Raw genomic sequence first — 48,129 nt, 5'->3', positions numbered from 1 at the left:
CTCGATCCAGACCCGGCTCGACAAGGTGCGCAAGCAGCGCGCCCAGGGCCGGCGTGCCCGCGACCGCTCGGAGACGCCGTTGATCTCGCTGGTGGGGTCTACCAACGCCGGCAAGTCGACGCTGTTCAATGCGCTCACCACCGGCGACGTCTACGTGGCCGACAAGTTGTTCGCGACCCTCGATCCGACCCTGCGCAAGGTGCGGGTCCCGGGTGTGGGGCCGGCGATTCTGGCCGACACCGTGGGCTTTATCCGGCACCTGCCGCACCGGCTGGTGCAGGCGTTTCGCGCCACCCTCGAGGAGACCGTTAACGCGTCCTTGCTGCTGCATGTGACAGACAGTAGTGTCGAAGAGAGCGACGCCAACGTGGCCGCGGTGAACGAAGTCCTGGAAGAAATCGGCGCGGATACCGTGCCCGTGCTGCATGTTTACAATAAGGTGGACGCCCTGGAAGACGCGTCGCCGCACCTGGAACGCGATGAACAGGGGCTGCCCTGGCGTGTCTGGTTGTCGGCGCGCACCGGCGAGGGCTTCGACCTGTTGCATCAGGCGATCGCCGAGCGGCTGGCGGACCGCTGGGTGGACCGCTGGTTGCGGTTGCCTCCGGAGGCCGGCCGGTTGCGGTCGCGCCTCCATGAGGCCGGCGAGGTGCGCGAGGAACAGGCGGCCACCGACGGCGGCATGCTGCTGCGGGTACATGTCAATCGGGTGCACTTCGAACGTCTGCTGCGCGAAGCCGGCCTGCGTGAAGAACAGGTCCGTGTTCATGACCCTTCGGTTGCAGAGACGGATACCCCTTCCTACAATCCTGAACGCTCGCACAGAGCGGGATAACGGAGAATTCAATGGCCTGGAATGAACCCGGCGGAAACAAACCCAGGGACCCCTGGGGCGGGGGCGGCGGCGGTGGCGATCAGCGACCGCCCGATCTTGATGAAGCGCTGAAAAACCTTAAGGACCGCATCAACAACCTGTTCGGCGGCAAAGGCGGCGGCGGTGGCGGCGGCAACAAGTCGTCCGGCGGCTTCCCCGGCGGCCTGCTGGCGGTGGCGCTGGTGGTGCTGGTGGTCGGTTATGTGCTGATGGGCTTTTACCTGGTGGACCAGCGTGAGCGCGGCGTGGTGCTGCGCTTCGGTGAGTTCAACCGCATGGTGGACCCGGGCCTGAACTGGCGCGCGCCGATCATCGAGCAAAGCATGTCGGTGGACGTGGGCCAGAACCGCAGCTACGAAATCAGCGAGGAAATGCTCACCGAGGACACCAACATTGTCGCGGTGACCCTGGAAGTCCAGTACAAGGTACTCGATCCCCAGGCGTTCCTGCTGCGCGTGGGCGCGCCGGAAACCATCCTTCAGCACGCCACCAGCTCGGCGCTGCGCCACGTGGTGGGCAGCTCGACCATGGACGACGTGCTGCGCGACCGCCGCGAGGACATCCGTCTGCTGGTGCGCGAGCGGTTGCAGGAGTATCTGGACCGCTACAACACCGGCCTGGTGATCAACCAGGTGGTGCTGGACAAAACCGCCGCGCCGGAAGCGGTGCGTGACGCCTTCGACGACGTGGCCAAGGCCAAGGAAGACGAAGACCGCTTCAAGAAAGAAGCCGAGGCCTACTACAACTCGGTGATTCCGGAAGCCCGCGGCCAGGCCGCGCGCATCACCGAGGAAGCGGAAGCCTACAAGGTCCGCGTGGTGGCCGAAGCCGAGGGTGACGCGGCCCGCTTCACCGACCTGGTGGCGGAATACCGCAAGGCACCGGAAGTGACCCGTCAGCGTCTCTACCTGGACAGCCTCACCGAGGTGTTCAGCAACTCCAGCAAGGTATTGCTGGACGCGCAGGGCAGTGACAGCCTGATGTATCTGCCTCTGGACCAGATGTTCAAAGGCAAGCAGCCGGTGTCCGGCGACAGCGGCGCCTCGAACCGCGGCAGCGGTTCCGGCGGCTCCTCGTCGTCGACCACCTCGAGCGCCGGCGCAGATGACGGCGGCAGTGGCCGTTCCGGCTCGCGCTGTCTGTACCAAAGCAACCGCACGGAGATTCGCTGATGGGCACACGTAGCTGGCTGATGCTGGTGGCAGTGGGCGTGCTGTTGCTGCTGGCTCTGGACTCTTTTTACATCGTCAACGAAACCGAAAAGGCCGTGCTGAAGCGATTCGCGCGGGTGGAAAAAGCGGACATCGAACCGGGTATTTACCCGAAGGTGCCGTTGATCGACGACGTGGTGCGTGTGGACGGCCGTCTGCTCACCCACGACGTGCCCACCCAGTCGTTTCTGACCGCCGAGAAGAAACTGCTCAACGTGGACGCCTTCGTGACCTGGCGCATCGCCGACGTGCAGCGCTACATCGTCAGTGTCGGCGCCGGCGTCAACGACGGCCTGGCCATGGAGCGCCGCGCCCGGGAGCTGCTCGATCCGCGTGTCAACGAGGCGCTGCGTAACCAGTTCGCCAATCGTACCGTGCAGGAAGTGGTGGCCGGCCAGGGCGGGGCTTTGCCCGACGACGCCCTGGATCCCACCGCGGACCTGCTCAGCGGTGGCGACGGCGAGCCGAAAACCACCTCCGAAGTGGAGGCGGACGCTGAGGCCGAGGCTGAGGCGGAGGCCGCCGACGACGGTGGAGAGTCCACCGACACGGCGGCGTCGTCACTGGGCGACGAGACCGATCAGCGCGAGAAGCTGATGAACTCCGTGGCCCAGGAAGTGAACGCCGCCACCCTGGAGGATCTGGGCATCGAAGTGGTCGACGTGCGCGTCAAGCAGGTGGACTGGCCGGATCAGGTGCGTGGCCGGGTGTTCGACCGGATGCGCGCCGAGCGTGCCCGTGACGCCGCCGAGCACCGGGCCCGGGGCCGTGAGGACGCCGAGCGCATCCGCGCCGCCGCCGACCGCCAGCGTACGCAGATCGTGGCTCAGGCCTACGAGGAAGCCCAGCGCCTGCGTGGTGCCGGTGACGCCCGCGCCACCTCGATCTACGCCGACGCCTATGGCAAGGACGAGGAGTTCTTCCGCTTCTACCGCAGCCTGCAGGCGTATCGGGACAGCTTCGATTCCAAGGAAGACGTGCTGATCCTCTCTCCGGACAGCGAGTTCTTCCAGTACATGAAGCAGAACCGCGGCCGCTGAACGCCGGGTGCCCGCCGCCGGGCGGCGGGTATCTGCCCCTCGGGGGACGTGTTAGAATCCATCAACCGGGTCACGAGGCCCGGTTTTTTTGTGGCCGCCACCTCTGCCGGCCCTCCGTTGGACCCCTGTGTCGATTGAATACCCTCGGGATCGTAAGATGAATCAGGAAGAACAGTGGTTGTTGCCCGACGGCGTCGAGGAAGTGCTTCCCGAACGCGCCCGGGCCATCGAACAACTGCGCCGCCGGGCTCTGGACCTGTACCAGTCCTGGGGCTACGAGCTGGTGTACCCGCCGCTGATCGAATTCCTGGAGTCCCTGCTCAACGGCGCCGGCCGTGACCTGGAGCGGGACACCTTCAAGATCACCGACCAGCTCAGCGGCCGCCTGATGGGCGTGCGCGCGGACATGACCCCGCAGGTGGCGCGCATCGACGCCCACAGCCTGCGCCGCAACGCCCCCACCCGTTTGTGTTACTGCTCCACGGCGCTGCGCGCCCGGCCCACCCAGGTGGGCGGCACCCGGCTGCCCTACCAGCTCGGCGTCGAGCTGTTCGGCCACGCCGGCGGCGACAGCGACCTGGAAGTGATCCTGCTGATGGGCGAGACCCTGGCCCTGGCCGGCGCCAACGACAAAGTGGTGCTGGACCTGGGGCACGTGGGCATTTTCCGCGCCCTGGTGGACGCCTGCGATCTGGACGCCGCCGCCCAGGCGACGCTGGAAGACATCTATCTGCGCAAGGCGCGCACCGAACTGACCCGCTTCCTGGACCGCCAGGCCCTGCCGGAGGCCGCCGCGCGGGCGCTGGCGGCGTTGCCGTTCCTGGACGGCGACACCGGCGTGTTCGCCCAGGCCCGCGGCCTGCTGGCCGACTTTCCGGACGCCACCCGGGCGCTCGCCGATCTGGAACGGCTGGTGGCGGTGCTCGCCGAGCGCGGCCTGGACGTGCACCTGGACCTGGGCGAGCTGCGCGGCTACCACTACCATACCGGCTGTGTGTTCGCCGCCTACCTGCCCGGCGACAGCGAGCCGCTGGCCAAGGGCGGCCGCTACGACCATATCGGTGAAGTGTTCGGCCGGGCGCGCCCGGCCACCGGCTTCAGCGCCGACCTGAAGAAGCTGGCTTCCCTGGCGCCGGTGCCGCGCGCCGGTGCCGTGCTCGCCCGCGGCGAACTGGCGGACGCCGGTTTCGCCGCCCGGGTGGCGGAACTGCGCGCCCAGGGCGAGCGCGTGGTGCTGGCTCTGGCCGGCGCCGATAATGATCCCGCTGAATTGGGGTGCGACCGCGAGCTGGTGTCCGCCGGCGACGGCTGGACCCTGCAATCCATTTCCTCCTGACAGGCCAAAGCGAACAGCCATGGGCAAGAACGTCGTAATTCTCGGTACCCAATGGGGTGATGAAGGCAAGGGCAAGATCGTCGATCTGCTCACCGATCAGGCCGCCTACGTGGCCCGTTTCCAGGGCGGCCATAACGCCGGCCATACCCTGGTGATCGACGGCGAGAAGACCGTCCTCCACCTGATCCCCTCCGGCATCCTGCGCGATAACGTGCAATGCCTGATCGGCAACGGCGTGGTGCTGTCGCTGGAAGCCCTGCTCAAGGAGATCCGCGGCCTGGAAGACAAGGGCGTGCCGGTGCGCGAGCGCCTGCGCCTGTCCTCCGCCTGCCCGCTGATCCTGCCGGTGCACGCGGCGCTGGACCAGGCCCGGGAAGTGGCCCGTGGCGCCCAGAAAATCGGCACCACCGGGCGCGGCATCGGACCGGCCTACGAAGACAAGGTGGCGCGCCGGGGCGTGCGCCTGGGTGATGTGTTCCACCGCGAGCGCTTCGCCGCCAAGCTGGGTGAAGTGATGGACTACCACAACTTCATCCTGCGCAGCTTCTACAACGCCGAGCCGGTGGACTTCCAGAAAACCCTGGACGACACCCTGGCCCAGGCCGAGGACATCCGCGCCATGGTGTGCGACGTCACCGCCACCCTGCACGGCGCCCGCGAGCGCGATGAGAACATCATGTTCGAAGGCGCCCAGGGCACGCTGCTGGACATCGACCACGGCACCTACCCCTACGTAACCAGCTCCAACACCACCGCCGGCGGCACCGCCACCGGCACCGGTTTCGGGCCGCTCTATCTGGATTACGTGCTGGGCATCACCAAGGCCTACACCACCCGGGTGGGCAGCGGGCCCTTCCCCACCGAGCTGTTCGATGAGACCGGCCGCTACCTGGCGGAGAAGGGCCACGAGTTCGGCTCCACCACCGGGCGCGCCCGCCGTTGCGGCTGGTTCGACGCGGTGGCGCTCAAGCGCGCCATCCAGATCAACTCGATCAGCGGCCTGTGCCTGACCAAGCTGGACGTGCTCGACGGCCTCGAGGAAGTGAACATCTGCGTGGGCTACCAGGGCCCGGACGGCAAGGCCCTGGAGTGCGCCTGGGACGCGGACAGCTATTCCGAGGTGACCCCGGTGTACGAGTCGGTGCCCGGCTGGTCCGAGTCCACCATCGGCGTTAAGAAACTCGAGGACCTGCCGGCCAACGCCCGTGCCTACCTCAAGCGCATCGAGGAAGTCACCGGCGCGCCCATCGACATCATCTCCACCGGCCCGGACCGGGCCGAGACCATCGTCCAGCGCCACCCGTTCGGGTAGTGCCGTCGCGGCCGGCCGTCACTCCGTGGCGCCGGCCGCCGACCAGTCCAGGCGGATGTCATAGCCGTCGATACGCTTCTCCGGTTTCAGCGGCGTCACTTCGTCCGGATTGATGTGCCGGTAGACGTTCTCCGCCGGCTTCAGCGTGGCGTCGCGGCCGTACAAATAGCTCTGCTCTTCGACGATCAGCTTGTAGGCCTTGTTCAGCGCCAGGGCCCGTTCGCGGCTGGGCGTGATCAGCTCGTAGACGTCGGCGCCGGCCACCTTGTCGCGCTTGAGGCTGCCGTCCTCGTTGAACCAGCGCGCCTGCATCTCGTCGTTTTCGCGGAACTCGTTGCCGCCGCCCACCAGCCGCAGGTACTGGGCGATCTCGCCCTCGTCCTGGTTGATCGCAGGGGCGTCGCGCATGCCTTTGATGTCGATGTAGCCCCAGCCCTCGGCGCCGGTGACCTTGCGCGGGAAGGCGAAGGTCTGGTCGATGGTGGTGCCCACGGTGGTGTGGCAGCCCATGCAGAAGCGCTGCTCCTGATTGCTCTGCGGGCGCAGGCTGCCGTCTTCTTTCTCGATGAAGCCCAGCACCATCCAGCCGAAGCCGTTGTCCATGCCCCGGTCGCCGTGGTCGGTGTAGTAGGGCAGGTTGCCTTCGGCTTTTTCCTGGTGCTCGTTGCCGTACAGGGATTTCAGGTGGGCGCTGTTATAGAAGCGGATCTTGTTCATATAGCGCACTTCCTTCATGCGCGGCGGCAGGCCGATGCCGCCGTGCGCGTCCACGCCCACGTAGCGCACCGTGTGCAGGAACTCAATGCCTTCCGGGTAGAGCATGTCGGTGACCGGCACGTCGGCGGCGCCGCCCAGGTAGTGGTCGCGCTTCAGCAGGGTGCGGGCGGTGCCGAGGGTGCCGTCGCCGTCCAGGTCGGCGCACACCGCCTGCTCGTCGATGGGCGGCGTGCTGATGCGGTCCAGCTCCTTGATCGCCATCTCCATCAGCGACAGGTTGGCCAGGTAGACGTCCCGGGACGCCGCGTCGTGATCGGCGCAGGTGCTGGTGCGGAACGGCTCCGGCAGCCGCACCATGACGTCGTCGGTGCTGCCGTTGGTGGGCCAGAAGGTGCTCGGCAGCGGCTTGTAGTTGAACGCCACCCAGTGGCTGCCGTCCTTGGCGAAGCCTTGCTCGTCGAACGCCCGGGCGCCCTGCTGCAGGCCTTCGATGTAGGGCACCGGGCCCTGCCAGTCGCTGTCTTCGGCCAGGTCGGTCATCGCCGGGGTGTAATTGTCCTGGTTGATGTAGTCGATGATGGCCTGGTCGGACATCTTCGCCACCTGCTCGCGGCGGTCCACGAACAGGTTGAGCCAGTGGTTGGTTTCACCTAGCTCGGAAAAGTCATAAGCGCCCTGCAGATAGCCGTCCCACATGGTGTTCGGGCGGGCCCGGTCCTCGTAGGTCTGATGGCAGGTGTAGCAGGGGTTGAAGTCGCCTTCGGTGCGGGTATAGCACTGCGGCGGAATCGGTGCTTCCTGGTTATAGATGCTGTCGAGGTCCGGCGGCAGCTGGCGCCGCAGCGCCGTGTTGTCGGCGGCGGCCGGGCCGGATTTGCCCGCGCCGGTGTCCGCCGGTTGGCTCTCCGCCGGGTCGCAGCCCGCCAGAACCAGTGTGGCAAGCAGCATTGTGATGATCATTTTCATGAGCGCGAACCCTGAACATAAAAACAGAAAAAGGGGAGGGCGCGATGCGCTCCTCCCCGGGTCCGGAAAGCCGGATCAATCAGGCTTTCGGGTCCAGCAGCCACACCATGTTGTTCTCGTGGTTGCCGGTGTCTTCGCCGATCAGCAGGCGACCGTCGTCCATCACTTCCACGTTGTCCGGGCCGGACAGGCCGTCCACGCTGCAGGTGTTGGCGGCGTCGGTGGGGTCGTAGGGACCGCCGAGCTCCACCATCTCCAGGCGTGACACGTTGTAGTCCGCTTCCAGGGGCATGCGGAAGGCGCCGCCGCAGCGGGCGTCCTGGTTGGTCAGCTGGATCGCGCCTTCGCTGTCCAGCATGTTGCCGGCGATGTCGGACATCACCACATAGACGTGCGCCTGTTCACCGTTGCCTTCGACGCTGGCCTGGGCGCGCTTCTGGTTCACGTTGATGCCTTCCATCTTGTTGAACTCGCCGGTGGCGCCCAGCTTCACCGCCGCCTTGCGCGATTCCAGGAACGCCGGACGGTCGTCGGCGAACGGGCTGGCGGCGACGCTGCCGCTCTCGTCCAGGTCCTGGTTGAGCTTGGCTTCCGCCCAGTCGTTGATCTGCTGGTCGGAGATGTAGCTGTTGGCGCCGTCCACGTAGTCGGCGGTGGTGACGTCGTCGTACTCGTCCACCCAGCTCTCGATGTCCGCGTTACTGGCGCTGGCCAGTTCCACCCAGTCGATGTCGAAGCCGGCTTCGGCGGCGTCCATGGGCAGGGTGTCCTGGGTCACCGCGGCGGCGTACAGGGTGCCGCTGCTCAGATCACCGGCGGTGTCGGCCACGAACTTGAACAGGATCACGCCGCCGCCGTCGTCGCTCATATAGACGGTTTTCTGGTCCGGCATCACCACCGCGTTTTCATGGGAGTAGCGGCCCAGGGTGAAGTGCTTCACCGGGGTCGGCGTGCCGGTGGGGTCGGTAATCTCGACGATGTAGCCGTAGTCGTAGGGGTTGGGGTAGGTCACCGTGTAATCGGTGTTGATCTCGCCGGCCAGGTAGTCGGCCAGATCCTGAACGCTGCCCTGGCCGGGTGCGTTCCAGTTCACGGTATTGTCAAAGTACAGCTCTTCGGAGGTGAGCGGCGTGTTCCACGGGGAGACGGTGCCGAAGCAGTTCACCCAGGTGCCCTTCACGGCGGAGAAATCGACCATGGAAGCGTCGTTGTCCTGGACCACCCAGCGGCCTTCGTCGGTGCGGATCAGGTGCAGGCGGCTCATGCCGCCGGGACGGTCTTCCCAGTTGGTGAACAGGTAGCCTTCGTCTTCGCTGACTTCCACCCAGCCGTTGAAGTCCGGGTCGTTGGAGACCTTGATCAGGGCGGTGCCGTCCTGCACGGCGATGCCGCCCAGGCCCGGCTGCGGGGCGCCGGCCCAGGCGTCGCCCTGCTGGCCGAGCACGTTATAGCGGCCGGTGGCCACCCGCATGATCTGCTTTTCTTCGTCGGTTTCCGGTACCGAGACGCCCTCGAACGGCTTGTTGATGTCGGTGTTTTCGATCAGGCCCACGGTGGCGTGGCGGTAGACGTGCCCTTCGGCGTCGGGCGTCACGTTGGCGTCGGAGGGGTGCTGGATGTTGGTGAACACCTCGCCGTCCTGCTTCAGGAACAGGCCGGTGGCTTCCGAACCCAGGGGCAGGGTGGCGACGCGGGTCAGGCGTTCCATCTGGATGCCGCCGGTGTCACCGCCACCGTTATTGCTGTCGCTATCACCGCCGCAGGCGGCCAGGGCGAGCGAGGTGGCGATGGCCAGCGCGCTCAATTTAAAACGGGCGTCGTTCCGCAGATACATGGGTTTCTCCGTCTTATTCAGAATGGGATTGGGGAGGCGGCCAATCCTGACGGAGGAAAATGTCAATTCAGTGTTCGTAAAATGGCGGCTATGTGAATGCGGTCTTCACGGAGACGCCGGTCACACTATTTCTTGCGGCGGCGGGTGATTACGATCAGAACGATGGTGAGGCCCAGGGCGCCGGCGGGGAACAGCAGCAGCAGGCGTTCACGGCGTTTGGCCTTCTCCAGCTGGGCGTTGGCTTTCCGGACTTCCGGGTTCACGGCCTGGTCGGCCTGTTCCTGGGCGACCACCGGAGTGGCGGCACTCAAACCCAGAGCCAGAATCAGGGAAGCAAGGAAAAGGCGCATGCTGAAGGGGCCTTTAGAGCGGATACAAAAAGGGCTCCCATGGGGAGCCCTTTTCTGAATTGGTGCCGAGGAGAGGACTTGAACCTCCACGGGGTTGCCCCCACTAGCACCTGAAGCTAGCGTGTCTACCAATTTCACCACCTCGGCTTGTTTCGTTGAACGACCGATTCCGGCCCTTCATCGCGAAAGCGCGTGCATTCTAGTATATGATGCCGGGATGTCAACGGTTAGTTCCGAAAACATTGGGCATTTCGCCCGTTCGAGGCTACCCGCCCGGCCTTCCGCTTCCGGCTTGATTTCGCCGGCCCCCGTGGTGCGTGAGTCCCCTGCTGGGTTAAGGTAGCGCCCGCCGGCGCCATCCGGCGGGCTTATACACATGTATTTTATTAGAGGTTATTGAATGGCACCCAGGAAACGCTATAAGGATCCCCACGCGGACCGGGAGGCGTCGAAGTACGAGAATCCGGTTCCCAGCCGCGAGTTGATCCTGCAGGTCCTCGACGACCAGGGAAAGCCGCTCGGTAAGCACGACCTGGCCGGGCTCCTGGACGTGGACGAAGACGGCGAGGTGGGCCTGGAGCGCCGCCTCAAGGCGATGCTGCGCGACGGCCAGCTGGTGGAAAACCGCAACGGCAAGGTGGGCATCGCCTCGCGCATGGATCTGATCGCCGGCCGGGTGCAGGGCCACCGCGACGGCTTCGGCTTCCTGATCGCCGACGAGCCCGGCCGCAAGGACCTGTTCCTGGCGCCCCGGCAGATGGAAAAAGTGATGGACGGCGACCGGGTGCTGGTGAGCACCGCCGGCGTCAACCGCTTCGGCAAGGAAGAGGCGCGCATCGTGGAGATCACCGAGCGCGCCGTCACCGAGATCGTCGGCCGTTATCACCGCGAGGCCGGGGTCAGCTTCATCGAGCCGGAAAACCGCCGCATCACCAAGGAAGTGCTGGTCGAGGACCTCAACGGCATCAAGCCCGAGCACGGTGACCATGTGCGCGCCGAGATCACCCAGTACCCGTCCCGCGACCAGCACGTGCTGGTGCGCCTGCTCGAGGTGATCGCCACCCCGGACCAGGCCGGCATGGAAGTGGAGGTGGCGCTGCGCCGCTTCGAGATCCCCCACCAGTGGCCCAAGGGCGTGCCCGAGGAAGCCGAGCGCTTCGGCGCCGAGGTGCCGCACCCCGCCAAGGCCCACCGCGTGGACCTGCGCGACCTGCCGCTGGTCACCATCGACGACGAGAGCGCCAAGGATTTCGACGACGCCGTCTATGTGGAAAGCCGCCAGCGCGGCGGCTGGCGCCTGATCGTGGCGATCGCCGACGTCAGCCACTACGTGCATCCGGGCACGGCGCTGGACAACGAGGCGCACAAGCGCGGCAACTCGGTGTACTTCCCCAACCGGGTGGTGCCGATGCTGCCCGAGGCGCTGTCCAACGGCCTCTGCTCGCTGAACCCGCACGTGGACCGACTGTGCCTGTACTGCGACATGCTGGTGTCCGCCAACGGCCGCATTTCCCGCTTCGTGTTCCGCGAAGGCGTGATGCGCTCCCGTCACCGCCTCACCTACAACAAGGTGGGCGCGATTATCGAGGAGCCGGAATCCGAGCTCGCCACCGAAACCGTGAAGAGCCTGGACGACGAAACCCTGGATTCGGTGTGGGCCTTCCACGAGATGTACCTGGCCTTGCGCCGCCGCCGGGAACTGCGTGGCGCCATCGACTTCGAGAGCAACGAAAGCCGCATCCTGTTCGATGAGCAGTCCAAGATCCGCGACATCGTGCCGGTGCAGCGCAACGTGGCCCACGTGATGATCGAGGAGGCGATGCTGGCGGCCAATATCTGCGCCGCGCGCCTGCTCGAGAAGGCGGAGCTGCCGGCGCTCTACCGGAACCACGAGCCGCCCAAGGAAGAGCGCCTGACCAACCTGCAGCAGTTCCTGGGCGGGCTGGGCCTGAGCATTCCCTGGTCGGAGGGGCCGATCGGCCCGCAGGTGTTCCAGGAGCTCGGCGAGACCATCGCCGAACGGCCGGACCGCCAGGTGATCCAGACCATGATGCTGCGCACCATGAGCCAGGCCAAGTACGAGGCCCATGTGAAGGGCCACTTCGGGCTGGCCTACAACGCCTACACCCACTTCACCTCGCCGATCCGCCGTTACCCGGACCTGCTGGTGCACCGTGCCATCCGCTATCTGATCCGCAGCGGCGCGGACACCCCCCACGCGGACAACCCGGGCGGTCTGCCGGCGATCCAGCGCGATCATATCCTGCCGTTCAGCCTCAACGACATGATCGCCATGGGCGAGCACTGCTCAATGACCGAGCGGCGCGCCGACGACGCCACCCGCGACGTGGAGCAGTGGCTCAAGTGCCAGTACATGGAAGACCACCTGGGCGCTGAGTTCGACGGCGTGGTCAGCGGCGTGGCCGCCTTCGGCCTGTTCGTGCAGATCAACAACCTGCACATCGACGGCCTGGTGCACGTGGCCAACCTGGACAGCGACTACTACCACTTCGACGACGTCAACATGGCGCTGGTGGGCGAGTCGTCCGGGCGCCGCTTCAGCCTCGGTGACGCGGTGACGGTGAAGGTGGCCGGTGTGCACACCGACGACCGCAAGATCGACCTGGAGCTGATCAGTTCCACGCCGGCGCCGGGCAAGCGTGGCGGCCCCAAGCCCAAGGCGGCGGCCAAGAAGGGCGCCCGTAAAGGGGCCAAGAAAGGCGCCGGCCGCAAAAAGCCGGCCGCCGGCAAGGGCGGCGGTGACGCCGGTGGCGGGTCCGAGCGGGAAAAGATCGCCCGCGGTGACATCCCCGGCGACGCCAAGAGCGGCGACGGGGCCAAGAAGAGCGGCCAGCGTAAGCCGCGCCGCCGCCGATGAACAAACCGCTCATGTATTCCGGCATCCACGCGGTGGAGTCGCTGTTGCGGCACCGCCCGGAAGGGGTGCTGGAATTGTTCGTGCTGGACACCCGCGCCAAGCGCGGCGACGCCCGGCTGGAAACCCTGATCATCGCCGCCCGGGACCAGGGCATCGCGGTGCAGTACAGCCGCCGCGAGTCGCTGGACAAGCTGGCCGGCCCGCAGAACCAGGGCGTGGTGGCCCGTGCCCGGCCGCGCAGCGCCGGCGACGAGCAGGCCCTGGCCGCGCATCTGGACGGCCTGGATCATCCGCCCCTGCTGCTGATCCTGGAAGGGGTCACCGACCCGCATAATCTGGGCGCCTGCCTGCGCAGCGCCGACGCCGCCGGCGTCGACGCGGTGGTGGTGCCGCGCCGCCATGCCGCCGGGCTGACGCCGGTGGCCTGCCGCAGTGCCGCCGGCGCCGCCGAGGCGCTGGCCTACTTCGAGGTGGGCAACCTGGCGCGGGTGCTGGAAATGCTCAAGGACCGTCGTATCCAGGTGGCCGGCACCGCGCTCAACGAGCGCAGCCAGTCGCTGTTCGACTTCCAGCCGGACGCCGCCCTGGCGGTGGTGATGGGCGCCGAGGGCGAGGGGCTGCGGCGCCTGACCCTGGAGCGCTGCGACGATCTGATCGCCATCCCCATGGCCGGCGACGTCCAGAGTCTCAATGTCTCGGTGGCCACCGGGGTGGTGTTGTTCCACATCCGCGCCCGGCGCCCGGCGTAAACCGGCGCCGCGCTTGCGGCGGCGCCCCGTTCTGAGCTAGACTCCCCGCCCTTCCGTGCCCTCCGGGGCGCGGACTCCTTGCCTCACCGCCTGTCGCGGGAGGCTGCGCAATCCGTAAGGAGCCAACAATGCGTCATTATGAAGTCGTGTTCCTGGTCCACCCGGACCAGAGTGAACAGGTTCCCGCCATGGTCGAGCGCTACAGCGCCATCGTGACCGACGGCAAGGGCACCATCCACCGCCAGGAAGATTGGGGCCGCCGTCAGCTGGCCTACCCGATCAACAAGATTCATAAAGCACACTACGTGCTGATGAATATTGAATGTGACGGCGACACTCTCGAAGAGCTGGAAAACACCTTCCGCTTTAACGATGCCGTTATCCGTCACCTCGTGGTGCGTCGCGAGCGGGCTATCACCGAGCCTTCGCCGCTGTCCAAAGCCAACGAGAAGGAGGAGGCCACCAGCTGATTTCCGGACACAATCACTGCCAACTCACCGGCGTCATCGCCAGCCTGGAAAAGGTTGCGGTTACACCGGCCGGCGTTCCCCGCCAGCGTTTCTGGCTGGAGCACCGGTCCCGGCAAGTGGAAGACGGTCAACCCCGTGAAGTCCGAGCCCGTATCGCCATTGTTCTGGTCGGCGGCAACGCCAGCTTGATCCAGGGCCTGCGGGAAGGGCAAAGCGTCACGGTCACCGGTTTTCTCTGCCAGGCCGGCTACAAGGGCGAAGCCCGGGACCGTTTGCAGTTGATCGCGGAAACACTGGAGCCCCACTAAGGAATCGAGAGGAGTTTACCCATGGCCCGTTTTTATCGCCGTCGCAAGTTCTGCCGCTTTACCGCGGAAGGTGTCGAGTTCATTGATTTCAAGGATCTGGACACCCTGAAAGCCTACATCACCGAAACCGGCAAGATCGTGCCCAGCCGTATCACCGGCACCAAGGCACGCTATCAGCGTCAGCTGGCCTCCGCTGTCAAGCAGGCCCGCTTCCTGGCGCTGCTGCCGTACGCCGACAGCCACGACAATTAAGCCGAGGGGACCGTCATGCAAGTGATCCTGCTGGAAACCATCAAGAACCTGGGTGACCTGGGCTCCGTGGTGGACGTTCGCCCCGGTTACGGCCGTAACTTCCTGATCCCGCAAGGCAAAGCCCTGCCGGCCACGAAGAACAACTTGGCCGAAGTGGAAGAGCGTCGCGCGGAACTGGAAAAACAGGCCGCCGAGCTGCTGAGCGCCGCCGAAGCGCGCGCCGAGAAGCTGGCTGAAGCCACCATCACCGTGGGCGCCAAGTCCGGTGACGAAGGCAAGCTGTTCGGCTCCGTTGGCACCGCCAACATCGCCGACGCGATCAGCGAGCAGACCGACGTGGCCGTCGAGAAAGCGGAAGTGAAGCTGCCGCTGGGCGCGATCCGCCAGACCGGCGAGTACGAGATCGACCTGAGCCTGCACGCCGACGTGACCGTGACCATCAAACTGACCGTGGTGCCCCAGGAGTAATCCCGGCCTGCGTAAGCGGTTTGCCCCCACGGGGGCACGGTGACAGAATCAGGGCACTGTCCGGCAACGGGCGGTGCCCTTTTCGTTTAACGGACCTGCCATGAACGAACCCCTGAGTCTGGACGATCATCTCCCGGATAATCTGCGTATCCCGCCCCATTCCCAGGAGGCGGAGCAAGCCGTGCTGGGGGGGTTGCTGCTCAACAACGAAGCCTGGGACGAAGTGGCCGAGCGGGTCGGGCCCAAGGACTTCTACCGCAAGGAACACCGGCTGATCTTCCAGGTGGTCGATCAACTGGTGGAAGAAGAGAAGCCCTGCGACCTGGTGACCGTGTCCCAGGCGCTCACCCACCGTGGCGAGCTGGACGACGTGGGCGGCATGACCTACCTGTCGGACCTGGCCCGTAACACGCCCAGCGCCGCCAACATCAACGCCTACGCGGACATCGTCCGTGAGCGCAGCATCCTGCGCCAGCTGATCCAGGTGTCCCACGGCATCGCCGAGCAGTCCTTCAACCCCAAGGGCACGCCGTCGCTGGAAATCCTCGACGCGGCGGAGTCGGCGATCTTCGAAATCGCCGAGCAGCAAAAGAAGGGCAGCGGCCCGCAGGACATCAAAACGGTCCTGAAAAAAGCCGTCGACCGCATCGACGAGCTCTACAAGAACAAGAACTCGCTGACCGGTCTCACCACCGGCTTCGAGGAGCTGGACAAGATGACCTCCGGCTTGCAGCCCTCGGACATGGTGGTGGTGGCCGGGCGGCCGTCCATGGGTAAAACCACCTTCGCCATGAACCTGTGCGAAAACGTGGCGCTCAAGGCGCACAAGCCGGTGCTGGTGTTCTCCATGGAGATGCCCGCCGACGCCATCGTGATGCGGATGCTGTCCTCGCTGGGGCGCATCAACCAGACCTCGATCCGTTCCGGGCGCCTGGATCAGGACGACTGGCCGCGCATCACCTCGGCGATTCAGATGCTCAGCGAGCAGAAGTTCTTCATCGACGACACGCCGGCGCTGAGCCCCCTGGAACTGCGCACCCGGGCGCGACGAGTGGCGCGCGAGTGCGGCGGCCAGCTGGGCATGATCATGATCGATTACCTGCAGCTGATGCAGGTGCCCGGCGCCGACAGCCGTGTTAACGAGATCTCGGAGATCTCCCGCTCGCTGAAGGGCCTGGCCAAGGAATTGAACTGCCCGGTGGTGGCGCTCTCGCAGCTCAACCGCTCCCTGGAGCAACGCCCCAACAAACGCCCGGTGATGTCCGACCTGCGGGAATCCGGGGCCATCGAGCAGGACGCCGACGTGATCATGTTCCTGTACCGGGACGAGGTCTATAACCAGGACACCACCGAAAAGGGCATCGGCGAAGTGATCATCGGCAAGCAGCGGAACGGCCCCATCGGCACCGTGCGCGTGGCGTTCCGGGGCGAGTACCTGCGCTTCGACGACCTGGCGCCGGAATACTATCAGCAGTATGCCGGCGACGAGTAACGGCGCATGCGCGGTACCTTTCTGGAAATCCGCCCCCGGGCCCTGACCGACAACGCGCGCCGCGCCCGGGCGCTGGCCAACGGCGCCCGGGTGTTCGCCATGGTCAAGGCCAACGGCTACGGCCACGGCCTGGGCCTGGCGGCCCGCGCCTTCGCCAACGCCGTGGATGGCCTGGGCGTGGCGGTGATCGAAGAGGCCCAGGCGCTGCGCCATCTGGGGCTGGCCCACCCGGTGCTGGTGGCGGAGGGCTTCTTCGACGCCGACGAGCTGGCCCTCGCCTCGCGGCTGCATGCGGAAGTGGTGGTGCACTCGCCCTGGCAGGTGGACCTGCTGGCGGCGCGGCCGGCCCCGCTGGGGGTGTGGCTCAAGGTCAACACCGGCATGAACCGGCTCGGCATGGCGCCGGGCCTGGCCCGGGCCCAGGCGGCGCGCCTGCGCGCCATCCCCGGGGTGCGGCTGCTCGGCGTGATGAGCCATTTCGCCTGCGCCGACGCCGAGGACGACACCTTCACCGACCACCAGCTGGCCATCGCCGACACCCTGGCCAAGGAGCTGAACGTGCCGCTCAGCGCCGCCAACTCCGCCGCGCTGATCCGCTACCCCGACGCCCGTGCCCGGCGCGTGCGCCCCGGCATCATGCTCTACGGCTCCTCGCCGTTCCCCTGGCGCAGCGCCGCCGATCTGCAACTGGCGGTGACCCAGCGCTTCAGCGCCCGGCTGATCGCCATCAACCCGATTCAGGCCGGCGACACCGTCGGCTACGGCGCCACCTGGCGCGCCGACGCCCCGGGCCGCATTGGCGTGGTGGCGGTGGGCTACGGCGACGGCTACCCGCGCCACGCGCCCAGCGGCACCCCGGTGGCGGTGAACGGCCGGCGCACCCGGCTGGTGGGCCGGGTCTCCATGGACATGATCACCGTGGACCTGACCGGCCTGGACGCCCGGGTCGGCGACAGCGTGGAGCTGTGGGGCGACACCGTGGCCGTGGACGAAGTGGCCGCCGCCTGCGGTACCATCAGCTACGAGCTGTTCTGTCAGATCACCGGCCGGCCGGTACGAGTCATCGCCGAATAAGGAGCTTTCGTGGCGAAAAAGAAAACCGCGTTCGTCTGCAACGAGTGCGGCGCCGACTTCCCCAAGTGGCAGGGCCAGTGCCCGGCCTGCGGCGCCTGGAACACCCTGCAGGAATTCGTCGTCGATCCGGCCATGCCCAAGAGCCGCTCCGCGGAACGCAGCGGCTTCAGCGGCCAGCTCTCCGAAGTGCGCCAGCTCAACGAAATCGCCCTGGAAGACAGCCCCCGCATCAGCGCCGGCATGGACGAGCTGGACCGGGTGCTGGGCGGCGGCCTGGTGCCCGGCTCGGCGATCCTGCTGGGCGGCCACCCGGGGGCCGGTAAATCCACCCTGCTGCTGCAGGTGCTGTGCCGGCTGGCGGACCGGGAAAAGTGCTTCTACATCACCGGCGAGGAATCCCTGGCCCAGGTGGCGATGCGCGCCGACCGCCTCAAGCTGCCCAAGGAAAAACTGCGCCTGGCGGCGGAAACCGACGTGGAGCAGATCCTCGAGCTGGCCCGCAAGGAGCAGCCGCGGCTTCTGGTGGTGGACTCGATCCAGGTGATGTATCTAGCCGGCCTGCAGTCGGCGCCGGGCAGCGTCGCCCAGGTGCGCGAAGGCGCCGCCGCCCTGACCCGCTTCGCCAAGCAGACCGGCACGGTGCTGCTGCTGGTGGGCCACGTCACCAAGGACGGCACCCTGGCCGGGCCCAAGGTGCTGGAGCATATGATCGACTGCTCGCTGATGCTGGAAGGCTCCGCCGACGCCCGCTTCCGCACCCTGCGCGGGCTCAAGAACCGCTTCGGCGCGGTCAACGAACTGGGCGTGTTCGCGATGACCGGCGAGGGATTGAAAGAGGTGAAGAACCCCTCGGCGATCTTCCTCAACCGCGCCGACGACATCGCCCCCGGCTCGCTGGTGACGGTGGTCTGGGAAGGCACCCGGCCGCTGCTGGTGGAGCTGCAGGCGCTGGTGGACGCCAGCCACTTCGGTAATCCGCGGCGGGTGTGCGTGGGCCTGGAAGCCAACCGGCTGGCCATGCTGCTGGCGGTGCTGCACCGCCACGGCGGCATCCAGGTGGGCGACCAGGACGTGTTCGCCAATGTGGTGGGCGGCGTGAAAGTGGCGGAGACCGCCGCCGACCTGGCGCTGGTGCTGGCGATCGTCTCCAGCTTCCGCGACCGGCCCCTGGGCCGGGACCTGGTGGTGTTCGGCGAGATCGGCCTGTCCGGCGAGATCCGCCCGGTGCCGCAGGGCCAGGAGCGCCTGTATGAAGCGGTCAAGCACGGCTTTAAACGTGCCATTATTCCCAAGGCCAACAAGCCCCGTCAGTTGCCGGACGGCGTCGAAGTGATCGCCGTGAGCACCCTGGCGGAAGCGCTGGAGCAACTATGAAAAAACAATTCGCGGTGATCGGCCTGGGCGGCTTTGGCGAGTCCGTGGCCCTGGAATTGATGCGTCTTGGCCATGATGTGCTGGGGATCGATTCCAGTGAAGCGAAGGCCAACCAGATGGCCGATAAGCTGACCCAGACGGTGATCGCCAACGCCAGCGACGAAGAGGCCCTGCGCGAACTGGACCTGCACCGTTTCGACGCCGTGATGATCGCCATCGGCGAACACATCGAAGCCAGCGTGCTGTGCACCATGCACGTGATTTCCCTGGAGGCGCGGGAAGTCTGGGTCAAGGCGATCACGCCAACGCACCACAAGATCGTTGAAAAGCTCGGCGCCAACCGGGTGTTCCACCCTGAGTACGAGATGGGGCTGCGCATCGCCCAGTCCCTGGCGCACCCCAACATGCTCGATTACATCAGCCTGGGCGACAATTACTTCGTGATCGAAATCCGGCCCGGTGAAGTGCTCGAGGACCGGCCGTTGTCCGAGCTGAACATCGACGACACCGAGGTGCGCCTGCTGGCCATCAAGCACGGCCAGAGCGTCAGCCTCAACCCGTCGCCGGACCAGCGCCTGCGCCGCAATGATCATTTGGTGTTGGTGGGCGAGGAAGAAGCTCTTCGCCACTTCTCGGAAAACCTGTGAGTGTGGGCCGATGAGAACCTGGCTCCCCGGCTTGCGCGGCCGCGCCAGCCGCCAATTGCGCCGCGCCTGGCGCTACAGCCCGCCGGTGATTCTGGCCGCCAGCTTCGCGGTGCTGATTCTGCTGGGGGCGTTGCTGCTGTGGACGCCCTGGGCCAGCCCCGGCCAGGACCTGGGTTTCTGGCAAGCGCTGTTCACTGCCTGTTCGGCGGTCACCGTGACCGGGCTGGTGGTGGTGGACACCGGCGCCGATCTGACCCTGTTCGGCCAGGTGGTGGTGCTGGTGCTGATCCACCTGGGCGGGCTGGGTCTGATGAGTTTCGCCGCCCTCACCGTGATGGCCCTGGGCGGGCGCTTCGGCCTGCGCGGCCAGCGTCTGGTGCGCGAAGCCATGGACCAGACGTCCCCCGGCGATGTGCTGATCCTGGTGCGTTATATCGCGATCCTGGCGCTGTCCCTGGAAGCGCTGGGGGCGGTGCTTCTGGCCATCGTCTGGGTGCCGGAGATGGGGCTGGCGCGGGGGCTCTGGTTCAGTGTTTTTCACGCCGTGTCGGCGTTCAATAACGCCGGCTTCGGTCTGCTACCGGAAAGTCTGTCGCCCTGGGCCGGGCAGCCGCTGGTCAATGGGGTGATCACCGCCCTGTTCATCGTCGGCGGGCTGGGTTTCACGGTGCTCATGGACCTGTGGCGGCAACGCCGCTTCTCCACGCTCGGGCTGCACAGCAAGCTCACCATCACCGGCACCCTGGTGCTGGCGCTGGGCGCCTGGTTGCTGATACTGCTGTTCGAATGGGGCAATGGCGAAACCCTGGGCGCGCTGCCCGCGGGCGACCGGGTTTGGGCGGCCTGGTTCACGGCGGTGACGCCGCGCACCGCCGGGTTCAATACCCTCGACACCGGCGCCCTGGCGTTACCCAGTGTGCTGCTGATCATGTTCCTGATGTTTATCGGCGGGGGCAGCAACTCCACCGCCTCGGGCATCAAAGTGAGCACCTTCATGGTGGTGATGCTGGCCACGCGATCGTTTCTGATGGGGCGCTCCCAGACCACCGCGTTTCGCCGTGGCATTGCCCTGAGCTCGGTGTTCCGGGCCCACGCCGTGGTGGTGCTCAGCCTGATGCTGTTGATGCTGGGTAATTTCCTGCTGGTGATCCTGGAACCGGATCTGCGCGCGCTGGACGTGCTGTTCGAAGGCTTCTCCGCGTTCGGCACCGTGGGGCTGTCGCGGGGCGTGACCACGGAGATGTCCACCGCCGGTCAGGGCGTGCTCATGTTCCTGATGTTCGTCGGTCGCATCGGGCCGCTGGCACTGGCGTTTTCCCTGGCGCGGCCCCGTGATGCCAAGGTGCGTTACGTGGAAAACCAGGTGCAGATCGGCTGATCCGGGCGGCGCGGCTCAGAGGCCGTCCGCCTCCAGGCTGAGATGACGGGAGCGCCACCAGCGCCAGGACACCACGGTGTCGAAGAACAGCGCCACGGAATTAACCATCACCACCAGCACCGCCAGCAGCCATTCGTCCAGATGCATGTCGTCGGCGCCCCAGCCGCCGATCAGGCGCGCCACCAACGCCACCTGCAGCGGCACCCAGGCGATCAGGTGGGGCAGCGCCAGCGCCCGGTTCACGGACGCGTAGTGCCACAGCGTGACGCCGTTGGCCGCCAGCACGAACAGGGTGGCCAGCGCCACCAGACCGCCGCTGGCGGTATGCAGCATGAAGAAGCCGGTGGCATTGACGGGGATAAGGACCAGCAGGATCCAGACGCGCATCGAAAGCGGCAGGCGCTGGCAGGAGGCCTGGATGCGGTCCAGGCGTTCACGATGGCTCATGGCACGTTTCCCTGAGAACGAATTACGATCCGAATTCCGTTTCCGGACTACCCATCATGCCACTTTCAGGGTCAACCCTGCGCCAACAGTGACATGGGATTGTCATCAACCCGTCGGTAAGTAGGGCCGCTGCCTCGGGTTTTCAAGAGCGGAATATCAGCGGGATCGCCGTGACCGGCGCCGCAACTGGTGCTTGCGCCACCACAGGTAGAGGCCGGTGCCGAACAGCAGGGCCGGCAGCCAGCCGCCGAGAAACACCAGCCAGCGCCCGGCGAGCCCGAGGGCATCGCCGTTGTGCAGCGGGAACTGCCAGCCCATGAAGCGGCTGCCGGCGGCCACCGAAAGCGGGTCCCAGGTGGCCAGCACCGCGCCATCGCGGGGATCCACCCAGACCCGGCTGGCGCCGTGGTGGGACCAGGCCTCGCCGGGCTGGTTGAACGACAGCCGGTAGGGCGTTTGCGCGTCGCGGGGCAGGTCAATGCGCTTTAGATCGCCTTCGGGAAAGGCGCTTCGGCCGGCGGCCACGATCTGGTCCACGCTGAGCCTCGAGCCGCTGTCGGCGCGGGTCTCCAGCGTCGGCGCCGGCATCGGTTCCAGGGGCAGGGCGGTGCCCACCAGGGCCTGCACCGGGCCGTGGAATACCAGACTGACGCCGCTGAAGGCGGCCACCAGCAGCACCGGCGTGATGTAGACGCCGGCGGCCTTGTGCAGATCGAAGTTGAGCCGGAACGGGCCCTTGTCGGTGCGCACGCTGAGCGCCCGCCGCCACCGGCCCTTGCGCGGCCACCACAGGTACAGGCCGCTGAGGCAGAAGAACATCAGCACCAGGCCCAGCACGCCCACCACGTACTTGCCGGTGGTGCCGGCCAGCAGCGTGTAGTGCAGCCGGTAGACCCAGCTGGTGGGGTAGGCGCCCCACTGGCGTACCGCCAGCACCTCGGCGTCGGCCGGGGAGACGCTCACCTGCAGCGGGCCGGGGGCGCCTTCCGGGCCGTCGAAGCGCACCGTATGGGGCCGCCCCGGACCGGGCGAGGGCTCCAGACGCCGTGCCGGCTTGCCGGGCAACGCCGCCTCGGCGGCGGCCAGCACCGCGCTCAGCGACGCCGGGTCGGCGGCGGGCTGGGTGCGCAGTTGCGGGGTCAGCCACTCGTCCAGGGTGTCGTGAAACACCAGCAGGCTGCCGGTGACGCCGGTGAGCGCCAGCAGCAGCCCGGCGATCAGTCCGGCGTATTTATGCAGCTTGAGCAGCATGAACTCTCGGGGCGCGGGTTAGAAATCCAGATTGTACCCCAGCGACACCACCCGGCCACGGCCGGCGAAGAAGCGGCTGTCCAGCGTCGAGGCGGCCTGTGAGAAGTAGGTGATGTACTGCTCGTTGAACAGGTTCTCCACGCCCACGGTGACCTGGCCCTTGCCCAGACGGTAGCCGGCGAAGGCATCGAACAGCTGGTAGCTGTCGAAGCCGAGTTGCGGCCCGGGGATGCCGCGGCTGAAGTAGTGATTGCCCTGCACCTGGGTGGTGAGTTTCGGCGACCAGTTGGCCTGCCAGCGCACCGTCAGCCGGTCCGGGCCGATGTTGCGGCCGTCCAGACGGGTGTCCACCACGCCGTTGTCGTTGGAATCGAACTTGCCGCTGACGTGGGCATAGGAGGCGCTCAGGCGGTGACCCTCGCGGAACCGCCAACCCAGGTCCGCTTCCACGCCGTGAATCTCGGTCTTCTCCCGCTGCACTTCGAACACGCCGTTGCGCAGCGCCAGCCGCGAGCCGAAGTCGGAATCGGATTCGTAGTAGCTCACCTCGAAGTCCACGGCGCCCTGGGACAGGCGCGCGCCGATCTCGCGGTTGTCGGTGACGATCGGCTCCAGATTAACGTAGTCGTCCACGTCCTGGCCCGGTTCGTCCACGGCGCGCAGCACCCGGCCCACGTCCGGCATGCCGAAGCCTTCCGAATAGTTGGCGAACAGCTGCGCCCAGTCCGTGGCCTGGAACACCACGCCGGCGTTGAACAGGGTTTCCTCGAAGCGCGGGCTGCCGCCCTGCACGGTCTGGCTGCCGTAGGAGGCCAGGGTGGTGTAGGTGTCCACGTCCAGCTTGGCGTACTCATGGCGCACGCCGCCGTGCAGGGACAGCCGGTCGGTGGCCTGGTAGTTCAGCTGCAGGAAGGGCGCCGCGTTCTGGAACTCGGTCTCCGGCACCCATTCGCGGCCGGTCTGGGCCAGAATCTGGCTGGTTTCGTCCTGCAGCAGGTCGAGGCCGGTGGTGGCCTTCAGGTTACCGTCGAGCAGGCCGTCCCGGGTCAGGGTGAACTTGGCCCCGTACTTATCGGATTCGTTCTGGGACTGGTCGAACAGGGTGCCGGCCGGAGCAATGGTCGGATCCTGGAAGGTGCCGAAGGTGTCACCGCCGTAGCGGGCACGGAAGCGCTGGGTGTACAGCTGCAGGCGCACATCGTTGCCGGCCAGATCGGTGTTGCGGTAGGAGAGGCTGGTGGTGAGCGCCTCGTTGCGCACCGGGTCGCCGGCCGGGTCGCCCTTCACCGAGGTGGCGGGCACGCCATCGGCCCGGTCGCCTTCGATGCCCACGTAGTCGTGGTTGCCTTCCAGCTCGAAGCGGTTCACCGAAAGCTCCAGGTTCTGGGTGTCGTCCAGCCAATAGCCGATCTTCATGAACACGTCGTAGCTCTGCGAGTCCATGATATCGCCCTGGGCCTGGTCGATGCCCACGGCGCGGCCGTCGGCGTCGTAGAACAGGCCCCGGGATTTATAGGCGCCGCCGAGCAGGAAATCCCAATCGCCGTGGATGCCCTCCAGGCGGTAATCGGTCTCGTAGCTCAGGCCGTCGGATTCGTAGTCGGTGGGGGCGCTCACGCCCACCCCGATGTGCTGGCGCAGGTCGGTGCCTTCCGGGCGGCGGGTGACGAAGTTGATGATGCCGCCGGTGGCGCCCAGGCCGTGTTCGGCGCTGGCGCCGTGGATCACCTCGATGCGTTCCACCATGGCCAGATCAATGGTGTAGCCGTCACGGCTGCCGTCGCGCAGCGGGTTGGACTGGGGAATGCCGTCGACCAGGAACAGCGGGTCCCGCCCGCGAAACGTCTCGCCGGAGTTGGTCAGCTTCTGGCGGCTGGGCGAATAGGAGGGAATCAGATTGCTGAGCACCTGGGCCTGATCACTGGTGATCGCCATTTGCTGCTCAATCTCGTCCCGGTTGATCACGGTGATTTTCTGCGGTGTCTCCCCGGCCTCGCTGTTGCCCCGGGTGGTGGTCACGGTGACCGGCTCAAGCTGGTTGGTATCTTGCGCCTGGGCGGCGGTGGAGATGGCGGCCGTCAGCGGCAGCAGTGAGAAAGACAGAAAAGACAGCGGCAAGCTGTAACGCAAGCGGAGCACGGGAACCCCTCCAAAAAAGTGTCAGATTTGTAAGGCGGAGGGGAACTTATAGTTAATGCGAATTATTGTCAATATCGTTTCAGTTGCCGGCCCGGGCCTGGCGAGGCTTCAGGGATTGTTGCTCGCGGTATTCAGCGACCAGTCGTAGTCCAGAAAGCGGACCGGCAGATCGCCGGCTTCCAGATTCCGGCGGGCCTCCGCCGGCAGCGCCAGAGCATCGGCGTATTGCAGCAGGTAATCGCCGAGGCTGCCGGCGCTGTCCTCGAAGTCCTCTTGGTACCAGTCGAAAATGGACGACACCCTCAACACCTCGTCCTCCGCGTCGTAGCGGTTACGGCGGCGGTCGGAAAGAAAGCGGCGGGTGCTGTCCGCCAACTGCGCGTCCAGCCGCTCGCCGGTGTAGGCTTCCGGGCGCAGGGCCGGGCACCCGATCGAAGCGCAGTTCACCGCGAAGTGAATGCGCGGGTCCATCAGTGACGGATTGCCACGGATCATCTGATGTTCCAGCTCGTCGAGGGTGCGCTCTTCGCCCAGCAAGGTGAAAAAGCGCTGGCTCCAGGGGCCGGAAAAAATCGAACCGATGTCGCGGATCGAATCCGGCCGGCTGTCCTGCTTCAGAATCAGCTTCACGGTGAAGGCGTTGTAGGCGTTGATCAGGAACGCCAGCTTCTGGTCGTTGCTGAAACCCTTGAAGGTGGCCTGATCCACGGCGCTGAGACGCGCCAGATAGTCATCCAGGGCGGCCTGGTCCGCGGCCATGCCGTCGTAGTCCACGGCGCTGGCGACCCCGTCCCGGTGCTCGCTGACATGCGCCTGAAGCAGGTCGTCCCAAGGCTGATGGTCGAACGCCAGCGCCGGTGTCGCCAGCACCGCCATGACGGCGATCAGCGCGCCCAGGGCGGCGGGCAATGTGAGTTTCAGCATGATCTCACCTCCTGTCGATTCAGCGTTGCCAGGCATGGAAGCGCTCCACCCAGCGCAGCAGGCCCTCCGGCTTGTGCGCCTTCTTCCACTCGCCGGCGGCGAATTTATTGGCCTCCGCCATGGTCGGGTAAATATGGATGGTGCCGAGGATCTTGTTCAGACCCAGCCCATGCTTCATGGCCAGCACGTACTCGCTGATCAGATCGGAGGCGGACTCGCCGACGATGGTGACGCCCAGGATGGTGTCCTTGCCCGGCGGCGTGAGCACTTTGACGAAGCCGTGGTCGGTGCTGTCGGCAATGGCCCGGTCCAGATCGTCGATGCCGTAGCGGGTCACTTCCACCTCGATGCCCTGTTCGCGGGCCTCGTCCTCGCTCAGGCCCACGCGGGCCACCTCCGGATCGGTGAAGGTGGCCCAGGGGATCACCCGGTAGTCCACCTGGAACTTCTTGAAGCGGCCGAACAGGGCATTCACCGAGGCGTACCAGGCCTGGTGGGCGGCCACATGGGTGAACTGGTAGGGCCCGGCCACGTCGCCGCAGGCGAAAATATTGGGGAAGCGGGTGCGCAGGAAGCCGTCCACCGCCACGGTGCCGTTTTTCTCGGTGGCGACGTTCATGGCCTCCAGGCCCAGGCCGTCGGTGTTGGCGCGGCGGCCCACGGCCACCAGCACCGCGTCGAACGGCAGGCGCTTCTCGCCGTCGTCCGCCTGCACGTACAGTACCTTCTCGCCGTCCTCCACTGCGAAACGCGCCGCCTTATGGTTGGTGAGCACGGTGACGCCGCTGTCGCGCAAGGACGCGGTCACCAGGGCGGCGGCGTCTTCGTCCTCGCGGGGCATCAGGCGCGGCAGCATCTCCACCTGGGTCACCTCGCTGCCCAGGCGCGCGAAGCTTTGCGCCAGCTCACAGCCGATCGGCCCGCCGCCCAGCACGATCAAGCGGCGGGGCTGCTCCGTCAGGGTCCACAGGTTTTCCGAGGTGAGAATGTCGATTTCGTCGATACCGGGGATCGGCGGCACGAACGGCCGCGCGCCGGAGGCGATAATAATATTGCGGGTGGTCAGGGTGCGCTCGCCCTCGGCGGTATCCACGGTGACTTCCCAGGGCGAGGTGATGCGCGCGCTGCCCTGCACGCAATCCACACCCAGCTCGGTGTAACGCTCCACCGAATCGTGGGGCTCGATCTTGCCGATCACCTTATGGATGCGCGCCATGACGTCGGCGAAATCGAAACGCGGCGTGATGCTGGTGAAGCCGTAGCGCTGCGGCTTTTGCTCCAGGTGCGCCAGCCGCGCGCTCTTGATCAGTGCCTTGGACGGCACGCAGCCGGTATTCAGGCAGTCGCCGCCCATCTCGCCTTTCTCGATCAGCGTGACACTGGCTTTCACCGTGGCGGCGATATAGGCGCTCACCAGCCCGGCGGAGCCGGCGCCGATCACCACCAGATTGCGGTCGAAGTGCTTCGGCTTTTGATAACCCCGGTACACCTTGCGCGCCTGCAGAAACGCCATCACCGCCTTCGCCAGCCAGGGGAACAGCCCCAGCAGCACGAAGGCGCCGATCAGATCCACCGACAACAACCCGGACAAGCTTTCCAACTCGCCCAGCTGGGTGCCCGCATTCACATACACCGCCGTGCCCGCCAGCATCCCCACCTGGCTGACCCAGTAAAACGTCCAAGTCTTCAGCGGCGTGAGCCCCATCACCAGATTGATCACAAAAAACGGAAACGCCGGAATCAAACGCAACGTAAACAGGTAAAAGGCGCCGTCCTTCGCCACGCCCGCGTTGATCTTCTTCAGCCGCTCACCGAAGCGGCTCTGCACCGCGTCCTTGAACAAAAACCGCGACGCCAGAAAGGCCAGGGTCGCGCCCACACTGGACGCGAACGACACCAGCACCAACGCCACCCAGAACCCGAACAGCGCCCCCGCCGCCAGCGTCATGATCGCCGCTCCCGGCAAACTCAACGCCGTCACCGCCACATACAACAAAAAGAACCCGCCCAGCACCAGCACCGGCTGCTCCGCCGCCAGCGACTGAAACGCCCCGCGCTGCGCCTTCAAATAATCCAGGCTCAGATACTGCCCCAGATCAAACACAAAATAAGACGCCACCAGCGCCGCGATCACGCCCAACAGAGCCACTTTCTTAACGTTCATTCCATCGCATCCTTAATGACCAGGCGGAGTCTGCCCCGGAGCCTTTCGGCCGACTCCGGCGCGGTGTGTGTTGGTGACGTCCAGAACCGTATGAGCGCAGGGATGCGCGAATCGAGCCCCCAGGGACGGGTTCACGGCGTGTTCTGGACGTCACCAACACACACCGCGGCCCGTCTGGAGAGAAAGTCAGCAACAACTGCTACCAACGGCAGCATCCGAAGAACCATCCTCAAAGGGCACATTCAACCCACACCCCTCAAAAATCCCAAAGTGCGAATCAAAGTTACCAATAAACTCGAAATGGTCCGCGAACCGGCTCTCCGCCAACATTAACCAGGTATTCCCGCACACCGGGAACACCTTGCCGGTCTCAATCACATGATGATCGTCCAGCACGAATGAATGCGGATGATGGTCCACCGTGCCCTTATAGATCACCGCCTGCCCGTAGTCCTCGCAGGCCGGCTCCAGCGCATCAATGTTGAACAGCCGGTAGGTGGCCGAGTAGAAGCGGATGTTCCCCAGCTTCGCCTCAATGGCCGGGTTCTCGATGGTCAGCCGGCGCGACTCCACCAAACGCGGATCGCCGAACCCGCACCCCTTGGCCAGGTTGAGAAAGTCGTTCCAGTACAGGGCCCCGGACAGGCATTCCCCGTAGAGCACCGGGTCGGCGGTCAGCGCCGCCGGCACCCGCCGGTCGGCGTACACGTCGGAGAAATAGAACTCGCCGCCGGGCTTGAGCAGCCGTTTCACATCGCCGATCACCTTGGCCTTGTCGGTGCTCAGGTTGATCACGCAGTTGGACACCACGATATCGAAGTAGCCGTCCTGCAGATCAAGCCGGTCCAGCTCTTCGATATAGCCTTTCAGGAAACGCACATTGCTGCGCGCGTGGCCGAATTCCCGGCGATGGTACTCCTGATGGCGTGTCGCCACGGCGAGCTGCTCGTCGGTCATGTCCACGCCGACCACCTCGCCGCTGTCGCCCACCAGGGCCGAGAGCACGTAGACGTCCCGGCCGGAGCCACAGCCCAGGTCCAGAATGCGCATGCCCTCCAACGCCGCCGGCGCCACCAGGCCGCAGCCGTAGTAACGGGTTACCACCTCGTCATGCAGGCGCGCCAGCAACGGCTTCAGGTGCTCCGGCGGCGCCTGATCGCAGCAGGCGTTGGTCTGCAGGTCGTCGCTGCCACTGAGCTGTTTACCGTAATAGTCCTGAACCTCTTCACGCACGTAAGTATCCTCATTACTCGGTTTGATATAGGCGCTTCCACGTGCCAAGTGTGGCCTGACTCCAGGTTGGATGCACCCAACGCGAGTATGTTACAGACCTGTGTGTCGAGGGTCGGTTAACGCAAACAGCACGCCCTTCTGCACCCAGATGGCCACGTCGACGCCGCGCATGCTCACTGTTCTGGGCGGCTCTCCTTCTTCCAGGCGCGGCAGATCCCGGTAGGCGTCGCGGTCGTAGGGCGCCTGATACAGGGTATGGAGGCTGCCGTCGGGCTCGAACCGATAGTTGAACTGTGCCGCCGGCCGGCCCAGTAACGAGCAGTAGCGACCGCCGGTGAGTGTCCAGCGCTCGGCGGCGATCGCGGGAACAACCGGACGGAAGTCGAGCTTGTCGAAGTAGGCGGCGATCTCGGGGAACGAGCTGCCATGCACTTCGGCGGGCTGACCCCGTAGGTGGTTGGCCGCGACTTCGTCCGCGATACGTTCCTCGAGAAGACCTGAGGGCAGTAATATCACCATCAGCAGGGCCGCCGTTATAGCCACCGCGCCCAGGCCGGTAAAAACGGGCCATAGCCGACGTTGTGGCGTGGACTGCATGGCCATCAAGGCATCCACTCGCGCTTCATCCAAGGTTTCCTTGGCGATAAAATCACGAACAGTCTGACGGGCGTTTTTCATCGCTCCTCCCGCGCATCGTGCCGCGGCTCGGACTGTAGTCTTTGCCTTAGCCGGTGAACCCGAGACAACAGGGTGCCTTTGGGTATTTCCAAGTGGTCGGCAATTTCAGCAATGGTTCTGCCTTCCACTGCCCAGAGATAGAGTAGCTCCCGTTCCTGTGGCTGCAGCCGTGACCAGATGTGGGCTAACTGATCCTGGTCAATCACCATGTCTTCCAGAGAGCGCTGCCCATCCATTTCGACCGTTGGTTGTCGCTGGTGCCGTTCTATCACCTCGTTGTGCCGGCAATGGTCGTAGAAGACGTTACGCAAGGTACGTTTAGCGAAGGCCAGAGGTGAATCCGCCGGCGGCGCCATGCGTCCCCGGCGGAGCAGCTTCTCCAGAGTGTCCTGGACCAAATCGGCGGCTTGCTCTCTCTCGCCGGTGAGTGCGTAGGCATACTGAAACAGGCGATTGAGGTTGGCCCGATTAAATCGCATCGTGGCAACCCTGAATCCAGCCTAGCCGGACAAGCTGTCGGCGGGCGGCCGTGGGCAGCCGCTGACGTTCCGAGCGCGACCGGGAAAGGGCAATGAGTTGCATGTAGAGGTCCGTATCGATCGCGGTGACCGCCGGTCTTTGTTCGCTCGGTGGGCGTGCCACGACCAGATAACCCGGCCCATCCTGTGCGGCTGGGTTCCCCAGCACGGCGTTGAGACCGTGCGGCAGGCGTTGAACCGCGGCGGTGGGCGCGATGCGATGGGCACCGATCAGCTTGTAGGGCGCCTTGTCGGCTTCGCCGATACCGATCAGCTGTCGCAACTGCTCCACCGCCAGAAGTGCGTGCCAGAGGTTTCTTGTATCCCAGGGCTCGATGGCCGCTATGTGGCCCGCCCGCCAGGCGCGGAGCAGAGCATCGCTTTCGTGCTCCAGGTCCGCGCAACGGGAGAGGCCGGCTCTCAGCCAGGCCCCCACCATTGTTTCGAAAGCATCCGGTTGCTTTTCTCTCGCGAGCGGGAAGGTCTGCTCCAGGGCCCGCCGGCGAATACCAGTGAGGTTGCGGCTATGGGCGCGCAGCCTGGGCGCCGGGGCCAGGCTGTCGTCAGCGCCATGGGTTATGGCGCTGACCAACCGCTCTTGCCAAGCCGACAGTTCCTCTGGCACCTCAGCAAAAGGTGGTTGTTGTGGGGTGTCAGGCGGCATCCCGGGCCCCCAGCCAATGATGTTGAAGCCGTTGCCTCAGGCCCTGAAGCTCGGATAACGGTGGGAGGTTCTGATCCCATTCGAGCAATACCGGCGCCGAGGGTCGCTCCCGTGCGCATAGAGCGAGCAGATCCATCACGGGGGGCTTTGGGGTGCCTTCGTGGGTATCCAGCAGCCAGCCGCCTTGATCCGCGCATCCCGCCACGTGAATCTGCGCCACGCGTGACCAGGGTATCTCGGCTGTCAGGGTCTCCAGAGAGTCCTGGAAATTAACTGAATTCACATACAGGTTGTTGATGTCTAAAAGCACACCGCAGCCGGTAAGTGCGGCGAGCTTGGACAAGAAAGGCAGGTCTCGCCAGCTGCTGTTCTCCGAGCGCACGTAGCAACTGATGTTCTCTAGCAGTAGAGGCCGCTCCAGACGGTTCTGAATGTAATCGACCCTTCTGGCGATATAATCCAGCGTGGCCGGGGTATACGGCACCGGCAGAAGATCATGAAGGTGCGCGGCTCCATGGCGGCAAAACGCCAGATGATCTGACACCGATTGCGCGTTGAATCGGTGGGCCAGCTCCGAAACGCGATCCAGATAGCCGTCGTCCAATGGCTCCGAGCCGGCCACCGACATGCCCACGCAATGCAGGGCCGTTGGCACTCCCGCGCACAGTTCATCCGTTTTCGCGTGCCCGACACCATCGTTGCTCAAATAGTTGTCGGCCAGCACCTCGATCCAGGGTGGCGGGTTGTCGCTGGCCAGAAGATCATCCAGGTGCGGGAAACGCAGCCCGAGGCCAACACCTTGCAATGGCGGCATGAAAGACTCCCTACGGAATCCCCGCCCCGGGAGGCGGGGGTATAGCATCACTTCTTGGCGGGTTTGACCTTGGCGACTTCGCCGCCGACGATCTTGTCGCAGGTGCCTTCGGGAACGTACACCCATTCGTTAGGGTCGCTGTCCTCGTCGGCCATGCCGGCGCAGTCATGCTTGCCGTTCAGGGCTCCGCAGTCATTTTTTCCCGCCTCGGCGATGCCGGCGCACTTCTCCCAAGCCTCGGGCTGGTCCGGAACAGCCAGTGCCTGGCCGCTAAGAAGCGCACCCAGCGTCACGACGCCGGCGGCACTGATCACTCTCTTTTCAGTCTTGTTCATAGTCTGCGTCCTGTGTCTCGTGTTGTTTCATGGCAGGATTCCTCGATCCTTCTACTAAGACGTGTCGGATTGCTGTTTGATTGCATGGATTGGTTCTGTAACAAAAGTGAAGGCGGCGCATCGAAAGACATTAAATCCGGATTGTGGGAATTAACGACAATGATAAAACTGCCTGTCCTGGTGATGGCATTGTTGGCTCTGGCCGGTTGTGGAACACGTGAAGACTCCTTGGTGATCACCGGCTCCAGCACCATCGCCCCTTTGATGACCGAGTTGGCGGAGCGTTACGAAGAAACAACGGGTGTGCAGGTCGATGTTCAGAGCGGTGGTTCCGGGCGCGGTATCAGCGATACCCGTCAGGGGTTGGCGGATTTCGGCATGGTCAGCCGTGCTCTGAAAGCGGAAGAGGGCGATCTCACCGCGCATCTGATCGGCCGCGATGGCATCGCTATGATCGTTAATGCGTTGAATCCGGTGACCCGCCTTAATGATGCGCAAATCGTTGCCATCTACACCGGTGAACAGCAAAGCTGGTCCGCATTCGGCGGCAATGATGCTGCCATTAACGTGGTCCACAAGGCGGATGGCCGCTCTACTCAGGAGCTGTTTTTGGAGCACTTTGGTTTGAGTAATGATCGGGTAAAGCCGGACATGGTCATTGGTGAAAACCAGCAGGGCATCAAAGCGGTGGCGGGCGATGTGAATGCTATCGGCTATGTGTCCATCGGCACCGCCATCTACGAGGCGGATGCGGGGGCACCGCTGCGGTTGCTGCCCCTCTCCGGCGTGCCGGCCACGCTGGAGCAGGTGGACCAGGGCCATTACCCGCTAAGCCGGGAACTGAACTTGGTCAGCCAGGGTGAGCTGTCGGATGCGGCGAGCGAGTTCCTGGCTTTTATTACCGATCCGGGCCAGGCCGGGATTTACCATGATTACTATTTCCTCCCGGTTTCACGCTGATTCGCTGTTGACCTGGCTGTTGCGCCTCACCGGCGCGGCGGCGGTGCTGGTGCTGGGCGGCATTATCGCGGTGCTGCTGATCCAGTCGGCCCCTTTTATGCTGGAGCACGGCTCGGCCCTGTGGCGCAACGACTGGCAGCCCGGTCAGGCCCGTTACGGGATGGCCGCCATGATTGCCGGCTCCATTGTGGTGAGCGTGCTGGCGCTGGTGATCGCCGGCCCGGTGGCGGTCTTGCTGGCGGCCTGGCTACGTTACTTCGCGCCGTCGGTCCGCCGGCCGGTGCTGACTCTGGTAGAGCTGATGGCGGGGATTCCCTCGGTGGTCTATGGCCTGTGGGGGATGCTGGTGTTGGTGCCCTGGATCAACCGGTTGGCCCCGCCCGGGGCCTCCTGGTTGGCCGCATCGCTGGTACTGGCGCTGATGATCCTGCCCCTGGCTCTGCTGGTCACCGATACCGCGCTTGGCCAGTTGCCGGCCCGTTATCTGCAGGCCGGGCAGGCCCTGTCCTTGTCTCGGGTGGGTATGCTGCGCCGGGTGCTGTTGCCCCAGGCCGGGCCGGCCATTGTCAGTGGTCTGGTACTGCAATTTGGCCGCGCCCTGGGCGAGACCATGGCGGTGCTGATGGTGGCGGGCAATGTGGTGCGGTGGCCCACATCCCTGTTCGACCCGGTGCGCACCCTCACCGCCAATATTGCCCTGGAAATGGCCTATGCCACCGGCGATCACCGGGTGGCGCTGTTTGCCAGCGGTCTTTTGCTGTTACTGGTCACGGCGGTGCTGTTGGCCTTGAGCTGGCGTTTACGGGGAGAGCGGCATGAGATGGCCTGACCGCCTCGCCGGCGTGATTGGCGCGCTGCTGTTGCTGGCGGTGCTGGTGCCCATGGGGTTAATGCTGTGGTCCCTGCTGGAGCAGGGCGCTGGTGTGATTTCCGTGGACTTTTTGCTGGATGACCCGCGCCAGGCGGGTCGCGCCGGCGGTATTGCCGCGCTACTGGTCAGCACCGGCTGGATTCTGGCGGTGTGCCTGTTGGTGGCGGCGCCGATGGGCTTGGGCTGTGCGCTTTATCTCAGTGAACAGGTTCCGGCCGGCACCCGTCGTGCCCAGTGGCTGGGTGGGACGCTGGATATGCTGGCGGCGGTGCCCTCCATCGTCTATGGCCTGTTCGGTTACCAGTTTTTCGCCATCAGTCTGGGGCTGGGCTTTTCCATTCTCAGTGGGGGGCTGGCATTGGCGCTGATGGTGTTGCCGCTGATGATTCGCAGCGCCGAGCAGGCCCTGCGGGCGGTGCCGTTTTCCTACCGGCAGGCTGGCGAGGCCCTGTCGATCAGCCGCTGGGGCTGGGTCAGGCGCATCCTGATACCCCAGGCGGCGCCGGGGATTGCGGTGGGGATTATTCTCAGCATTGGCCGGGCGCTGGCGGAAACCGCGGTGCTGCTGTTCACCGCCGGCTATGTGCTGCGACGGCCGGATTCGCTGCTGGATTCCGGCCGTGCCTTGAGTGTGCATATCTACGATCTGGCCATGAATGTGCCTGGCGGCATGCCCCGGGCAGCGGCCACCGGCCTGGTGCTGGTGGCCATTCTGGTCATACTGAATCTGCTGGTGCGGCGCTGGCTGCACCCGGCCCAAGGAGCCTGGCAATGACCTCCCTAACTCTGGAACTGCAACAGGTGTCGGTGTATTACGGCAATCAGGCCGCCATCGAGCAGGCCAGCCTGAGTGTGCGTGCCGGCGAGTTGATGGCCCTGGTGGGCCCCAGCGGTTGTGGCAAAAGCAGCCTGCTGGCCAGCATCAACCGCATGACCGACGGCATCCCCGGATGCCGGGTCAGCGGCACGGTCTTACTTGGCGGCGACGCCCTTTCTGCGAGCCAGGATGCCGCGACTCTGCGCCGCCGAATCGGCATGGTGTTCCAGCAGCCGAATCCCTTTCCATTATCCATCATCGACAATCTGCGTTTCCCCCTGGCGGAGCACGGAGTGCCGCGTCGTGAACGCGACCGTCGGGCGGAGCAGGTGTTGCGGGCCGTGGGTCTGTGGGAGGAAGTCAAAGGCCGCTTGTCGCAGTCGGCACTGGGGTTGTCCGGTGGCCAGCAGCAGCGCCTGTGCATTGCCCGGGCGCTGGTGCTGGAGCCGCAGGTGCTGTTGCTGGACGAGCCCTGCTCGGCGCTGGACCCGGTATCCTCGAAAGTGGTGGAGGAGTTGATTGTCTCCCTGAAAGGCCGCTATACCCTGCTGATGGTTACCCACAACCTGGCCCAGGCCCGACGCATCGCCGACAGCGTGACAGTCTGCTGGATGCAAGAAGGCTGTGGCTGTGTGGTGGAGTCCAACGCCTGTCATCTGGTGTTCGAACATCCCAGTCATCCGATCACCGCCGCCTATTGTGCCGGCGCAGCAGGCTAGCGCCATGTGGCGGCTCTGGTTGCTGGTGGGGATCTTGATGGCCGGCTGTTCAGAGCCGCAACCGGATCTGCACTGGCTTTATAGCGAGGCCCGGGAAACCCGGGTGCCGCCGCCGGTGATTGTGGTGCCCGGCATCATGGGCAGTCGCCTGGTGGCGGCCGACGGTGAGGGGCAGGCAGGTGAGGAAGTCTGGCCGGGTGGTCTGGGGCGGCTGATGTTCTCCGATTATGGTGACCTGGCGCTGCCTCTGCCCGGTGAAACCCGGGCGGATGCCTTGCAAGTGACTGGCCTGTTCGATGGCGTCGCCGGGCGGGATTTTTACGGTCGCGTTGTACGCACGCTGGAAGATGCCGCCGGCTATCGGCGTACAGAGCCTGGTGCATCGGTGGACGGCCCGGCGGCACGCTACTATGTCTTCTCCTACGACTGGCGACAGGACAATTTGGCCACCGCCCGCCAGCTGCATGGGCTGATCGAGCAAATTCGTCGGGATCACGATGATCCGGCGCTGAAAGTGGATGTGATCGCCCACTCCATGGGTGGCTTGGTCCTGCGGTATTACATGCGTTACGGCACTGTGGATGTGTTGGGCAGCAACGACTTCCCGGTCAGCGGCGTGGGCGCCGAGCGGATTCATCGCCTGATCCTGCTGGGTACCCCGAACCTGGGGTCGATTACCGCCATGACCTCGTTGCTGGAAGGGCAGCGGGTGGGGCTGCGCCGGGTGCCGGCGGAGGTGATGCTGTCGTTCCCCTCCGTGTACCAGCTCATGCCCCATGCCTTGACGCCCTGGTTGGTCACTGAAACCGGCGAGCCGCTAACCCGTGACCAGTTTGATATCTATATCTGGAAGCGTTTTCAGATCGGCCCCTGGGATCCGGCACTGGAGGCACGGCTGGGTAAGGCGCGGGTGCAGGCGTTGCAGCGGGCCAGCCACCTTTATCTGGAAAGGGCGCGGCGGTTCTCCTGGGCGCTGACCGTGCCGGCGCCGCCGTCGCAGACCGAGATTCACCAGTTTGGTGGTGATTGCCACCCAACCCCCAGCCGCTTCCTGGTGGAGGAAATCGATGGAGAATCCCATTTGCGCTTATGGCCGCGCGAGGTGGCGAACTCCGTCTCCGGCCGGGACTATCAGCGCTGGATGCTGGCGCCTGGCGATGGGGTGGTCACCAAGGCATCGCTGCTGGCGCGCAATGTGCTCAACCCGGCCGTTCCCCGCCACCGCTTTATCCATTTTCCTGCTCGCAGTGCATTCTTCCTTTGTGAGCATCACGACCGGCTTACCGGCAATGTGAATTTTCAGGATAACCTGCTGCATGTGTTGTTAAGCGCGGACGGTTTATAGGCCTCATCCCGACACCAGCGCAAAGTCCGCTGATTCCTCATAGCCGGAATCCATTAGGTGCAGCCGTGGTGGTGGCCGGCGTATGTAACAAACCTGGATTGCCCGCATCCGTTGTGGAAATCAGCAAACCTATCGGGGTAAGTATGGACCGTCTTAATGATATCTGGCGTTCGTTGCGCAGCCTGCCGTTGTGGGTGCAGATCTGGGTGGCGGGCATTCTGGTGCCGGTGAATGTGCTGCCGTTTTTTCTGCTCGATACCCGGGTGGGGGTGGCCGGTGCGCTGGCGGCGCTGGTTGTGGTGGCCACCAATGGGCCCTTGATGTGGATCTACCGAGGCATGAACAAGGTGCTATCGATTCCGCACTTGATTGCCTGGGGGCCGCTGGAAATCTATCTGTTGATGCTGCTGGCCGGTAGCGGCTTCCGGGCTGAAGCGGGTGCCCTGGAACTGGGGCTGGCGGTGTTGCTGGTGGTGGTCAATGGCATCAGTCTGGCGTTCGATGTGATGGACAGCGCCAAGTGGGTGGCCGGCGACCGGGCCACGCCGGGCGTTGAAGTCGACAACTAATGATTCTGGCGAATGGCGGCAATACTGCTCCAGGCAGACACTCCCCACGGTACCAGATAGGTCAGCAACAATTGCCACAACGGTGGTAGCAAGCCCTGCCAGAGGGTAGGACCATGGTTGATCAGGACAAGCAGGGTGCCGACCAGAAGGCTGGTGCGCAGGGCCCGGCGTAACACGCCGGGGCTGCGCAAATTTTCGATCAGGCAGGGCAAGCAGATCATGTTCTCAGGCCCGCTGTTGGCGGAAGCGTTTGGCGATCCAGTAGTCCAGGCTTACGAAGCGGCCAGCACCTTGGAAGAATAACGCTAGCAGCATGATGAAATAGGTCGCCGCGAATTCAATACCGTTATTGAGAACGACAAAGTTGCCTTTCTCGGTGAGCCATCTGTACTGACCATGCTCACGGAGCAGGCCTCTGGCTGCCGTCAGCCGCTTTCCTACTTCTTCACTGTTTTCCAGGCTTTGCTGGGCCGCGGGGATGCCAACGGCCGCTAATGGCTGAGCCATGCTGGTTTCCGGGTTCGATGGTGCTATCGCGAACCAGCCATTGTCCCAATGCACGGAAAAGGCCGCTACCAGCATGGTGATCATCAAGGGAACGGCGAAGTAGCGAGTGGCCAGGCCCGCGAGTAGAAAGAATCCACCCACCAATTCCGCGGCGGTGGCGAGGAATGCCATAACAGCGGGGAAAGGCAAGCCCAGCCCCCAGTCGGGGTTGCCGAACCAGGCGACGGTGGAATCGAAACTGCCCAATTTGTTCCAGCCTGCGGAAATAAACACGACAGAGAGAAAAAGCCGTATTAGGAGCGGCGCCAGGAAGTCCCATTTCCTGGTCCTATCGAGAAGGTCGTGAATGCGATTGGCGAAGGTCACTAAGCGGTTCATTGTTATTTTCCTTTATTGATGCTCAGAAGGTTGTCGTGGTCACGCAGAAGGTAAAGCGCGATACAGGCGGCCAGCATGGGCCAGGCCGCGAAGAACAGGAGGTTGTCGAACGGGTCCAGGTACTGCCGCCAGGAGGACAGTGTGGAAACGGTATGCATGGCGAGAACCAGGCCATAACTCAAGCGACGTAGCGCACCGAAAAGGAAGGCGATGATAACGACCATCTGCAGTGCGGCGACCACAGTCAAAAGACCACTTCCCAATCCTTCTATGCCGTAGAAGTTAGAGAATATCTTGCCGGCATGGCCAGGGTTAAGAAACTTGTCCAAAGTCCACATGAGCATCACTACAAAAATTCCCAGTCTCAGTAGAAGTAATGATGCGCCAAGCTTTTTCTCCATGATCGACTCCATTATTTCAGTTGTCCCGATTGGATCAGATGCATCATAGGGCGTCGCGTTACACTGATATTTTTATTTTTGTATTTGGATTTATATCGGCGAAAGGTGTAACGAAGTGGTGCTCCTTTCATCCAAGGATTGGATTTAGCAATACTCAAAAAGGAGTTGGATTATGAAAACCTTAACATTAACCCTAAGCATGATTGCCGCTCTTTCTGTATCCGGTGCCGTTACCGCGAGCGGTAGTATTTCCGGCGAGGCCGAGATTAACCGCCTTGCCGTAAACGGACCCGCCGGCCCGTCGTCTTCGTCCCTGGTGCTTTACCGGGACGAGTCCACGGCTGAGCTGTGCTATCAGCTGATTGATGAAGCAGTGGTCGACGGGCAGCGGGTATCCAGGTCGGTGGAGCAGGGGACCTGGGATGTCAGCAGGATCGCTTTCGATGGCGAGGACACTCTGTATATTCTTTCCCCGGATGATGGCGCCCCGGCACGCTATGCGTTGCGGAACTCGGCGGATTCTATGCAGTTTCTTGGTCGGTAGTCCCGCGGCCTGGTCTGGTTGCCCTCGAGCGGCCTTGGCGTGCAAGCGTCAAGGCCGCTTTTTTTATAAGACGAAAATCCACTTCCACGACCCAATAATAAAAAAAGCCCCGCAAAATGGCGAAAGCGGGGCAATAAGGGGGATTGAATTCCAGATCGATCAGCGCTTCTTTTCCCAGGAAAACTTTTCGAAGGGTTTATCAACCGGCGTCTCAGCGAGATGGTTGGTGTAGTTGCTCATCACCTTTTGAGCCAGGCCCAAAATTACCTCCAGTACATGACGCTGCTGATAGCCGGCATCCAAGAATGTCTTTACGTCTTCTTCGCTCAGGTTTCCATGCTGGCGCATCACTTTGAGCGTGAAGGTGCGGAGCGCCTCCAGCTTGTCATCGGGCAGGGCGGTTTCTTCGCGCAGCGCATCGATGACTTCATCGGACACCTTCATCGATTTAGCGATACCCGTGTGGGCGGGCACGCAATAGTGGCACTCGTTTTCCACGTTGATCGTTTGCCAGACCACGGTGATCTCGTCGGCATTGAAGCTCGATTCGCTGAACAGCCGGTGGAGGGTCTGATACGCCTCCAGCAATCCGGGTGCCTCGGCCATCACGGCATGAAGATTGGGGATCATTCCGAATGATTTTTTTGAGCCTTCCAATAGGGGGCGAGCCGCTTCCGGGGCGCTGGTCTCATCATGGAGTTTGAAATCCGTCATGCGTCTCTCCTTGATCATGGCGCGGGTCTCGCGCCAGTAAGCGATGCCAATTACGCTACCTGTTGTTGAGCGATCATTCAAGTTAAGATTGCAAGCATGTTCCTCAACCCCGAGTAGGTATGTCACGTCGCTCCCGTTACAGCCGCGCCGAGTCCCTGGACCGTGCCATGGACCTGTTCTGGTCCCGCGGATACCTGGGTACGTCCATGAAGGACCTGGAGGAGGGTCTGGATATGCGGCCAGGGAGCATCTATGCCGCCTTTGGCAGTAAAGAGCAGCTGTTCCTGGACGCCCTGGAATGGTATGCGACCGGGATGCAGGAAGAGATTGCCACCTTGATGAGCGATCGGCCTTTGGCGGAGGGGCTTGCTGCCTATTTTCAGGCTCTGGCGAAAGGCACGGCGTCCATCGGCGTGGGCAGGGCCTGTCTGATCGTAAGGTCTCTGCTCGAAGCCGCCGAAACCCAACCGGTGATTGTTCAGCGGGCGGAAGCGTTTCTCAGCCAGACGGAATCCGGATTCAAAGAGCTGCTTGAAGCCGCGTCGGCGCGCGGGGAAATACCCGCGGACATCGATGGCCCTCGGCTGGCTCGTTATCTGCAGAGTCAGATCATGGGGTTGCGGGTCATTCTTCAGAGACCGGGGCTCAACCCAGCCGCACGCCTGGCGTTGGCCGAGGACATGCTGGCCGGCTTTTTAGCCGTGGTGCGGACGCCCCGCGATACTTGAACTCTGTAAGGGAGCGCTGTGATGGCACGACGCGTGATCGTCTTCGACGTCAACGAAACGCTGCTGGATCTGGGCGGCCTTGATGACCTTTTTGAGTCGACCTTTGGCGATGCGCTGGCCAGAAGCCAATGGTTCGCGCAATTGCTCAGCCTGTCGATGACCGCCACCATTGTGGAGGACTACCGCGATTTTTCATTGTTGGCCCGCGTTGCATTGGATCAGGTGGCCGCCCGACACCGATTGCGACCGGCTGACGATGAGCTTCAGCGCATCTTGCAGCGTATGCAGCAGCTGGCCCCCCACGGCGATGCCCGCCCGGCCTTGGAACGCTTGAAGGCCGCCGGTTTTCGCTTGGCGGCGCTGACCAACTCAGCCCCGAGCGTGGCTCAAGCGCAGCTGCGGCATGCCGGATTAGATACGTTTTTTGAGGCGATTCTGTCGGTGGACGAGGCCCGCCGCTTCAAACCGGCCCCGGCGCCCTATCGCATGGTCGCCCACCATATGCAGGTGAGCATGCCGGAACTGCGTATGGTGGCGGCGCACGACTGGGATATCATCGGTGCCATGGCGGCGGGGTGCCGGGGCGCTTTCGTGGCGCGCGGGGGCATAGCCTTCCCGGCACACGCGCCGCGGCCGGATGTGTGCGATCCGAGCCTCGAAGGCGTGGCCGAGGCGATTGTAAAGGTCGACGGTTAGCGGGTGCGTGCCGTGCGTTTCAGCCGCCGTCGGTGGTTTGCTTGCTGTGATAAACGCCGTCAAGGACTGCCTGGACTTGGTCGTCGTGGGCGGCCGTGGGTTCGCGATGGTGCAGGTGGGCGGTAAGCGCGCGTAACTGACGCACGTAGCGCCGACAGTGGCGGCACATAAGTAAATGCATGCCGAGAGCCATGCGTTCGCGGCGTGATAACGGCGTACCGTCCACCAGGGCGTCGGCGCGCAGTTCCACTTCCTGGCATTTCAACATTCGCCGGTCTCCTGAAAACGATCCACCATCTCGAACAAGCGGGCGCGGGCGCGGTGCACGAGGACTCGAACATTGGATGCGCTGACGTCCATGATGTTACAGATGTCGTTGAAATCCAGGCCCTGGATGTCCCGCAGCTGTAGTGCCAGGCGCTGATTGTCCGGCATCGCGGTGATGTGGCTTTCCAGGCAGTGTTGCAGCTCGTCGCGGGTGAGCAGGGCGTCCGGGCCGCTCAGGGCCCAGGCCCGGGGCGGCTCCTGCCAGTGCCCGTTGGCGTTGAAACGATGCGCCAGGGCGTCGGCGGCGCCTTCTTCGGTGGGATCGAACTGCACCTCCCGGCCGCCCTTGCGCAGCTGCATGCGCGCCTGATTGATCACGATGCGGGTCAGCCAGGTGAGCAGGGCGCTGCGACCCTCGAATTTGGGCAGGGCCCGGTGGGCGGCGATCCAGCCATCCTGGACCGCCTCTTCCGCGTCCGCCGGCTGAAGCATCGTCCGCGCGGCGCCCAGCAGACGCGGATGGTAGTGCTTCACCACCAGAGCGAACGCAGCCCGGTCACCCGCCCGCAGGCGTTCGATGAACTCGGGGGTTTCCAGATCCGGATTCGCCATGGGCTCTCAGTCGCTCCCTGTTAAACCTCGATGCGCTTGTACTTCATGCGCTTGGGTTGCAAGGCCTCGTCACCGAGCTGCTTGCGGCGGTATTCCTCGAACTCGGTGTAGGAGCCCTCGAACCACTCCACCTGGGCGTCGCCTTCGAACGCCAGGATGTGCGTGGCCACCCGGTCCAGGAACCAGCGGTCGTGGGAAATCACGATGGCGCAGCCGGGGAACGTCAGCAGCGCTTCTTCCAGCGCCCGCAGGGTTTCCACGTCCAGATCGTTGGTGGGCTCATCGAGCAGCAGCACGTTGGCGCCCTGCTTGAGCAGCTTGGCCAGGTGCAGGCGGTTGCGCTCGCCCCCGGACAGGTCGCCGACCCGCTTCTGCTGGTCGCCGCCCTTGAAGTTGAAGCGGCCCAGGTAGGCGCGGCTGGGCACCTCGTAGTTGCCGATGCGCAGAATGTCGTTGCCGTCGGACACCTCTTCCCAGACGGTCTTGTTGGCGTCCAGGTCCTCGCGGCTCTGGTCCACGTAGGCCAGGTCCACGGTGTCGCCCACCTCGATGTCGCCGGAGTCCGGCGTTTCCTCACCGGCGAACATACGGAACAGGGTGGTCTTACCCGCGCCGTTGGGGCCGATGATGCCGACAATGGCGCCGCGCGGCACCGAGAAGCTCAGATCTTCATAGAGCAGCTTGCCGTCGAACTGCTTGGAGACGCCGTTGATCTCGAACACCTTCTCGCCGAGGCGCTCGCCCGGCGGAATGTACAGTTCCTGGGTCTCGTTGCGCTTCTGGAAGTCCTGGCTGGCCAGCTCCTCGAAGGCGCTCACCCGGGCCTTGTTCTTGGCGCGGCGGCCCTTGGGGTTCTGGCGCACCCATTCCAGCTCTTTCTCCACCGTCTTGCGGTGGGCGCTTTCCTTCTTCTCTTCCTGCTCCAGGCGCTGCTCCTTCTGCTCCAGCCAGGAGGAGTAGTTGCCCTTCCAGGGAATGCCGTGGCCCCGGTCCAGTTCCAGGATCCACTCGCAGGAGTTGTCCAGGAAGTAGCGGTCGTGGGTCACCGCCACCACGGTGCCGGAGAACTCGTGCAGGAAGCGCTCCAGCCAGGCCACCGACTCGGCGTCCAGGTGGTTGGTGGGCTCATCCAGCAGCAGCATGTCCGGGGCGCTCATCAGCAGGCGGCACAGTGCCACCCGGCGGCGCTCACCACCGGACAGGTTGGCTACATTGGCGTCCCAGGGCGGAAGGCGCAGGGCGTCGGCGGCGATATCCAGGCGGCGCTCGATATTGTGCGCGTCGGTGGCCTCGATAATGCCTTCCAGTTTCGCCTGCTCCTCGGCCAGCTTCTCGAAATCCGCGTCTTCCTCGGCGTAGGCGGCGTACACCTCTTCCAGGCGCTCCTGGGCGCCGCGGATCTCGGACAGGGACTCCTCGACGATCTCGCGCACGTTCTTGTCCGGGTCCAGCTCCGGTTCCTGGGGCAGGTAACCGATGTTGATACCCGGCTGCGGGCGCGCCTCGCCCAGGTAGTCCTTGTCGATGCCGGCCATGATGCGCAGCAGCGTGGATTTACCGGAGCCGTTGAGGCCCAGCACGCCGATCTTGGCGCCCGGGAAGAAGGACAGCGAGATGTCCTTGAGGATCTGTTTCTTAGGCGGGACGACCTTGCCCACCTTATCCATGGTGAAAATGTATTGGGCCATAAAAAGAGAGATGCCTGAAAACGTAAGAAAAGCCCGTATGACGGGGCACGGGCGGGTTGGCGCCTAAACTAACCGAACCCGGCCCGGGATGAAAGGGTGCCCTGTGGCGCGGGCCGCCGGTACCGCGCCCGACCGGGCTCAAGTTCGCGCACGCCTTGCCGATATCAGCCACGGAACATGATTTTACTTTTGGGCCCGTGTCGCCCGTTCGCGCTGAGCAGGAGTTGTGCTGTGTTCGCTAAATTCAACCGCATCAATATCAAATACGGCGCCGCCTTCATTGGCGTGGCCCTGGCTTTGCTGGTGGTGGTGACCGCCAACGCCATGCTGGTCAACTCGGTGAAGGATCGCCTGGAAGAGGTCACCTCGACCCTCAACAGAGCCATCTCCCTGGTGCTCAACGCGGACCGCGATCTCTATCAGGCGCGCATGGCTGAAATGGCCTACCTGCGCGGCATTCCCGGTACCCCCGAAGCCGAGACGCAGATCGCCACCTATGAGGAAAACGCCGCCCAGGCCCAGGAGCGCATCCAGCAGGTGGCCGGTCTGATGGCCAACTACGGCGATGTGTCCGACAGCGTTAACACCTTCAACGGGCTGTATGAGCGCTGGCGCGAAGAGTCGGCGCGTTCGATCCAAATGTACAAGGACGAAGACATCGGCGGCGCCATGGAGCAGATCGACGGGGCGTCCCGGGAGAGCTTCGAACAACTGCGCGGCTTCTACGACGCCACCGGGCAGTCCGTGGACGAGCGCGTCCAGGAGCTGGAGGCCACCACCTTGGCGCAGATCAGCCGCCAGCAAACCCTGGTCATCGGTTTTGCCGTCCTGGTGGGTCTCGTGGCGATCGCTATTGCCCTGATCGGCCCGCACCTGATGTCCAAGGCGATCCGCCAGGTGAGCGCTCGGATCCGCGAGATCACCGACGGCGACGGCGACCTCACCGCCCGCATCCAGAGCCACCGCAAGGACGAAATCGGCGAGCTGGCCGAGCAGTTCAACCGCTTTATCGAGCGCATCGACACCACCCTGCAATCCGTGCGCACCAGCACCCTGAGCGTCAACACCGCCTCCGACGAGATCGCCAAGGGCAGCCAGGAGCTGGCCTCGCGCACCGAGCAGTCCGCCGCCAACCTGCAGCAGACCTCCGCCTCCATGGAGCAGATCACCACCACCGTGCGCAATACCTCCGACGCCGCCCGTCAGGCCGACGAACTGGTGCAGTCCACCGTGCAGGTGGCCCGGCGCGGCCAGGACGCCATGCGCGAGGTGGAAACCACCATGGGTGAGATCAGCGCCTCCTCGGAGAAGATCAATGAAATCATCACCCTGATCGACGGCATCGCCTTCCAGACCAACATCCTGGCCCTGAACGCCTCCGTGGAAGCGGCCCGCGCCGGCGAGCACGGCCGCGGTTTCGCGGTGGTGGCCCAGGAAGTGCGCACCCTGGCGGGCCGCTCCGGCGACGCCTCCCGGGAGATCCGCGAGCTGGTGGACCGCTCCGTGACCAGCACCCAGACCGGCGCCGGTCTGGTCAAGAACGCCGGGCGCACCATGGAAGACATCGTTGCCAGCATCGACAAGGTCACCCGCGTGATCAGCGAGATCAGCACCGGCGCACAGGAACAGAGCCAGGGCATCGGCCAGGTCAACACCGCCGTCGCCGAGCTGGACACCATGACCCAGCACAACGCCTCCATGGTGGAAGAAACCAGCTCCGCCGCCGAGGAGATGCGCCATCAGGCCGAGCAACTGGCGGCACTGATCGCCAGCTTCCGCCTCAGCGGCCAGACCGATGACGACGGCGACCGGGTGCCCGTGCTGCGCGCCGTGGCCGCCGACCGGTACGACCCGGAAGGCCGCGCCGCCTGACCGGCGTGCCCCTTTTCAGAGCCGCCGGTTCAAACCGCTGTTGAGCAGCAGGCGCACCACGTCCTGCTGCTTGCTGACGCCCAGCTTGCCGAAAATGCTCTTTAACTGGCTGCGCACGGTTTCCCTGGAGACCTGATGCCGTTCGGCAATCTGTTCCACCGACAGCCCGTTGACCAGGGCGCTGGCGACCCCGCTTTCCGCCCGGGTGAAATGGAACAAGGCGGCCAGGTCCTCTTCGCAGGCATCGAACGGGTGGCCCGGGTCGGACACGTACAGGACGATCTCACCCTCGCCGTAGACACCGGACAGGGACTCAGGGGCGTCCTCCCGCAGCGTCGCCATGACGATCAGCGGGTGCGGCCGGTCCGGGTGGTTCAGGCCCACCGCCTGCTGCCTGGCCTTGCCCTGCCGCAGGCCGGCCACCGCGGCCCACAGCGCCGCCGCATCCCGCGGGTACCAGGTGCGAAGCCTGGCGCCATCCATCAGCAGCCCGGCGTGCCCGGATAGCAGGCGCTCGGCGGCGGCGTTGTGGTAGGTCACCTGGTCCTGCCCGTTCAGCACCACCACGCCATGCATCAGCTCGGACAACACCGACTGCAGTGAGGCGGCCCGGTGTGTCGCCTGCTGCAACGCCTTGTCGATGCGCAGCGCGCGCTGAAAGTGCGGCGCCAGCACGTTCAGCAACTGCAGTTCCCGGTCGCCGAACGGCTCGGCCTTGAAGGACCGGTGCACACCGATGCCGGCATGCCACTCCGTGTCGTTGAACAGACTGATGGCGGCGACATAGCCCAGATCGTTGGGCTTCATGATCAGACGGTAGTAAAGCGGGTTCTCCGCCACCTGCTCGTCGTGCCGCACCACCAGGGCCGCTTCCGCCACCGGGCGCGCGGCCTGAATACGGTAGACCGGATCATGCCTGGAGAGGCCGAGCCGGTAGGTGGCCTCGGCGAACCGGGGCAGCCCGTGGTTGGCCAGCAGATACCGTTTGCCCGAAGCATGATCTTCCACGTGGATGCCGCCGGACTTGGCGCCCAGCAGCCGGCAGAGGCGGTCGAGGACCGTGCCCCAGTGGCCGGGCCGGTACGACGCCTCGTAAATGTCCCCAATGAACGACAGCAACCCTTCTTCGGCGGCCAAAAGGTACCCCGCGAACCCACACCCCGTTATTCCTTAAGGGAATAGCAAAAGTCGTTTAGGGCGTCAAATATGTGAATGGCATCACGCCCGCCCGGCGGCGGGCGGCGCCTGCTCCGTGAGCGTGGCTCCTGCCGGAATGAGTGCAACTCAAGTGCCAACCGGGCCCCTTTTTGGTTAGAATACGCGCCCCTGATCCCGCAATCCGACCCACAGGTAGCCCATGTTCTCTAAATCCATGTCCATCGCCGAGTTCGACCCGGAAATCCAGGCCGCCATCGACGCCGAGCGCGAGCGCCAGGAGCAGCACATCGAGCTGATCGCCTCCGAGAACTACGCCTCGCCCCGGGCCATGGAAGCCCAGGGTTCCGTACTGACCAACAAGTACGCCGAGGGCTACCCGGGCAAGCGCTACTACGGCGGCTGCGAAAACGTGGACGTGGTCGAGAACCTGGCCATCGAACGCGCCTGCCAGCTGTTCGGCGCCGACTGGGCCAACGTCCAGCCCCACGCCGGCTCCCAGGCCAACGCGGCGGTCTACATGGCGGTGCTCAAGCCCGGCGACACCGTGCTCGGCATGAGCCTGGACGCCGGCGGTCACCTGACCCACGGCGCCAAGCCGAATTTCTCCGGCAAGATGTACAACGCCATCCAGTACGGCCTGGACAACGACACCGGCCTGATCGACTACGACCAGGTGGAAAAGCTGGCCCGCGAGCACAAGCCGAAGATGATCGTCGCCGGCTTCTCCGCCTACTCCCAGATCGTCGATTGGCAGCGCTTCCGTGACATCGCCGACGAAGTGGGCGCCATCCTGCTGGTGGACATGGCCCACGTGGCCGGCCTGGTCGCCGCCGGCGTCTACCCCAGCCCGGTGGGCATCGCCGACATCACCACCACCACCACCCACAAGACCCTGGGCGGCCCGCGCGGCGGCCTGATCCTGGGCAAGGCCAACGACGACCTGCAGAAGAAGATCAACTCCGCCGTCTTCCCCGGCGGCCAGGGCGGCCCGCTTGAGCACGTCATCGCCGCCAAGGCGATCTGCTTCAAGGAAGCCATGGACCCGGCCTTCAAGACCTACCAGCAGCAGGTGGTGAAGAACGCCAAGGCGATGGCCAAGGTATTCATCGACCGTGGCTTCGACGTGGTCTCCAACGGCACCGAAAACCACCTGTTCCTGCTCAGCCTGGTCAAGCAGGACATCACCGGCAAGGACGCGGACGCCGCCCTCGGCCGCGCCCACATCACCGTCAACAAAAACGCCGTGCCCAACGACCCGCGCTCGCCGTTCGTCACCTCCGGCCTGCGCATCGGCTCCCCGGCCATCACCCGCCGCGGCTTCAATGAAGCCGACGCCACCGAACTGGCCGGCTGGATCTGCGACATCCTCGACAACATGGGCGACGA

General features: G+C 64.6%; 49 protein-coding genes and 1 tRNA gene. 27 read left to right on the top strand and 23 right to left on the bottom strand.

From position 1 onward, the window contains the following. From hflX to ACEQZD_RS01770, 5 genes are all read left to right on the top strand, one after another. The coding region (gene hflX, locus ACEQZD_RS01790) for a GTPase HflX (RefSeq protein ID WP_370183618.1) at window positions 1–835 on the top strand (835 nt) is incomplete at its 5' end. 11 nt (window positions 836–846) lie between these two features. Then, a complete protein-coding gene (gene hflK / locus ACEQZD_RS01785) occupies window positions 847–2,046 on the top strand; it encodes an FtsH protease activity modulator HflK (protein ID WP_370183616.1) in 1,200 nt (399 codons plus the stop codon). Beyond that, window positions 2,046–3,125 carry a protease modulator HflC gene (gene hflC, locus ACEQZD_RS01780; RefSeq protein ID WP_335628067.1) on the top strand — a complete coding sequence of 360 codons (1,080 nt, stop codon included), beginning with the start codon at window positions 2,046–2,048 and terminating at the stop codon, window positions 3,123–3,125. The genes hflK and hflC overlap by 1 nt, the downstream gene beginning before the upstream one ends. A 157-nt stretch (window positions 3,126–3,282) precedes the next feature. Continuing rightward, window positions 3,283–4,461, top strand: a complete 1,179-nt coding sequence (locus ACEQZD_RS01775; protein WP_370183612.1) for an ATP phosphoribosyltransferase regulatory subunit — start codon at window positions 3,283–3,285, stop codon at window positions 4,459–4,461. A 19-nt stretch (window positions 4,462–4,480) separates the two neighbouring features. Further along, complete coding sequence (locus ACEQZD_RS01770) at window positions 4,481–5,773, top strand: adenylosuccinate synthase (RefSeq protein ID WP_370183610.1); 1,293 nt, start codon at window positions 4,481–4,483, stop codon at window positions 5,771–5,773. Window positions 5,774–5,791: 18 nt separating this feature from the next. On the opposite strand, the gene ACEQZD_RS01765 is transcribed toward ACEQZD_RS01770, so the two are convergent. The 4 genes from ACEQZD_RS01765 to ACEQZD_RS01750 form a co-directional block, all read right to left on the bottom strand. Beyond that, window positions 5,792–7,438 (bottom strand): hypothetical protein, encoded by a 1,647-nt coding sequence (locus ACEQZD_RS01765; protein ID WP_370183609.1) that lies wholly within the window; start codon window positions 7,436–7,438, stop codon window positions 5,792–5,794. Window positions 7,439–7,535: 97 nt separating this feature from the next. Then, window positions 7,536–9,290, bottom strand: a complete 1,755-nt coding sequence (locus ACEQZD_RS01760) for an alkaline phosphatase PhoX (RefSeq protein ID WP_370183606.1) — start codon at window positions 9,288–9,290, stop codon at window positions 7,536–7,538. A gap of 125 nt (window positions 9,291–9,415) precedes the next feature. After that, a complete protein-coding gene (locus ACEQZD_RS01755) occupies window positions 9,416–9,640 on the bottom strand; it encodes a hypothetical protein (protein ID WP_335628063.1) in 225 nt (74 codons plus the stop codon). 60 nt (window positions 9,641–9,700) lie between these two features. Further along, a tRNA-Leu gene (locus ACEQZD_RS01750) sits at window positions 9,701–9,787 on the bottom strand. Between the two features lie 253 nt (window positions 9,788–10,040). Here ACEQZD_RS01750 and rnr point away from each other — a divergent pair. The 11 genes from rnr (at window position 10,041) to ACEQZD_RS01695 (ending at window position 20,730) form a co-directional block, all read left to right on the top strand. Further along, entirely contained in the window at window positions 10,041–12,518 is a 2,478-nt protein-coding gene (rnr, locus tag ACEQZD_RS01745) for a ribonuclease R (RefSeq protein WP_370183605.1), read from the top strand. After that, entirely contained in the window at window positions 12,515–13,267 is a 753-nt protein-coding gene (gene rlmB, locus ACEQZD_RS01740; protein WP_370183604.1) for a 23S rRNA (guanosine(2251)-2'-O)-methyltransferase RlmB, read from the top strand. Before rnr ends, rlmB begins: the two co-directional genes overlap by 4 nt. A 128-nt stretch (window positions 13,268–13,395) precedes the next feature. After that, window positions 13,396–13,737 carry a 30S ribosomal protein S6 gene (rpsF, locus tag ACEQZD_RS01735; protein WP_194856399.1) on the top strand — a complete coding sequence of 114 codons (342 nt, stop codon included), beginning with the start codon at window positions 13,396–13,398 and terminating at the stop codon, window positions 13,735–13,737. Then, on the top strand, window positions 13,734–14,045 hold the full coding sequence (priB, locus tag ACEQZD_RS01730; RefSeq protein WP_335628417.1) for a primosomal replication protein N: 312 nt from the start codon (window positions 13,734–13,736) through the stop codon (window positions 14,043–14,045). Before rpsF ends, priB begins: the two co-directional genes overlap by 4 nt. 21 nt (window positions 14,046–14,066) lie before the next feature. Further along, the gene (gene rpsR, locus ACEQZD_RS01725; RefSeq protein ID WP_067611543.1) at window positions 14,067–14,297 is read left to right on the top strand and encodes a 30S ribosomal protein S18; all 231 of its coding nucleotides are present in this window, start codon (window positions 14,067–14,069) and stop codon (window positions 14,295–14,297) included. Window positions 14,298–14,312: 15 nt separating this feature from the next. Continuing rightward, window positions 14,313–14,765 (top strand): 50S ribosomal protein L9, encoded by a 453-nt coding sequence (gene rplI, locus ACEQZD_RS01720; protein WP_370183601.1) that lies wholly within the window; start codon window positions 14,313–14,315, stop codon window positions 14,763–14,765. 100 nt (window positions 14,766–14,865) lie between these two features. Beyond that, window positions 14,866–16,257, top strand: coding sequence for a replicative DNA helicase (gene dnaB / locus ACEQZD_RS01715; protein ID WP_194856400.1), 1,392 nt, complete (start codon window positions 14,866–14,868; stop codon window positions 16,255–16,257). Window positions 16,258–16,263: 6 nt separating this feature from the next. Beyond that, entirely contained in the window at window positions 16,264–17,331 is a 1,068-nt protein-coding gene (gene alr / locus ACEQZD_RS01710) for an alanine racemase (protein ID WP_370183598.1), read from the top strand. A 9-nt stretch (window positions 17,332–17,340) separates the two neighbouring features. Continuing rightward, the gene (radA, locus tag ACEQZD_RS01705; protein ID WP_194856402.1) at window positions 17,341–18,705 is read left to right on the top strand and encodes a DNA repair protein RadA; all 1,365 of its coding nucleotides are present in this window, start codon (window positions 17,341–17,343) and stop codon (window positions 18,703–18,705) included. Then, a complete protein-coding gene (locus ACEQZD_RS01700; RefSeq protein WP_370183595.1) occupies window positions 18,702–19,352 on the top strand; it encodes a TrkA family potassium uptake protein in 651 nt (216 codons plus the stop codon). Before radA ends, ACEQZD_RS01700 begins: the two co-directional genes overlap by 4 nt. A 10-nt stretch (window positions 19,353–19,362) precedes the next feature. After that, window positions 19,363–20,730 carry a TrkH family potassium uptake protein gene (locus ACEQZD_RS01695; RefSeq protein WP_370183594.1) on the top strand — a complete coding sequence of 456 codons (1,368 nt, stop codon included), beginning with the start codon at window positions 19,363–19,365 and terminating at the stop codon, window positions 20,728–20,730. 15 nt (window positions 20,731–20,745) lie between these two features. Here ACEQZD_RS01695 and ACEQZD_RS01690 read toward each other — a convergent pair whose 3' ends face one another. The 11 genes from ACEQZD_RS01690 to ACEQZD_RS01640 all read right to left on the bottom strand — a co-directional run bounded on the left by ACEQZD_RS01690 (window position 20,746) and on the right by ACEQZD_RS01640 (window position 31,897). Continuing rightward, complete coding sequence (locus tag ACEQZD_RS01690; protein WP_194856404.1) at window positions 20,746–21,177, bottom strand: hypothetical protein; 432 nt, start codon at window positions 21,175–21,177, stop codon at window positions 20,746–20,748. A gap of 156 nt (window positions 21,178–21,333) precedes the next feature. After that, entirely contained in the window at window positions 21,334–22,428 is a 1,095-nt protein-coding gene (locus ACEQZD_RS01685; protein ID WP_370183593.1) for a PepSY domain-containing protein, read from the bottom strand. A gap of 18 nt (window positions 22,429–22,446) precedes the next feature. Continuing rightward, entirely contained in the window at window positions 22,447–24,567 is a 2,121-nt protein-coding gene (locus ACEQZD_RS01680; RefSeq protein ID WP_335628053.1) for a TonB-dependent receptor, read from the bottom strand. A 108-nt stretch (window positions 24,568–24,675) separates the two neighbouring features. Further along, window positions 24,676–25,491, bottom strand: a complete 816-nt coding sequence (locus ACEQZD_RS01675) for a DUF547 domain-containing protein (protein WP_370183590.1) — start codon at window positions 25,489–25,491, stop codon at window positions 24,676–24,678. A gap of 19 nt (window positions 25,492–25,510) precedes the next feature. Beyond that, entirely contained in the window at window positions 25,511–27,655 is a 2,145-nt protein-coding gene (locus ACEQZD_RS01670) for an FAD-dependent oxidoreductase (protein WP_370183588.1), read from the bottom strand. A gap of 186 nt (window positions 27,656–27,841) precedes the next feature. Beyond that, window positions 27,842–28,888 carry a methyltransferase domain-containing protein gene (locus ACEQZD_RS01665; protein ID WP_370183585.1) on the bottom strand — a complete coding sequence of 349 codons (1,047 nt, stop codon included), beginning with the start codon at window positions 28,886–28,888 and terminating at the stop codon, window positions 27,842–27,844. Window positions 28,889–28,978: 90 nt separating this feature from the next. Then, a complete protein-coding gene (locus ACEQZD_RS01660) occupies window positions 28,979–29,566 on the bottom strand; it encodes a hypothetical protein (RefSeq protein WP_370183584.1) in 588 nt (195 codons plus the stop codon). Next, entirely contained in the window at window positions 29,563–30,045 is a 483-nt protein-coding gene (locus tag ACEQZD_RS01655; protein ID WP_370183581.1) for an RNA polymerase sigma factor, read from the bottom strand. The genes ACEQZD_RS01660 and ACEQZD_RS01655 overlap by 4 nt, the downstream gene beginning before the upstream one ends. Further along, window positions 30,035–30,748, bottom strand: a complete 714-nt coding sequence (locus ACEQZD_RS01650; protein WP_370183580.1) for a hypothetical protein — start codon at window positions 30,746–30,748, stop codon at window positions 30,035–30,037. Before ACEQZD_RS01650 ends, ACEQZD_RS01655 begins: the two co-directional genes overlap by 11 nt. Continuing rightward, entirely contained in the window at window positions 30,738–31,562 is an 825-nt protein-coding gene (locus ACEQZD_RS01645) for a DUF692 domain-containing protein (RefSeq protein ID WP_370183578.1), read from the bottom strand. Before ACEQZD_RS01645 ends, ACEQZD_RS01650 begins: the two co-directional genes overlap by 11 nt. A 47-nt stretch (window positions 31,563–31,609) precedes the next feature. Beyond that, window positions 31,610–31,897 (bottom strand): DUF2282 domain-containing protein, encoded by a 288-nt coding sequence (locus ACEQZD_RS01640; RefSeq protein ID WP_370183577.1) that lies wholly within the window; start codon window positions 31,895–31,897, stop codon window positions 31,610–31,612. 84 nt (window positions 31,898–31,981) lie between these two features. On the opposite strand from ACEQZD_RS01640, the gene ACEQZD_RS01635 reads away from it, so the two are divergent. The 6 genes from ACEQZD_RS01635 to ACEQZD_RS01610 all read left to right on the top strand — a co-directional run bounded on the left by ACEQZD_RS01635 (window position 31,982) and on the right by ACEQZD_RS01610 (window position 37,178). Then, window positions 31,982–32,857 (top strand): phosphate ABC transporter substrate-binding protein, encoded by an 876-nt coding sequence (locus tag ACEQZD_RS01635; protein WP_370183575.1) that lies wholly within the window; start codon window positions 31,982–31,984, stop codon window positions 32,855–32,857. Continuing rightward, window positions 32,826–33,686: a phosphate ABC transporter permease subunit PstC gene (pstC, locus tag ACEQZD_RS01630; RefSeq protein WP_370183573.1), complete on the top strand. Its 861-nt coding sequence runs from the start codon at window positions 32,826–32,828 to the stop codon at window positions 33,684–33,686. The genes ACEQZD_RS01635 and pstC overlap by 32 nt, the downstream gene beginning before the upstream one ends. After that, on the top strand, window positions 33,673–34,503 hold the full coding sequence (gene pstA / locus ACEQZD_RS01625) for a phosphate ABC transporter permease PstA (protein WP_370183572.1): 831 nt from the start codon (window positions 33,673–33,675) through the stop codon (window positions 34,501–34,503). Before pstC ends, pstA begins: the two co-directional genes overlap by 14 nt. Beyond that, window positions 34,500–35,264: a phosphate ABC transporter ATP-binding protein gene (locus ACEQZD_RS01620; RefSeq protein WP_370183570.1), complete on the top strand. Its 765-nt coding sequence runs from the start codon at window positions 34,500–34,502 to the stop codon at window positions 35,262–35,264. Before pstA ends, ACEQZD_RS01620 begins: the two co-directional genes overlap by 4 nt. Window positions 35,265–35,268: 4 nt before the next feature. Further along, window positions 35,269–36,609 carry a hypothetical protein gene (locus tag ACEQZD_RS01615; RefSeq protein WP_370183569.1) on the top strand — a complete coding sequence of 447 codons (1,341 nt, stop codon included), beginning with the start codon at window positions 35,269–35,271 and terminating at the stop codon, window positions 36,607–36,609. Between the two features lie 143 nt (window positions 36,610–36,752). Next, on the top strand, window positions 36,753–37,178 hold the full coding sequence (locus ACEQZD_RS01610) for a hypothetical protein (RefSeq protein ID WP_370183566.1): 426 nt from the start codon (window positions 36,753–36,755) through the stop codon (window positions 37,176–37,178). Here ACEQZD_RS01610 and nrtS read toward each other — a convergent pair. From nrtS to ACEQZD_RS01595, 3 genes are read right to left on the bottom strand one after another with little or no spacing between them, the layout of a single operon-like run. Then, on the bottom strand, window positions 37,175–37,399 hold the full coding sequence (nrtS, locus tag ACEQZD_RS01605) for a nitrate/nitrite transporter NrtS (protein ID WP_370183565.1): 225 nt from the start codon (window positions 37,397–37,399) through the stop codon (window positions 37,175–37,177). The two genes, ACEQZD_RS01610 and nrtS, sit on opposite strands and share 4 nt — an antisense overlap. A gap of 4 nt (window positions 37,400–37,403) precedes the next feature. After that, window positions 37,404–38,063: a DoxX family membrane protein gene (locus ACEQZD_RS01600; protein ID WP_370183562.1), complete on the bottom strand. Its 660-nt coding sequence runs from the start codon at window positions 38,061–38,063 to the stop codon at window positions 37,404–37,406. Between the two features lie 2 nt (window positions 38,064–38,065). Then, on the bottom strand, window positions 38,066–38,464 hold the full coding sequence (locus ACEQZD_RS01595; protein WP_370183561.1) for a hypothetical protein: 399 nt from the start codon (window positions 38,462–38,464) through the stop codon (window positions 38,066–38,068). Between the two features lie 172 nt (window positions 38,465–38,636). Between ACEQZD_RS01595 and ACEQZD_RS01590 the strand changes: the two genes are divergently transcribed. Continuing rightward, window positions 38,637–39,008: a hypothetical protein gene (locus ACEQZD_RS01590; protein ID WP_370183558.1), complete on the top strand. Its 372-nt coding sequence runs from the start codon at window positions 38,637–38,639 to the stop codon at window positions 39,006–39,008. A gap of 159 nt (window positions 39,009–39,167) precedes the next feature. Here the strand turns inward: ACEQZD_RS01590 and ACEQZD_RS01585 are convergent, their stop codons facing one another. Next, on the bottom strand, window positions 39,168–39,722 hold the full coding sequence (locus ACEQZD_RS01585; protein ID WP_370183557.1) for a carboxymuconolactone decarboxylase family protein: 555 nt from the start codon (window positions 39,720–39,722) through the stop codon (window positions 39,168–39,170). A gap of 167 nt (window positions 39,723–39,889) precedes the next feature. Between ACEQZD_RS01585 and ACEQZD_RS01580 the strand changes: the two genes are divergently transcribed. Further along, window positions 39,890–40,450: a TetR/AcrR family transcriptional regulator gene (locus ACEQZD_RS01580; protein WP_370183556.1), complete on the top strand. Its 561-nt coding sequence runs from the start codon at window positions 39,890–39,892 to the stop codon at window positions 40,448–40,450. 21 nt (window positions 40,451–40,471) lie between these two features. Further along, complete coding sequence (locus tag ACEQZD_RS01575) at window positions 40,472–41,146, top strand: haloacid dehalogenase type II (protein ID WP_370183553.1); 675 nt, start codon at window positions 40,472–40,474, stop codon at window positions 41,144–41,146. Window positions 41,147–41,165: 19 nt separating this feature from the next. Here the strand turns inward: ACEQZD_RS01575 and ACEQZD_RS01570 are convergent, their stop codons facing one another. The 3 genes from ACEQZD_RS01570 to ettA are packed head-to-tail and all read right to left on the bottom strand — an operon-like array spanning window position 41,166 to window position 43,713. Continuing rightward, entirely contained in the window at window positions 41,166–41,414 is a 249-nt protein-coding gene (locus tag ACEQZD_RS01570; RefSeq protein ID WP_370183551.1) for a zf-HC2 domain-containing protein, read from the bottom strand. Next, a complete protein-coding gene (locus ACEQZD_RS01565) occupies window positions 41,408–42,025 on the bottom strand; it encodes an RNA polymerase sigma factor (RefSeq protein WP_370183550.1) in 618 nt (205 codons plus the stop codon). Before ACEQZD_RS01565 ends, ACEQZD_RS01570 begins: the two co-directional genes overlap by 7 nt. A 20-nt stretch (window positions 42,026–42,045) precedes the next feature. Continuing rightward, complete coding sequence (gene ettA, locus ACEQZD_RS01560) at window positions 42,046–43,713, bottom strand: energy-dependent translational throttle protein EttA (RefSeq protein ID WP_335628047.1); 1,668 nt, start codon at window positions 43,711–43,713, stop codon at window positions 42,046–42,048. A 231-nt stretch (window positions 43,714–43,944) separates the two neighbouring features. On the opposite strand from ettA, the gene ACEQZD_RS01555 reads away from it, so the two are divergent. Beyond that, a complete protein-coding gene (locus ACEQZD_RS01555) occupies window positions 43,945–45,585 on the top strand; it encodes a methyl-accepting chemotaxis protein (protein ID WP_370183549.1) in 1,641 nt (546 codons plus the stop codon). 15 nt (window positions 45,586–45,600) lie between these two features. Here ACEQZD_RS01555 and ACEQZD_RS01550 read toward each other — a convergent pair whose 3' ends face one another. Then, window positions 45,601–46,722, bottom strand: coding sequence for a LuxR C-terminal-related transcriptional regulator (locus ACEQZD_RS01550; protein WP_370183548.1), 1,122 nt, complete (start codon window positions 46,720–46,722; stop codon window positions 45,601–45,603). 220 nt (window positions 46,723–46,942) lie between these two features. Between ACEQZD_RS01550 and glyA the strand changes: the two genes are divergently transcribed. Next, on the top strand, window positions 46,943–48,129 hold a 1,187-nt coding region (gene glyA / locus ACEQZD_RS01545), incomplete at its 3' end, for a serine hydroxymethyltransferase (protein ID WP_370183547.1).

Origin of the sequence: Alloalcanivorax sp., assembly GCF_964221125.1 — a bacterium.
GTDB classification, from domain to species: Bacteria; Pseudomonadota; Gammaproteobacteria; order Pseudomonadales; family Alcanivoracaceae; genus Alloalcanivorax; species Alloalcanivorax venustensis.
The sequence above is the reverse complement of the archived record's forward strand: the minus strand, read 5'-3'. Positions and strand labels throughout refer to the sequence as shown.

What these genes read in the sequence shown, in the direction of transcription:
- hflK (WP_370183616.1), top strand. Translation starts at nt 847, where the DNA reads ATGGCCTGGAATGAACCCGGCGGAAACAAACCCAGGGACCCCTGGGGC.
- hflC (WP_335628067.1), top strand. Translation starts at nt 2,046, where the DNA reads ATGGGCACACGTAGCTGGCTGATGCTGGTGGCAGTGGGCGTGCTGTTG.
- ACEQZD_RS01775 (WP_370183612.1), top strand. Translation starts at nt 3,283, where the DNA reads ATGAATCAGGAAGAACAGTGGTTGTTGCCCGACGGCGTCGAGGAAGTG.
- ACEQZD_RS01770 (WP_370183610.1), top strand. Translation starts at nt 4,481, where the DNA reads ATGGGCAAGAACGTCGTAATTCTCGGTACCCAATGGGGTGATGAAGGC.
- ACEQZD_RS01765 (WP_370183609.1), bottom strand. Translation starts at nt 7,438, where the DNA reads ATGCTGCTTGCCACACTGGTTCTGGCGGGCTGCGACCCGGCGGAGAGC.
- ACEQZD_RS01760 (WP_370183606.1), bottom strand. Translation starts at nt 9,290, where the DNA reads ATGTATCTGCGGAACGACGCCCGTTTTAAATTGAGCGCGCTGGCCATC.
- ACEQZD_RS01755 (WP_335628063.1), bottom strand. Translation starts at nt 9,640, where the DNA reads ATGCGCCTTTTCCTTGCTTCCCTGATTCTGGCTCTGGGTTTGAGTGCC.
- rnr (WP_370183605.1), top strand. Translation starts at nt 10,041, where the DNA reads ATGGCACCCAGGAAACGCTATAAGGATCCCCACGCGGACCGGGAGGCG.
- rlmB (WP_370183604.1), top strand. Translation starts at nt 12,515, where the DNA reads ATGAACAAACCGCTCATGTATTCCGGCATCCACGCGGTGGAGTCGCTG.
- rpsF (WP_194856399.1), top strand. Translation starts at nt 13,396, where the DNA reads ATGCGTCATTATGAAGTCGTGTTCCTGGTCCACCCGGACCAGAGTGAA.
- rpsR (WP_067611543.1), top strand. Translation starts at nt 14,067, where the DNA reads ATGGCCCGTTTTTATCGCCGTCGCAAGTTCTGCCGCTTTACCGCGGAA.
- rplI (WP_370183601.1), top strand. Translation starts at nt 14,313, where the DNA reads ATGCAAGTGATCCTGCTGGAAACCATCAAGAACCTGGGTGACCTGGGC.
- dnaB (WP_194856400.1), top strand. Translation starts at nt 14,866, where the DNA reads ATGAACGAACCCCTGAGTCTGGACGATCATCTCCCGGATAATCTGCGT.
- alr (WP_370183598.1), top strand. Translation starts at nt 16,264, where the DNA reads ATGCGCGGTACCTTTCTGGAAATCCGCCCCCGGGCCCTGACCGACAAC.
- ACEQZD_RS01700 (WP_370183595.1), top strand. Translation starts at nt 18,702, where the DNA reads ATGAAAAAACAATTCGCGGTGATCGGCCTGGGCGGCTTTGGCGAGTCC.
- ACEQZD_RS01695 (WP_370183594.1), top strand. Translation starts at nt 19,363, where the DNA reads ATGAGAACCTGGCTCCCCGGCTTGCGCGGCCGCGCCAGCCGCCAATTG.
- ACEQZD_RS01690 (WP_194856404.1), bottom strand. Translation starts at nt 21,177, where the DNA reads ATGAGCCATCGTGAACGCCTGGACCGCATCCAGGCCTCCTGCCAGCGC.
- ACEQZD_RS01685 (WP_370183593.1), bottom strand. Translation starts at nt 22,428, where the DNA reads ATGCTGCTCAAGCTGCATAAATACGCCGGACTGATCGCCGGGCTGCTG.
- ACEQZD_RS01675 (WP_370183590.1), bottom strand. Translation starts at nt 25,491, where the DNA reads ATGCTGAAACTCACATTGCCCGCCGCCCTGGGCGCGCTGATCGCCGTC.
- ACEQZD_RS01670 (WP_370183588.1), bottom strand. Translation starts at nt 27,655, where the DNA reads ATGAACGTTAAGAAAGTGGCTCTGTTGGGCGTGATCGCGGCGCTGGTG.
- ACEQZD_RS01660 (WP_370183584.1), bottom strand. Translation starts at nt 29,566, where the DNA reads ATGAAAAACGCCCGTCAGACTGTTCGTGATTTTATCGCCAAGGAAACC.
- ACEQZD_RS01655 (WP_370183581.1), bottom strand. Translation starts at nt 30,045, where the DNA reads ATGCGATTTAATCGGGCCAACCTCAATCGCCTGTTTCAGTATGCCTAC.
- ACEQZD_RS01650 (WP_370183580.1), bottom strand. Translation starts at nt 30,748, where the DNA reads ATGCCGCCTGACACCCCACAACAACCACCTTTTGCTGAGGTGCCAGAG.
- ACEQZD_RS01645 (WP_370183578.1), bottom strand. Translation starts at nt 31,562, where the DNA reads ATGCCGCCATTGCAAGGTGTTGGCCTCGGGCTGCGTTTCCCGCACCTG.
- ACEQZD_RS01640 (WP_370183577.1), bottom strand. Translation starts at nt 31,897, where the DNA reads ATGAACAAGACTGAAAAGAGAGTGATCAGTGCCGCCGGCGTCGTGACG.
- ACEQZD_RS01635 (WP_370183575.1), top strand. Translation starts at nt 31,982, where the DNA reads ATGGATTGGTTCTGTAACAAAAGTGAAGGCGGCGCATCGAAAGACATT.
- pstC (WP_370183573.1), top strand. Translation starts at nt 32,826, where the DNA reads ATGATTACTATTTCCTCCCGGTTTCACGCTGATTCGCTGTTGACCTGG.
- pstA (WP_370183572.1), top strand. Translation starts at nt 33,673, where the DNA reads ATGAGATGGCCTGACCGCCTCGCCGGCGTGATTGGCGCGCTGCTGTTG.
- ACEQZD_RS01620 (WP_370183570.1), top strand. Translation starts at nt 34,500, where the DNA reads ATGACCTCCCTAACTCTGGAACTGCAACAGGTGTCGGTGTATTACGGC.
- ACEQZD_RS01615 (WP_370183569.1), top strand. Translation starts at nt 35,269, where the DNA reads ATGTGGCGGCTCTGGTTGCTGGTGGGGATCTTGATGGCCGGCTGTTCA.
- ACEQZD_RS01610 (WP_370183566.1), top strand. Translation starts at nt 36,753, where the DNA reads ATGGACCGTCTTAATGATATCTGGCGTTCGTTGCGCAGCCTGCCGTTG.
- nrtS (WP_370183565.1), bottom strand. Translation starts at nt 37,399, where the DNA reads ATGATCTGCTTGCCCTGCCTGATCGAAAATTTGCGCAGCCCCGGCGTG.
- ACEQZD_RS01600 (WP_370183562.1), bottom strand. Translation starts at nt 38,063, where the DNA reads ATGAACCGCTTAGTGACCTTCGCCAATCGCATTCACGACCTTCTCGAT.
- ACEQZD_RS01595 (WP_370183561.1), bottom strand. Translation starts at nt 38,464, where the DNA reads ATGGAGAAAAAGCTTGGCGCATCATTACTTCTACTGAGACTGGGAATT.
- ACEQZD_RS01590 (WP_370183558.1), top strand. Translation starts at nt 38,637, where the DNA reads ATGAAAACCTTAACATTAACCCTAAGCATGATTGCCGCTCTTTCTGTA.
- ACEQZD_RS01585 (WP_370183557.1), bottom strand. Translation starts at nt 39,722, where the DNA reads ATGACGGATTTCAAACTCCATGATGAGACCAGCGCCCCGGAAGCGGCT.
- ACEQZD_RS01580 (WP_370183556.1), top strand. Translation starts at nt 39,890, where the DNA reads ATGGACCTGTTCTGGTCCCGCGGATACCTGGGTACGTCCATGAAGGAC.
- ACEQZD_RS01575 (WP_370183553.1), top strand. Translation starts at nt 40,472, where the DNA reads ATGGCACGACGCGTGATCGTCTTCGACGTCAACGAAACGCTGCTGGAT.
- ACEQZD_RS01570 (WP_370183551.1), bottom strand. Translation starts at nt 41,414, where the DNA reads ATGTTGAAATGCCAGGAAGTGGAACTGCGCGCCGACGCCCTGGTGGAC.
- ACEQZD_RS01565 (WP_370183550.1), bottom strand. Translation starts at nt 42,025, where the DNA reads ATGGCGAATCCGGATCTGGAAACCCCCGAGTTCATCGAACGCCTGCGG.
- ettA (WP_335628047.1), bottom strand. Translation starts at nt 43,713, where the DNA reads ATGGCCCAATACATTTTCACCATGGATAAGGTGGGCAAGGTCGTCCCG.